Genomic DNA, 56,847 nt, shown 5'->3' with positions numbered 1-56,847 from the left:
TCGGTCGAGAAACTATACTGTGTCTTGGCCATGCATACCGGAAGGTGGCCAAACCCCGCCGCCTCCCAGCGCGCCAGCTGCGCGAGCACCGACGGGTCGGCGACGGCTTCCTCCGCGCGATAGATCCGCGTGGCGACCGTATTGATCTTGTCAAACAGCGACAGGTCGTCGGCGTAAAGCGGGGCAAACTGGCCCGGCATATGGTCGCAGAGTGCGACGACCGCCTCCGCCAGCGCCTCGGCCCCGGCGCCGCCTTCGGCCCAGTGCGTGCAGAGGACCGCCTCGCACCCCTGCGCGGCCGCGATGGCGCGGATCGCCTCGAACTCTTCCGGCGTATCGCTGTCGAATCGGTTGACCGCCACCACCACCGGAACCCCGAACGCGCGGACGTTCTCGATATGACGGGCGAGGTTGACGCCGCCGCGACGCACCGCGTCCACGTCCGGCGCGGACAAATCCGCCTTGGCCACCCCGCCGTTCATCTTGAGCGCGCGAACCGTCGCAACGATCACGGTCGCCGCCGGCTTGAGCCCGGCCTGGCGACATTTGATGTCGAAGAACTTCTCCGCCCCGAGGTCGGCGCCAAAGCCCGCTTCGGTGACGACATAGTCCGCCAGACCCAGCGCGGTGCGCGTGGCGATGACCGAGTTGCAGCCATGCGCGATGTTGGCGAAAGGCCCGCCGTGGATCAGCGCGGGCGTCCCCTCCAGCGTCTGGACGAGGTTGGGTTTGATCGCCTGGGCGAGCAACACCGCCATGGCGCCATCGGCCTTCAGGTCCCTGGCGGTCACCGGCTGCCGATCGCGCGTATAAGCGACGACGATCCGCCCGAGCCGCGCTTCGAGGTCGTGCAAGTCGTCCGCCAGACAGAGGATCGCCATGACTTCCGAAGCGACGGTAATGTCGAATCCGCTTTCCCGCGGAAACCCGTTCGCGGGTCCGCCGAGCGACTGCGCGATGTCCCGCAATGCCCGGTCGTTCATGTCGAGCACCCGCCGCCACACGATCCGGCGCACGTCGATGTCGAGCGAATTGCCCCAGTGGACATGGTTGTCGATCATCGCGGCCAGCAGATTGTGCGCCGACGTGATGGCGTGGAAATCGCCCGTGAAATGGAGGTTGATGTCTTCCATCGGCACGACCTGTGCGTAGCCGCCCCCGGTCGCGCCGCCCTTGGTCCCGAAGCACGGGCCAAGCGACGGTTCGCGCAGCGCGAGCATCGTCTTGCGGCCGGTCCGGTTGAGCGCGTCCGCGAGGCCGACCGACGTCGTCGACTTGCCCTCGCCGGCGGGGGTCGGGTTGATCGCGGTGACGAGGATCAGCTTCCCGGTCGAGGTCGCCGCGGGCAGGCGGGTGAGGTCGATCTTCGCCTTGAAACGTCCATAAGGCTCGACCGCCTCCGGGGGGATTCCCGCTGCCGCGCCGATCGCGCTGATGGGGTGCAGGGTGGCGGCGCGCGAGATCGCGATGTCGGACAGCATGGAGCGCCCATAACCGCTCGGATCGGATAGGGGGAGGGGGGAAGTGGCGCATCGCTGATGCATTCCGGCGCGTCCGGGCTATTTGACCCCGCCCGGCGCTTGTCCGCATCCGGCCCCGCCGCTACGGTTCCCAGAATGTTCCAGAAAGACCCAGCATGACCGGCCTTACGATTTCCCTGCTTGCGATCGGTGCGCTCCTCGTCGGCCTGGCGTTCGGATGGCTGCTGGGCAATCGCCCGCTGGCCGCCGCCCGCGCCGATGCGGCGGCGCGCGACGCCGATTTCCGGCGCGCGATCGTCGATCTCGCCAGTGCCGAACAACGCGCCCGCGACGCCGAGCAGCTGCGCGTCGATCTGGCGGAACTGCGCGATGAACGCGACGTCGCGCGGCTCGAAAATACCGCGCTCAAGACGCATGCCTCGGCGTTCGAGAACCGGCTGGCGGAAATGCGTGATGCGGATGACGCGCGCCTCAAGCTGGTGCGCGAAACGCACGAGACGCGGATCGCCGAATTGCTCCACGCGAAGGACCTGCTCGCCACGCAATTTTCCGAAGTGTCGAACAAACTGCTCAACGATGCGCAAGACGTGTTCCTGAAGCGCGCCGATGAACGCTTCCGCCAGTCGGAAGAGACGGCGGGGCAGAATCTCAAATCGATGCTCCAGCCCGTCAGCGACCGTTTGCTGCGGTATGAAGAGACCGTGACCAAGGTCGAGGCCGAGCGGCTGAGCGCGTTCGACCAGTTGAAGGGGCAGCTCGAGGGGTTGCGCGTCGGGCAGGAGAAGGTGTCGAGCGAGGCCGCCAAGCTGGTCAATTCGTTGCGCAACGCACCCAAGTCGCGCGGCCGCTGGGGCGAGCAGCAGCTCAAGAATGTCCTCGAAACCTGTGGGTTATCCGAACATACGGACTTTCAGACCGAAGTATCGGTGGCAGGCGGCGACGAAGGCGGACGGCTACGGCCCGATGCAATCGTGACCGTACCCGGCGGCCGCAGCCTAGTGATCGACGCCAAGGTGTCGCTCAACGCCTATCAGGATGCCTTTGGCGCGGTCGACGAGGCGGAGCGGTCGAAGGGGCTCGCGATGCACGCCGCCGCCATGCGCGCCCACGTCAACGGACTGGGCAACAAGGCGTATTGGAGTCAGTTCGCCGATGCGCCCGATTATGTCATCATGTTCGTCCCCGGCGAACATTTCCTGACCGCGGCACTCGAGCAGGACCCGACCCTGTGGGACTTCGCGTTCGACAAGCGGGTCTTGCTGGCGACCCCGACCAATCTGATCGCGATCGCGCGAACCGTCGCGGCGGTGTGGCGGCAGGAGCGGCTGGCCAAGGAAGCACGGCAGATCGGCGAACTTGGCAAGGAATTGTACGAGCGCCTGGCCAAGGCGGCGGGCGACTTGCGCAAGGTTGGCAGCGGGCTGACCAGCGCGGTCAACAATTACAACACGTTCGTCTCGAGCTTCGAAAGCCGCGTACTGGTGACCGGTCGCAAGTTCCGGGATCTCAACATCGAGACGACGGCGCGGGAGATCGACGACGTGCCGCCGGTCGAGGCATTGGCACGCTATGGCGAGGCGGTCGCGCTGCCCCCGGCCTAGACGGCGTCCGAACCCGCGGACGACACGTCGAAGACCGAGCTCAAACAGGAGGTTGAGGCGGGGGGTCTGAGTCCTTCTTAACCTCTGTCGCGTAAGGCTGGGGCGGAGAAGGATGTGGTATGCCCTGCGTAGAGGACTTATCGGCGATCAACCGGCGCGGCGCCGATCGGCGGATTGCGGACCAGCCGGCCTATGACGGCAAGGAACGTCGCAAGCGCGATCGGTGCGCGGTCGAGTGCGATCAGCAACCGTCCTGATCGGGATGGGCGTCATGGACCAGGCCACGCTCGGTCCCGTCCCGGTAGCGGACGAGGAGCCCGAACGCCGGATCGGCGACCGGGTCGCGATCACCGTCGGGATCACGTTGCGCGAGCGGAACTGGAAGGCGCAACCGGCGGGGCTGCTGGAGGTATCGCGGACGGGATGCCGCGTCGACAATCTCACCATCACGCCCGGCTCCACGGTATGGGTCAAGCTCCCCGGGCTCGAGCCGATCGAGGCGAAAGTCAGCTGGTCGCGTGCCTGGCAGTGCGGGATCCGGTTCGACCAGCCGCTGCATCCGGCGGTGTTCGACCATCTGGTCGCCCGCACGGCGGGAGCGGCCGTCGCCCGCTAGCGCCGAACCTGATCCAGCACCTGATAGGCCATCACGGCGGTGGCGACCGCGGCATTGAGGCTGTCCGCCTTGCCGAGCATCGGGATCTTGACGAGCGTATCGCACGCCGCGGCATAATCGTCGGGCATCCCTTGCGCTTCGTTGCCCGTCAGCAGGAAGGTCGGCGCGCCATAGCTCGCGGCGCGGTAATCGGTGGAAGTATCGAGGCTCAACCCGACCAGCTGGCCCGGCCCGCTGCGCAACCACGCCAGGAACGGATCCCAGTCGCACTGCACGACCGGCACGGTGAACAATGCGCCCATGCTTGCGCGCACCGCTTCGACCGAAAAGGGGTCGACACACTCGCCGATCAGGATCAGCCCGCCCGCGCCGACCGCATCACCCGTACGCAGGATCGTACCCAGGTTGCCCGGATCGCGCAGCCGCTCGGCGACCAGCCAGATCGGCGATGCCGCGCGATCCAGGCTATCGAGCGTCCGCGTGAACTCGGCAAAGACGCCGACCACCGCTTGTGGATTATCCTTGCCCGACAGTTTGGACAGAATGTCCGGGACCGTCTCGATCGCCTCGCCGCCCGCGCCCTCGACCGCCGCGACCAGCGTGCGAACCAGCGGATGCGCCGCGCTGTCGCGGGCGTAGAAGAGGTATTGCGGGATCCGCCCGGCCTCGCGGGCCTCGGTCAGGATCCGCAGGCCCTCGGCGAGGAACAATCCTTCCTCCCGGCGGTTGCGCTTCTCGCGCAGCGACCGCACCCGCTTGATCAGCGGGTTGGAATAGGCCGTGATTTCCCGGGGCATGCGGCGTTCAATCCTCGCCGAACTTTGCCTCGACCAGTGCGCACAGCGCACCGACGGCGGCCTCGGCCTGGTCGCCCTGCGCGGAGATGGTGATCGTATCGCCCATCGCGGCGCCCAGCATCATCAGCCCCATGATCGAGGTACCGGTGACCGATCCGGCCCCGTCCTTTTCGACATGGAGCTCGCACGGCTGGGTCGCGGCGAGCGTCACGAACTTCGCGCTGGCCCGGGCGTGCAGCCCGCGCCGGTTGGTGATGACGACGCTGCGGCTGACCGACATCAAGCCGCTGCCTCGCCCAGAACCTCGGACGCGACGGAAATATACTTGCGCCCCGCTTCGCGCGCGGCGGCGACCGCGTCGACCACCTTCATGGCCTTGCGGGCCGATTCGAGCCGGATCAGCATCGGCAGGTTGATCCCGGCGATCACTTCGATGCGGCCGCGTTCCAGCAGCGAAATGGCGAGGTTGGAGGGGGTGCCGCCGAACAGGTCGGTCAGCAGGATCACGCCGCGGCCGGCATCGACGCGCGCGATCGCGGCGGCAATGTCGTTGCGGCGTTCTTCCATGTCATCTTCCGGCCCGATGCAAACCGTCGCGACCCGTTCCTGCTTGCCGACGACATGCTCCATCGCCGTCACGAATTCGTCGGCCAACCGGCCATGCGTCACGAGAACCAGCCCGATCATCGTACCGCCCCAATCATGCAACCGCCCATTTCACGCTACTGCCGTTCCGTCTTGCTGGCGTTCGTCCGGCGCCCCCTCCAGCGAGTCTTGCGGGGCGGCGGCGAGATCCCGATGTGCGACCGTGGGCGAAAATCCGGCATCGCGCAACCGCGCGGCAACGCGTTCGGTGACATGCACGGACCGGTGTCTCCCCCCGGTACATCCGAACGCTACCGTCAAATAAGACTTTCCTTCAGCGCGATAGCGCGGAAGCAGCAGGAGCAGCAGCTCCTCGATCCGGCCAACCGCCGCGCCGTAGGCAGGATCCTGCGCGACATAGGCCGCGACATCCGCGTCGAGCCCCGTGCCCGGCCGCAAATCCGGCACCCAGTGCGGGTTGCGCAGAAACCGCATGTCGAACACGAGGTCGGCGTTGCGGGGCACCCCGCGCGCGAAGCCGAACGACATGACCGACAGGGTCGGCCCGTCCTGATGCTCGCGCGAGAACGTGTCGCGCACCTGTTGCGCCAGCTGGTTGCTGGTCAGGTCGGTGGTATCGATCAGCCGGTTCGCCCAGCGACGCAGCGGCGCCAGCAATTCGCGTTCGCGCGCAATCCCGTCCGCGGCCGGGCGGTCGAGCGCCAGCGGATGCCGTCGGCGGGTTTCGGAATAGCGCCGCTCGAGTTCGCCGCCCGCACAGTCGAGGAACAGCGTGCCGATGTCGTGGCCGAACTTCTCGCGCAGATGCTTGATCCGTTCGACGATGCGGTCCGAATCGAAGTCGCGCGTCCGTGCCCCGATCCCGAGCGCAAGCGGCTGGCGCGAGCGTTCGGCGCCTTCGGGCAAGGGCGCGCTGAGCAGGCGATCGAGCAGCAGCAACGGCAAGTTGTCGACGACCTCCCAGCCCAAGTCCTCGAGCGTCCGCAGCACGGTCGACTTGCCCGCGCCGGACATGCCGGTGACGAGCAGGATTTCCTTGGGGTCAAGCGTCATGACGCCTCTCTAGCGTGCCGCAGCGCCAATTCCACCTTGATCGGCGCGGAAAGCTCGAATGGGTCGATCGCGATCTCGGGGATCGCTATCCCATCATAGTCGGCGGTGGTTGGTACCGGCATGCGTTCGACCGGCCGATCGAGCCGCACCGCCAGGACAACCGGCACGTCACTCGTCCGTTCCACCGCGATGATGCCGAGGCCGCGCACCTCGATCTTTCCCGAGATCGTCGCGGGGGCGGTCGCCAGCAGGCGATCGTCGCCGCGGGCCAGTACGGTATAATCGTCGCTCACCAGCACGGCGCCGCGGTCGATCAGCCGCAGCGCAAGGTCCGACTTGCCCGATCCGGACGGCCCGAGCAGCAGGATCGCCGCGCCATCGATCGCAACCGTGGTCGCATGCACCAGCATCGCGGTCATCGCGGTTCGCTGACCGGCAGGCGAATGACGAAGCGCGCGCCGCCGATGCCCCCGCCGCGAGCTTCCGCCGTGATCTGCCCCTGATGCGCCTCGACGATGGTCCGCGCGATCGCGAGGCCAAGCCCGGAATGCTTGCCGAACGCTTCGTCGGGCGGGCGCAGCGACTGGAAGCGCTGGAACACCTGCTCGCGCGCGGTGGGGGGAACCCCTGGCCCCTCGTCCTCCACTTCCAGCACGACGTCCTCGAGATCGCGGGCGACGGTGATGCTGATCAGTCCGTGTTCGGGCGAGAAGGACACCGCATTGTCGATTAGATTGTCGAACACCCGTTCCAGCCGCGCGCCTTCGCCGAGCACGACGAATCCGGCGTCGCTGGCGTCGCGCAGCACGAGGCGGAGCCGAATGCCGCGCTCGACGCCACGCGCGTCGCGCCCGGCGATCAGCGCGGCGAGCATCGCGCCGAGATCGACCGCCTCGAACTTCGCGCGGCTGAGCTGCGCATCGAGTCGCGAGGCTTCCGCGATGTCGGTGATCAGCCGGTCGAGCCGGTGGACGTCGTCGCGCACGATCGCGAGGAGGCGTTCTTGCAGGGCAGGGTCCTTGACCAGCGCCATGCCCTCGACCGCCGAGCGCAGCGATGCGAGCGGATTCTTCATCTCGTGCGTCACGTCCGCGGCAAACGCCTCGATCGCGTCGATGCGCGCGCGCAACGCGAGGCTCATGTCGGACAAGGCGCGGGCGAGCATGCCGATTTCGTCGCGGCGTTCGGGCAATCGCGGAACGACGACCTCGCGCGCGCGCCCGACCCGGACCCGTACCGCCGCGCGCGCCAGCCGCCGCAGCGGACGGACGATCGTCCGCGCCAGGAACAGCGACAGCAGGATCGAGACGATCGAGACGATCATCAGCACGATGCCGAGGCGGAAGCGCTCGACTCGGACGGTCTGCGTGATCTCGCGCGCATTGTTGGTCGTCATCACGACGCCGCCTCGAGGCAGGGGCGCGGCGGCGGTGATGACGGGCGTGCGATCCGGCGCACGCCAGACGGTGGCGGCGACCGTCGGGGTATCGCGCGCGGTGCGCACGTCGGGCCAGTTGAGCCCCGAGACGTGCTCGCGGTACAAGGGCGCGCGCGGCGTCCCGACCACCGTGTCGATCACCGCGTCGAGGAAGCGCGCGGACGCCTGGCTCCAGTCCTGCTTGTCCGGGTCCTGCAGCACGAAGTTGCGCAGCCCCAGCGCACGCGTGTCGATCACGGGGCGCGCGCTGGCATCATAGATCCGCACCCGCGCGCCCATGTCGCGCGCGAGCTTCAGCGCCAGCCCGTCGCGCTGCGCGTCCGGCACGGCGACGATCGCCTCCGCGATCAGCCGGGCTTCGCGGATCGACTGGGTGACGCGGCCGTCCACGATCCGGCTGCGGTAGGAATCGAGATAGAAGAATCCGCCTGCCAGCATCGCCAGCGCGAAGACGTTGACGAACAGGATCCGCGGCGTGAGCGAGACGCGCGCGGACCAGCGGAGCGACAGCGCGCGGGCATCCTCCTCGCGCGCGGGCTCGTCATTCCTCGGAGAATCGATAGCCCGCTCCATAGAGTGTCTCGATTGCATCGAAGGTCGAATCGACCTGCCGGAACTTGCGGCGTACGCGCTTGATGTGGCTGTCGATGGTACGATCATCGACGTAGATGTCGTCGTGATAGGCCGCGTCCATCAACTGGTTGCGGGTCTTCACGATACCGGGGCGCTGCGCCAGCGTCTCCAGGATCAGGAATTCGGTGACGGTCAGCGTGACGGCGGCACCGTCCCAGGTGACGCGGTGCCGCGCGGTGTCCATCGCGAGCCGCCCGCGCACGAGATTGGTTTCCGCCGCGGGCTCCTCCGCGCCGGGGCCGCCCTGCGATACCTCCGCGCGGCGCAGGATCGCGCGGATCCGGGCGATCAGAAGGCGCTGCGAAAACGGCTTGGCGATGTAATCGTCCGCGCCCATCGCGAGCCCGAGCGCCTCGTCCAGCTCGTCGTCCTTCGAGGTCAGGAAGATCACCGGGACCATGCTCTTCTCGCGCAGGCGGCGCAGCAGCTCGAGGCCGTCCATCCGCGGCATCTTGATGTCGAGGATCGCAATATCGGGCGGATTGTCGACCAGCGCCTTCAGCGCGGTCTCGCCATCCGAATAGAGCCGGGTGACGAAACCCTCGGCCTGCAGCGCGATCGAAACCGACGTCAGGATGTTGCGGTCGTCATCGACCAGGGCAATCGTTGCCGTCATCGGCGAAGGGGCCTCGTGTCGTTGAAGATCGGCCCTAATCCATTACGACCCCAGCCTCAATGGAAGCTGAACGGACGCTGTCCTATCCTCGGTCGCGCGCGCCGTCGCTACGTTTGACCGCGGGACATGGCAACGATATGCGCCGGAAACCAAAGCATACGTATGCAGGCCCACGATGGTCGGCACAGTAGGAGAAGATATTGTGAGCGAACGCATCCCCATGTCGGGGCTGGACGCGCAGGGCATCGAGACCCGCGCGAGCCTTCACTGGAACCTCGTCACCGCCCGCCTGATCCAGGCCGCGATCTCGCGCGGCGAGGGCAAATTGTCCGCCGATGGCCCGCTGGTGGTCGAAACCGGCGCGCATACCGGCCGTTCCGCGCAAGACAAGTTCATCGTCCGCGACGCCGAGACCGAGTCGACCGTCTGGTGGGGCAAGAGCAACAAGGCGATGAGCCCGGAGCATTTCGCCGCGCTCAAGGCGGATTTCCTCGCAGCACTTCGCCACAAGGAGGATCTGTTCATCCAGGACCTGTTCGGCGGGTCGCAGCCCGAGCACCGCGTGAAGGTCCGCGTCGTCAACGAACTGGCGTGGCACAACAGCTTCATCCGCACGATGCTGGTGCGGCCCGCGGAATCCGAGCTGCGCGACTTCGTGCCGGATTACACGATCATCGACCTGCCGAGCTTCCGTGCCTCGCCCGAGCGGCACGGCTGCCGCAGCGAGACGGTGATCGCGGTCAACTTCACCGACAAGCTGATCCTGATCGGCGGTACGCGGTACGCCGGCGAGATGAAGAAGTCGGTGTTCAGCCTGCTCAACTATCTCCTCCCGCCGACCGGGGTGATGCCGATGCATTGCTCGGCCAACATGGGGCCCGACGGCGACACCGCGGTGTTCTTCGGCCTGTCGGGCACCGGCAAGACGACCTTGAGCGCGGACGCGAGCCGCACGCTGATCGGCGATGACGAGCATGGCTGGTCGGACACCGCCGTCTTCAATTTCGAGGGCGGCTGCTACGCCAAGATGATCCGGCTTTCGGCCGACGCGGAACCCGAGATATTCGCGACGACCAAGCGGTTCGGGACGATCCTCGAGAACGTCGTGATGGACCCGGTGACGCGCCAGCTCGACCTCGACGACGCGAGCCTCGCCGAGAACAGCCGCGGGGCGTATCCGATCGACTTCATCCCCAATGCGTCCGCGGACAACATGGGGCCGGTCCCGCGCAACATCGTGATGCTGACCGCCGACGCTTACGGCATCCTCCCGCCGATCGCCAAGCTGACGCCGGAACAGGCGATGTACCACTTCCTCTCGGGCTATACCGCGCGTGTCGCCGGCACCGAGATCGGCGTGACCGAGCCCGACGCGACCTTCTCGACCTGCTTTGGCGCGCCGTTCATGGCGCGGCATCCGTCGGTCTACGGCAATCTGCTCAAGGAGCGGATCGCTAGGGGCGGGGTCGATTGCTGGCTGGTCAACACCGGCTGGACTGGCGGCAAGTACGGCGTCGGCAGCCGCATGCCGATCAAGGCGACGCGGGCGCTGCTCAACGCGGCCCTCGACGGCAGCCTCAACGACGCCGAGTTCCGCACCGACCCGAACTTCGGGTTCAAGGTGCCGGTCGCGGTGCCGGGGGTCGACAGCGCGATCCTCGACCCGCGCGCGACCTGGGCGGACAAGGACGCGTATGACGCCACGGCGGCCCGGCTCGTCGACCTGTTCGTCGACAACTTCGCGCAGTTCGCGGAGCATGTCGACGAAGGCGTGCGGCAGTCCGCGCCGAAGGTCCACGCGCCGGCTTGATCCGCCCGGGAACCGGCATCGGGGCCATCGTTGCGGTTCCGATGCCGGTTGCCATGCCAGGTCCAGGCCTATTTTCCCGACGCCGCCGCACGGGGCGGCGGGGCGGGGCGGGGCGCGGGCCTGCGGCCTGCCTCGTCCTGACGACATGCTCGAGGCGCATCATACGGTGCCCCGCTGGCGGCGGTGCGTTTACGCGCGATACCTTCTGTTCGCCGTTGTTGCGCGGCGAGTCGTTGGCGGGCCCCCACCGTGGGCCGCTTCCGCTGGTATGCCGTAGAACAACGCCGTGGCCGCACAACGGCGAAACACCGAAAGTCAAAACTGCTTGTCGCGGTGACCGCGCGGGCATGATAGGCGAGGCCGTCGTACCGATCAGTGTAGAGGATGGATCGATGGGAATGCTCGACGACCTGCTGGGTCAAGTATCGCAAAACGTCGACGTCAAGAATCTGGCGGCCAAGGTCGGGCTCACCCCTGAACAGGTCGAACAGGCGATCCAGGCGCTCGGCCAGGCGCATGCCGCGCCGGGCGATACCGTCGGTACCGCGGCCGCCAGCACGGGATTCTCCTCCGAGACGCTTCAGCAGATCATCCAGCAGATTGGCGGCGAGGGCGCGCTAGCGAAGTTCGCGGCGCTGATGGGTGAACAGGGCGGCGTTCTCGGCCAGCTCGGCTCGCTCGCATCAGGGTTCTTCGGCAAGAAGTAACGGCGGACGTTCGAAGTCGTTTCAGTTCAACCTCCAATACAGTCTGCTGCTCGCTCCTGGTGATCGGGTGCGAGTGACGGGGCCGTGTGCAAGTGCCGACTGGTCCGCCGCGCGGGTACTGTTGGTCCGCGGCTCAAACCGGTTGCCCCTCTGCCCGCTATCATCGTGATGGTCGGGACCAGAAAGAGATCGTTGCGCCGGGCGACTTGTCGGCTACGCTCAAGACCTTGCGAGGTGTCGAGCAGATCGATGATTCGCTACGTCGGGGGGAATGTACATGTCTGGAACGAAACCGCGCGCGCACGCGCGCATACGGAGTGCTGGCTTCTTGTCGGCGCTGACTCTGACGATGCTTTCCGCGTGCAGCGGCGGGGCCGGGGGGACTGATCCCCGGACCGTTTCGCCACCGATTGCAAACCAGGCACCGGTCTTCACGTCGTCCGCAGCCGTCAACGTTGTCGAGAACGTCACGGGTTCGGTATATCAGGCGACCGCGACCGATGCGAACAACGACACGCTGACCTACGCGGTGACCGGGGGCAGCGACGCCGCGCGTTTCGCGATCACGGCATCCGGGCAGGTTTCGTTCGTCGCCCCGCCCAATTTCGATTTGCCGGCCGACGCCGACGGCAACAACGTCTATGAGGTGCAGATCAGCGTCAGTGACGGCAAGGCGACGACCGTGCTTGCGCTGGCGGTGACCGTAACCAACTCGAAGGAGGGGATCGCGGTCCGTCGCGTGGCGACCGGCTTTACCAGTCCGGTCGCAATGGCACCGGTCAGCGATACCGTCGTGCTGGTCGCGGAAAAGGGGGGCGCGATCTATCAGCTCAACCCGCAGACCGGAGCACGCACCCTGCTGGTGCAGGTGGCGTCCCCCGGCCCGGTCGGGGTCGTCGCGATGGCCGCCGCGCCGAGCTTCACGACTGATGGCACGTTTTTCGTCATGTACATGTCACAGGCGGGCTCCTTGATCGTGAACCGCTACCTTCGCAATAACGCTGGTCCGACGGTGCCGGACACTTTCGGCCCGACCCTTGCGATCAACGCTGCGCAATATGCGGGAGGCGGGTGGCTGGGCTATGATGCCACGGGCACGTTGCTGGCGGCGACCGGCGATGCGGGCGGAAAGGGCGATCCGACCGGCAGCGCGCAGGACGATGCATCGCGGCTCGGCAAGCTGTTGCGGATCGCGGCCAACCCCGACCCCTATGCTGGCGCGTCACCCGTCTTCTTCCTCATCTCGACCATTGCCAAGGGCTTCCACCAGCCGAACGGTGGCAGCCTTTCCGGCACCGGCATTCTCCTGGCGGATCACGGGCAGGACGCGGCCGAGGAAATCAACAGCATTGCTACCGGGGCAACCGCCGGCAATTTCGGATGGCCTTTTCTGGAAGGCACGCGCGCGGTGCAAGGCACGGCCCCGGCTGGCCTGACCGCCCCGGTGCTCGAATATCTCCGCGCGAGCGGATTGCGCACCGGGCAGGCGATCGTCGGCGGCGCGATGGGGCCATCCGCGATTCCATCGCTCCGCAGCCAATATGTCTTCGCGGATGGCGGCGGCGCGATCTTCGCGATCAACGCCGCGTCCCTGGCGGCGGGAACAACCGCCTCCGCCAGTATGATCGAACGCCGCGATGCAGATTTCGCGCCGGACCAGGGGACGATCGACCATCCGGTCGCCGTCACGGCCGGGCCGGGCGGCACGCTCTATATCCTGGACCAGGATGGCGAGGTGTTTCGAGTCGACGCGGGATGACCCCGAAAAGGCGATGGCAGGTGAGCGGTTCCCGGCGGTACCCGGATTGATCGAAGGCCAGGTGCGCGCGGCGACTGCAGCGTCGTGCGCACCGTCAATCGGCGCAAATCGGGTCCGGGCGCCGCCATGCTCTGGCGCTTTGCGGGGTCGGCGGTTACATGGACCGCCACGACTCGCTTTTCTCCCCCCGCGCAGGACCGGCACCCATGGACATTCGCCTCGGACTCACTTTCGACGATGTCCTCCTGGTGCCCGCTGAATCGGACATCGTCCCGAGCCAGACCAACACCGCGACGCGCGTGACGCGCGGCATCTCGCTCGACATTCCGATCCTCTCGTCCGCGATGGACACCGTGACCGAGGCCGACATGGCGATCGTCATGGCGCAGCTGGGCGGCATCGGCGTGCTCCATCGCAACATGGAAGTCGACGAACAGGTCGCAGCCGTCCGCGCGGTCAAGCGCTTCGAAAGCGGCATGGTCGTCAACCCGATCACGATCGAGCCGCACGCGACGCTGGCGGACGCGCAGGCGTTGATGAAGCATCACCGGATCAGCGGCATCCCGGTCGTCCGCGCGGACGGCGTGCTCGTCGGCATCCTCACCAACCGCGACGTCCGCTTCGCCGAGAACCCGCGCCAGCCGGTCTCCGAGCTGATGACGCACGAGAACCTCGCGACGGTTTCGCCGGGCGTCACGCAGGAAGAGGCGCGTCGCCTGCTCCATCACCGCCGGATCGAGAAGCTGCTCGTGGTGGACGAGGCGTATCGCTGCATCGGCCTCATCACCGTCAAGGACATCGAGAAGGCGGTCACCTACCCGAACGCGACCAAGGACGCCGCCGGGCGGCTCCGCGTCGCCGCAGCAACGACGGTCGGCGACAAGGGGTTCGACCGCACCGCCGCGCTGGTCGATGCCGAGCTCGATCTCGTCGTCATCGACACCGCGCACGGCCATAACCGCGACGTCGCGCGCGCGGTCGAGCGGGTCAAGAAGCTGAGCAATTCGGTCCAGGTCATCGCGGGCAACGTCGCGACCGCCGAAGCGACGCGCGCGCTGATCGATGCGGGCGCGGACGGGATCAAGGTCGGGATCGGCCCGGGGTCGATCTGCACCACGCGCGTCGTCGCGGGGGTCGGCGTGCCGCAGCTGACCGCCGTCATGGATTGCGCCGAAGTCGGCCAGAAGATGGGCGTGCCGGTCATCGCCGACGGCGGCCTGCGCACCTCGGGCGATCTCGCCAAGGCACTCGCGGCGGGCGCTTCGGCCTGCATGATCGGTTCGCTGCTCGCAGGGACCGAGGAAGCGCCAGGCGATACGTTCCTGTTCCAGGGCCGCGCGTACAAGTCGTATCGCGGCATGGGCTCGGTCGGCGCGATGGGCCGTGGGTCGGCGGATCGCTATTTCCAGGGCGATATCAAGGACCAGATGAAGCTCGTTCCCGAAGGGATCGAAGGGCAGGTCGCGTTCAAAGGCCCGGCGCGCGACGTGATCCACCAACTCGTCGGCGGCATCCGCGCGGCGATGGGCTATACCGGATCGTCGAGCATCACCGCGCTGCAGGAGCGCGCGCGCTTCGTGCAGATCACGGGCGCTGGCCTCAAGGAAAGCCACGTCCACGACGTGGACATCACGCGCGAGGCGCCGAATTACCCGACGCGCTGAGCGGCTAGCGCTCTCTTCCTTTTCTTCCCCGGCGAAGGCCGGGGCCCAGTCACGCTAGCCGACGTAATCACGCGCAGCGTTCAAAACCCACTGTTCCTCGACTGGGCCCCGGCCTTCGCCGGGGAAGAGGCTTAAGGTGGAAGGCGCTTTAGGAGGAAGCGGCTTGAGCTGGATGCAGCTTTTAGGTGATTGCGCCCTAGACAGGCTATGGGCACGCCACGACACACGATTGCCCCCGAAAGACCGCCAATGACCCCCGCTGCAAGAACCCAGGCCGCGATCGAGCTGCTCGACGAGATCATCGTGGCGGCGCGCGATTCCGGGGCGGCGGCGGATACGATCGTCGCGCGGTATTTCGCCAACCGTCGCTACGCCGGCAGCAAGGACCGCCGCGCGGTCCGGGAGCTGGTCTATGCCGCGATCCGCACGCTCGGGGAACGCCCGCGCTCGGGCCGCGCCGCGATGCTGGCGCTCGCCGCCGAGGATCCCGCGCTGGCCGAGACGTTCGACGGCGTCGGCCATGGCCCCGCCAGGATCGGCGATGGCGAGAGCAAGGCTTGGCCCGGGGTTGCGCCCAACTGGCTGCTCGAACGGTTGCGGGCGTCGGGCCTCGACGAAGGCGAGTTTCCCGCCCTCATCGACCGCGCACCGCTCGACGTGCGGGTCAATCGCGCGAGGGCGGAGGACGTCGCGATCGACGGGGCGGTCGCGATCGCTGGCTTGCCGGATGGCTTGCGGCTGCCGACCGGCACCGATGTCGACCGGCTCGAGGGCATTCCCGACGGCGCGCTCGAGGTGCAGGACGCCGGCAGCCAGATCGTGACGCTCGCGGCCGACGCGCGACCCGGCCAGCGGATCGTCGACCTGTGCGCCGGTGCGGGGGGCAAGACGCTGGCGCTGGCGGCCGCGATGCACGGGGAGGGAACCATCCTCGCCACCGATACCGATCGCAACCGGCTGGCGCGGCTGGCGCCGCGCGCCGAGCGGGCGGGGGTGGACGGGGTCGAGACGCGCCTGCTGAACCCGGGGCGGGAATCGGAGATGCTGGCGGATTGGGCGGCGAGCGCGGATTGCGTGCTGATCGATGCGCCCTGCTCGGGGACGGGCACCTGGCGGCGCAACCCGGAAGCGCGCTGGCGTTTGAGCCCCGAACGCCTCGACCGTTTGGTCGCGACGCAACAGCATGTGCTCGCGGTGGGCGCGGAACTGGTGCGGCCGGGTGGGGCGATGGTCTATATCGTCTGTTCGCTGCTCGACGAGGAGGGCGCGGGGCAGGTCGCCGCGTTCCTAGCCGACCATGCCGGATGGCATGGCGAACCGCTGCGGTTGCCGGCCGGACGGGCCCATGGCGCGGGGATGCGGCTCACGCCGGCGCACGATGCGACCGACGGGTTTTTTGTCGCACGACTGACGCGTGGGTGATACCGCTGTCGCCGTGCCGAAGCTGGAGTCTCTCATGCGTTATACTTCTGTCGCCGTCGCAGCCGCGCTGACGCTGCTGACGATCGGCACCGCCGTTCAGGGGCAGCGTGCCGAGGATGCGATCGACGCGCGGTCGCTCGCCTTGCTGGCAAAGGGGCGGATGCTGCAGGCGGCCGGCAATCTCGATGCGGCGACGGACATGCTCGAGAGCGCGGTGGCGGTCGATCCGCGCAATCGCGATGCATTCGTCGTGCTGGGACAAGTCGCGCAGTCCCGCGCGTTGCCGGGCAAGGCGATCCGGCTGTACCGCGAAGCGCTGTCGCTCGATCCGAACGACGTCGTCGCCTTGCGGGGGCAGGGCGAGGCGCTGGTCGCGCGCGGCGCGGTGCAACGCGCCAAGGACAATCTCGCCAAGATCCGCACGGTCTGCGCCAAGCGCGCCTGTCCCGAAATCGCGGCCTTGTCCGCATCGATCGCCAAGGGTCCGCCGGTGGTGACCGCCGCCGCATCCACCGTCGTGCCGCCGCCGGGGGCCGTGGGCGGAGCGGCCAAAGACTGAGTCCCGCCGTTCGAGTTAGGCGACGTTCCCGTTGATCCTGCCGGGAAGGCGCGTCGACGCCACCCCGTTTCCGTGTGACGGCAGAAGGCCCGGCGTCGCCACAGCTTGCGCCGCTGGTTGTCGTGGCGCCCGGACTTGCCCCGCCCGGGCGCGCCCAGGCGCATCGCGCTGTCCTACACGCGTCTGGCGCGCTAGGATCGGACGATGCTCTTTCCCATCACCGGATTGGTTTCGGATTGCACCGAGGGACGGGGCGACCGCGCATACGATTCCGCCTAACTTTCCCCTAACCTTCCGCGCGGCGGATTATCCCAGGGCGCGCGCGACGGCGACGAATTCGGCAACGCTGACCGTCTCCGCGCGCCGGGTCGCATCGATTCCGACCGCCGCCAGGGCGTCGAGCGCGCCGGGGACGCCCTTCAGGCTTTGGCGCAGCATCTTGCGCCGTTGGCCGAAGGCGGCCCCGGTCAGTCGTTCCAGCGTGGCGAAGCGGACCGCCTGCGGCGCGGGCTCGGGCAGCAGATGCACCACGGCCGACATCACCTTGGGCGGCGGGGTAAAGGCCGACCGATGGACCGGCATCGCCAGCGTCGCCTTGCTGCGCCACTGCGCCAGCACGGCGAGCCGTCCATAGGCATCGTCGTCGGTCCGCGCGACGATCCGGTCGGCGACTTCGCGCTGGAACATCAGCGTCAGGCTCTGCCACCACGGGTCCCAGTCGGCGGACAGCCACCGGACCAGCAGCGCGGTGCCGATATTATAAGGGAGATTGGAGGCGATATGCGGCTTGCCCGCGAACAGCGGAACGGCGTCGATCTCGAGCGCGTCGCCCTCGATGACGGTCAGCCGCCCGGGATAGGCTTCGCCCAGTTCGGCCAGCGCCGGTATGCAGCGGCGGTCGCGTTCGATCGCGGTCACACGAGCCCCGGCGGCGAGCAGCGCGCGGGTCAGCCCGCCCGGCCCCGGGCCGATCTCCAGTACCTCGGCATCGGTCAGGTCCCCGGGAATCCGGGCGATCCGCGCGAGCAATTGTGCGTCGAGCAGGAAATTCTGCCCGAGTGCCTTGCTGGCCGCCAGGCCGTGGCGCGCGATGACGTCACGCAGCGGCGGAAGGTCTGGCCGTGGCAACGGCGCGTCGGGCAGGCTCACGCGTCGGCGGCGGCGCGGCGGTCGGCGGCGTCCCCGGCGAGGCGGATCGCCGCGATCATCGCGCCCGGCTCGGCGATGTTCTTGCCCGCTATGTCGAAGGCGGTGCCGTGGTCGGGGGAGGTCCGCACGATCGGCAGGCCGAGCGTGATGTTGACGCCTTCGTCGAAATACAGCGTCTTGATCGGGATCAGCGCCTGATCGTGATAGCAGCACATGACCGCATCATAGTTCAGGCGCGCGCGGGGATGGAACAGCGTGTCGGCAGCGAACGGTCCGGTCGCCACGATCCCCTCGGCACAGAGCTGGGCGACGGCGGGGGCGATGATGTCGATCTCCTCGCGTCCGATCGCGCCGCTTTCGCCGGCATGCGGATTGAACCCCGCAAAGGCGATCCGGGGGTTGGTGATCCCGAAATTGCGGGTCAGCCCGCGTGCCGTCGCACGGCCCTTCGCGACGAGCAGTTCGATCGACAGCAGTGCGCTGACCTCGGCCAGCGGAACGTGCGTCGTGATCGGCACGACTCGGAGGTCGGGACCGGCGAGCATCATCACCGCATTCTCGCCGGCGATGCCGCACCGCTCCGCCACGAATTCGGTCTGGCCGGGATAGGTGAAGCCGATGTGATACAGTTGCGCCTTCGAGACCGGCGCGGTGACCAGCGCACGTGCTGCCCCCGATCGGACGAGGCCGGCGGCCAGTTCCAGCGCCCGCAGCGCGCATCGCGCGCCCTCGACGTCCGGCCGGCCCGTCACGATCTCGCCGCCATCCTCGACCGTCAGGACCGGAAGCGCGTCGTCGAACACGCCGCGTGCCGCATCGGGGTGCGAGATCGGCCGGACCGGCCCGTCCCACACCGCCGAAATCGCCCGCACGTCGCCGGTCGCGAAGAACGGCTGCAAGCCGGCTTCGCGCCGTTTCGCCCAGGCCTTGGCCAGGATCTCGGGCCCGATACCGGCCGGATCGCCCATCGAGATGACGATCGGCGCCAGCGGCGTAAAGGCGGAGGGATCAGCGATATTCGATGATCGCGTCACGGCGAAGATCGCGCAGGAGCTGGTTCGCGCGCAGGTTGACGCGGGCATTCTCCATCTGGCCGCGCACCTGCTCGACGCCCGGTACGGTGCTGCCGGACGATTCGTCGCGGCCGCACAGGACCAGCGAGCGGATGCCGTCCTTGGCGGAGCCGAACGGCGGCGTGGACTCGCCGACGCTCAGCTTGGCCATGATGTCGCGCAGCGCCGGCGGAAGATCGCGGATCCGGACCGAATCGTTGTCGACCACCTCGGCCCCCAGTGCCGACGCCACCTTGGCCACTTCGCCGCAGCCACGGATCGTCTTGGACAGCTTGGCGAATTCGGTAACGCGAACGTCAGCCTGCGCCTGCGTGATGCCGTCCGGGAAGCGAACGCTCAACTGCTTCAGCGTCAGCTTCGCATCGAGCGGATCGGCCACGCCGACCTTCCGGGTATCGACGAGGTAAATGATCGAGAAGCCGCCGGGGACTTCGATCGGACCGGCGAGGTGCTCGGGCTGCATCGTCTTGATCGCCTCGACCAGCGTCGGCGGCAGCTGTGCCAACTGGTTTTCGTTGAGCCAGCCAAGATCCCCGCCGGTCGACCGCGTAGAGGCTTCGGACATGGCACCGGCATAATAGCCGAAGCTGTCGTCGCCCTTTTCGCGCTTCTGGATCGACGCCATGATCTGCTGCTCTTGCGCAAACACTTCCTGCGACCGGTCGCCGCCTGCCGACAGGTAGATCTCGCGGACGTGATATTCGGTCGTGCCCTGCTGCTTCTTCAGCTTGTCGATGATCGCCTGCACTTCCTCATCGCCGACGTTGATGTCGACCTTGCGGCGGAGATAGCGGTTCCACGAAAGCTCGGCCTCGACCTGGCGCTTGAAGGAGCGCTCGGACGATCCGATGCTGCGCAGATAGGCGCGCATTTCGGGCGTGGACTTGCCGAAATTGCTGCGGACGATGGAATCGTAGCTCTTGTTGACCTCTTCGAGCGAGATCTTGACGTCGGCGGTCTTCGCCTCCTGGATCTGCAGCGTTTCGTCGATCAACTGGCGGATCACGAGCAGGCGATACTGCGCCATTTCCTGTTCCGACAGCTTCATGTCGCGCGCGGCGAGCAGGAAGGCGAGGCGCTGGTCGACGTCGGTGCCGGTGATGACGGTGCCGTTGACGATGGCGGTCGGCTTGCGGACGTTGGGGTCGATCTTGCCGAAGATCTGCGGGTTGGTCGGGAGGTCGAGATTGCCGCTGCGATTGGCGGACGCCTGCTGTTCAGCGGCGTCCGGCCCCGCCGGGTCCGGCGCGGTCTGCGCGATCGACGCACCTGCCATGGCGACTGACGCCGCGAGCATCGCTCCGAAACCCAAACGGCGCACCGTCCGCACCGTCTTGCCTGTCGTAATCGTCACCAAATCCCAATCCCATCCCGCACGGCCAGTCTTCGGCCATGCCCCTAGTGCAGCCATGTGGCTGAACCGTGGCTTAGCGGCCACAGTCTTGTCCGGCCTAGCGTTAGCGCCCCAAATTCTTGAACGCCAGCGTCAACAGGTAGCTGTTGCCGCTGCGCGCGTCGCCCGTGTTCTGGTAATCGCGCTTCCACGTGACACCCAGACGCAGGCAATCGTCCTCATATTGGACACCGAGGCGATGCCGGACCGGATCGAATCCATCGGCGAGCGACAGGGGGTCCTCGTTCCGGTCTGTGAGGTCGATGACGGTCGAGCCGAAGGCGGACCAGAAGCGCGCGAACTGGACCCGCGCGCCCAGCCGCACTTCCTCGCGATCGCGCAGATCCTCGAGCGTCGGGTCGATGTTGCGGTTGAGGCGGAGATAGCCAACGAGGAAATAGGTGCTGCGCGAGCCGATCGTCGCATCGAGTTCGTTGCGGCGGATCGCCAGCCCGTCCTTGTCCAGCCGGTAGCGGTGGATGATCGAGACGAAGTCGCGGAAGCGCAGTTCGCTGCGACCGACGATGTCCGAAACGCGGCGCGACAGTCCGGTGCCGTCGGGGAACAGAGTGGGGCGGCTGTTGAGCCGGTAGCTTTGCCCGACGTTGGTGCTGAACGACAGCCCGGGCAGATCGACCTGCCAGTCGAGTCCGTAGGTGAACCGGGTCGAATCCTCGAACCGGTCGTACCCAGGGAATCGATTGAGCGCGAACAGGTTCGAATCCTCGAGATCGACCGAGCGCGCATCCTCGTTGGGGATCGCCAGCGTGCCGGTCTGTGGCGACGTGACGATCTGGAAGCGCGGAATGAGGCGCTGCGTCCCGGTCAGGAACGTACCGATCAACGGGTATTTGATATCGATCGCGAAGGCACCGATCAGCCGACCGTGAAACCCGTCCTCGCCGCGGTAATTGGCAACCGTCGTCGCAAGCGAGTCGTTGGTGTTGTACAGGTCGCCACGGCCGAAGGCGGTAAAGGTGATCTCCTGCCCCCATGGGGTGATCTTGCGCAGGTCCCAGCGGGCGCTGGCGAAGGCCCGCTGCGTGTCCTGGCCGGCGGTGCGGGTGATCGCCAGGCTGTTCGCCTGGAACGTGAACGTGCCGCCGAGGAAGCTGTTCGCGATGCGGCGGCGATAGTCGATTTCGGGCAAGGCGATCGGCTGCGTTCCCTGCTGATCGGCGACCCGCAAGGTTTGCACATACCATCCCGCGATCGAGAAGTAGCTGTCCTGGTCGATCCGCTCCAGGTTGATCGTCGTGCGCAGCCGATCGTCGCGCGAGATGTCGTAACGCCGCAGGAACGTACGATCGCTGGCCAGGCGCAGCGACCCGGAGATGCTCCAGTTCGGGTTCAGCTGGAAGCGCCCGGACGCATCGAGATAGCCGCGGAACGAATCGGGTGTGCCCGGCGGCGTCGGCAGCAGCAGGTTGTTGCTGCGCGGGCTGGCGGTTGCATATCCGGTGATCCGATAGGCGCCGAGCGTGTTGAGCGCTTCGTAATCGGCCTGCAGCATCGGGAGGACGCTGCTGAACACGCGCGGGGTGATCGTCAGGCCGCGATTCGGAGCAAGCGCGAAATGATAGGGTTGCGCGAATTCGAACCCATTGACGCGACCGTAGCGAAAGTCCGGGCTCAGCAGGCCGCTGTCGTTGCCGCCACCGATCGGGTTCGAAAAAGCGGGGAGCGGCAGCGACGGCAAGCCGAACAGGTCGATCCGCGCGCCCTTGTAATAGATCCGACCACGTTCGGGACGGTAGATCACGCGAACGGCAGTGATCTTCCAGGACGGTTCTTTCGGGCAGTTCGATCCGGTGGTGACGGCGCACGGCGTGTAGGCCGCATCTTCCAGCGTCACCGTCTCGTTGAGCGAACGGGTGCCCTTGCGCGCCGCCAGACGTCCACCCTTTTCCAGGACGAGCAGCATGTTGTCGACCATGCCGTCCTTCAACGCATCGGTCAGTTCGATCGAATCACCGTAAGCGGTGTCGCCGCCGGGATTGACGATCGCGATATTGCCGGTCGCCAGGACCTTTCCGGTCTTGCGGTTCCACACGACCTTGTCGGCGCGCAGGCGATCGCCGGCACGGTACATCCGCACGTCGCTCGTCGCGGTGACGATGTCCTCCTTGCTGTCATATTGCAGCTGACCGGCGTTGAACTGGACCTGGTCGTCGTTGGCGCTGGGAGCCGTGGCGGGTGGCGGCGGCGCGACGGTGCGCGTCTGCAGGTCCTGCGCGACGGCGGGAAGGGCGATCAGCGCGAGCGGCGCAGCGCAACTGGCAAGGAGGACGGCACGCTTCACGTCGGAACAAACACCTAAATGCGATGAGGCCGGCGGCCGTTGGTCGATCATGCCCTATCGCATCGACATCGGCGCGCTGCAATCGCGCAAAGCGCGCTTTGCCAGCGACCGTGCACTGGCCTAGAGACTGACGACTCATTGTGAATGATCGATCGAGGCTTGTTTTCCATGCATATCGAGTTTTCCAGCGCGGCTCCGGCGTCCGGCGCGGCCCTTGCCTTCACCGTCGAAAAGGAAGCGCTGTCGCGGCTGGCGACCGGGCTGGTCGATGCGCGCGCCGTCGACTTGCTCAAGGCCGCTGCCCAGGCCAGCCGGTTCGACGGGGAGTCCGGCGCGGTCGTCGAGACGTTCATCGACCAGAATGGTGCCGCCCGGCGCGTGCTCCTGATCGGTACGGGTTCCGGTAGCGAAATGGACTATGAGAAGGCCGGCGGCGCGCTGACGGGGCGTTTGCTGACCTCGGGCGTCAGCCAGGTCAGCGTCGATTTCGCGGGCAGCGCCGCGACGGCGAAGGCCGTTGCCCGCTTCGCGGGTGCCGCGGCGCAACGCGGCTGGCGTCACGATATCTATCGCACCAAGCTTCCCGAAAAGTCGAAGCCGACGTTGACCAGCATCGTGCTCCACAACACGCCCGAGGGCAGCGACGCCGCCTGGGTCCCGCAGAAGGCCCTGACCGAAGGCCTTGAGCTGACCCGTACGCTCGTCGCCGAGCCGCCGAACGTGATCTACCCCGAGAGCTTCGTCGCCAAGGTGCTGGCCGAGGTCGAAGGTCTCGGCCTTGAGGTCACGGTCCTCGGCGAGGACGAGATGCACGCACTCGGCATGGGCGCGCTGCTAGGCGTCAGCCAGGGCTCGGTCAAGAACGCGCAACTGCTCGCGCTCAAGTGGAGCGGGAAGGGTGCGGGCGATGCCGACCTCGCGCTGGTCGGCAAGGGCGTTACGTTCGACACCGGCGGCATTTCGCTCAAGCCCGGCGCGGGCATGGAAGACATGAAGTGGGACATGGGCGGCGCAGGCGCGGTGGTCGGCGCGATGAAGGCGATCGCCGGGCGCAAGGCCAAGGCGAACGTCATCGGCGTGTGCGGCCTTGTCGAGAACATGCCCGACGGCAACGCGATCCGCCCGGGCGACGTGCTGACCTCGATGTCGGGGCAGACGATCGAGGTGCTCAATACTGACGCCGAGGGCCGTCTGGTGCTGTGCGACGCGCTCACCTGGGTCCAGCGGACGCATCATCCCAAGACGATCGTCGACCTCGCGACGCTGACCGGTGCGATGATCGTCAGCCTCGGCCACGAGCATGGCGGCTGTTTCGCGAACGACGATTCGCTGGCCGATCAGCTCCTTGCGGCTGGCAAGGCGTCGGGCGACCTGCTGTGGCGCTTCCCGATGAGCGATGCGTACAACAAGCTGATCGATTCGCCGATCGCCGACATGAAGAACGTCGGCCCGCGCGGCGCAGGATCGATCACGGCTGCGCAGTTCCTGCTTCGCTATATCGAGAATGGCGTGAAGTGGGCGCATCTGGATATCGCCGGAATGGTGTGGTCGGACAAGGCCGGTCCGAATTACGAAAAGGGCGCGACCGGCTATGGCGTGCGCCTGCTCGATCGCTTCGTGGCGGATAACTTCGAAGGTTGATCCGCCAACGGCTTTTGTTCTCCTTCGAAAGCAGGAGTCCAGGAGTCACGTAAGCCAAAGGCGTTATTTCACATGACCCTGGGTTCCTGCCTTCGCAGGAACACGGCGAAGGACAGCAATGCAGGTCGATTTCTACCACCTGACGCTTCAGCCGCTCGACCGCGTGCTCCCTCGCATCGCGGAGCGGGTGGTCGGGGGCGGCGGGCGGTTACTCGTCGTGGCCGAGAGCGGCGAGCAGCGCGCTGCGCTCGACCGGTTGCTGTGGACCTATGCGCCGGAAAGCTTCCTCCCGCATGCGCAGGTCGCGGGCGATGACAGCGATGCGCTGCAACCGATCCTGATCTCGGCCGAACCGAACGCCGCCAACGCGGCGCGCAACGTCGCGCTGGCCGACGGGGTGTGGCGCGAGGATGCGCTCGGCTTCGACCGCGCCTTCCACTTCTTCGACGACGGGCGAATCGTCGAAGCACGCGCGGCGTGGCGTGCGCTCGGCGAGCGGGACGGGGTCGACCGGCGCTACTGGAAGCAGAATGACGACGGCCGCTGGGAGCAGGCGGCCTGAAGCCAAGCGGGCGGGTTGCATCGCCCGGATGCCGCGACTAGGGGACGCGCATTCCCTTCCTCACCATACAGGAGCTTCACGGTCATGGCCGCGAACCGCACGTTTTCGATCATCAAGCCCGACGCAACGCGTCGCAACCTGACGGGTGCCGTCACCAAGATGCTCGAGGAAGCCGGCCTGCGCGTCGTCGCGTCCAAGCGCATCCAGATGACCCGCGAGCAGGCGGAGGGTTTCTATGCCGTTCACAAGGAACGCCCGTTCTTCGGCGAGCTCGTCTCGTTCATGATCTCGGGCCCGGTCGTCGTCCAGGTTCTCGAAGGCGAGAACGCGATGCAGCGCAACCGCGACATCATGGGTGCAACCAACCCGGCAAACGCCGAAGCCGGCACGATCCGCAAGGAACTCGCCGAGTCGATCGAAGCGAACACCGTGCACGGTTCGGACAGCGACGAGAATGCCGAGATCGAGATCGCTTATTTCTTCAAGCCCGAAGAAATCGTTGGCTGATCCCAACTGGCGCGTGCGAGCGGCAGGGCCGGCGGATGCCGACGCCCTATCGCTCGTCGCGTCCGCGACGTTTCTGGATACCTATGCTGGATCGCTCGACGGTTCGGACTTGGTGGCGCATTGTGCGGCCAAGAACCGGCCCGAAACCTTTGCGGGCTGGGCAAGCGATCCGGGCGATGCGGTGCTGCTCGGGGAAATCGTGCCCGGGCATGCACCGGTCGGTTATGCGGTGATGACCAGCACGATCGACCTGCCAGTTGCGCTCGAACCGGGCGATATCGAGCTGCGCCGGATCTACAGCCTCTCGCGGATGCATGGTTCGGGACTCGGTCCTGCGCTGATGCAGGCCGCTGTCGACGCGGCGTTACGTCTCGGTCGCCGCCGCATCCTGCTCGGCGTATGGGGCGAGAATTACCGCGCGCATCGCTTTTACGAACGTCAGGGTTTCGCGGTGGTCGGCACCCGGCAGTTTCGCGTAGGCGCCGTGGTCCATGACGACCTCGTCTATGGCCGGTCGTTATTGCCGTAGCGGCTCGTGTCGCCCGCCGGGCAACGTCCCGCGTTTCAGGCCGCGAATTGCTCCATCGTGATGCGATCGTCGAGCGCGTGTTCGGGATCAAAGAGCAATGTCAGTTCCCGTGTCCGGTCGATCGCGATCTCGACGAGGGCGACATCGCGGATTTCGCGCTGATCGGCGACCGCGCTGACCGGGCGCTTGCCCGGCTCGAGAACGCGAAGGCTGATCCGGGTCTTGTCGGGCAGGATTGCGCCGCGCCAGCGTCGGGGGCGGAAGGGACTGATCGGCGTCAGCGCCAGCATGTTCGATCCGAGCGGAAGTATCGGTCCCTGCGCAGACAAATTATACGCGGTCGATCCGGCTGGTGTCGCAACCAGGATCCCGTCGCATGCCAGTTCGGGCAGGACGACCCGGTCGTTGACCGTCACCTCCAGCTTGGCGGTCTGCCGCGTTTCGCGCAGCAGCGAGACTTCGTTGATCGCGGGCAACGCATGCGTCTCCCCGCTGATCGTGGTGGCGATCATCGACAGCGGGACGACCTTGAAGGCCTTCGTACGATCCAGCCGCCCCTCCAGGCCGTGGGCGCGCCATTCGTTCATCAGAAAACCCACGGTGCCGAGGTTCATGCCGAATACCGGCACGACGGGTTTGCGGCGCTCCAGCATCGCATGCAGCGTCTGCAACATGAACCCGTCCCCCCCGAGTGCGACGATAAGCTCGGCATCTTCCGGGGAAACCCATTCGTGGCTCTCGGTCAGGGCCTGAAACGCCGCCTGCGCCGGTGGTGTCGGCGACGCGACCAGCGCCCGTCGCGGTGTGTCGGTCATCCGCCCGTTACGCTCATGTGACGCGCGACGGCCGGGGCCGAAGCGGCGATATCGAAATCGTGCCGTGCCGGTTTGGTGAGCATGGCCGCATCGAGCGCTGCGTCGAGACCTCCGACCCCGTGTTCGCGCAGGACCTGTTTGAGGTCGACCTTATCGTCATGGCCGAGGCACGTGTAGAGCACACCCTCGGTGGTCAGCCGCACCCGATTGCACGTGTCGCAGAAGTTGCCGGTGAGCGGCGATATGAGGCCAAGCTTCGCCTCGGTCCCGTCAACCCGCCAATAGCGCGCCGGCCCGCCGCTTCGATGCGAATCGCGGACGAGCGCGAATTGCGTGCGCAACGTGTCGAACACCGCGGTCAGCGGCACGAAGCGGTCAGCGCGGTCCTCGTCAATTTGGCCAAGCGGCATCGTCTCGATGAGGGTCAGATCAAGGCCCTCGTCGATGCACCAGTTGAGCATCGGAGCAATATGATCCTCGTTGAGCCCCTTCAGTGCGACCATGTTGATCTTGACCGCGAGGCCGGCATCCCGGGCGGCCAGGATGCCGGCGGTCACGCGTGCAACGTCGCCGTGCCGCGTGACGTAGCGGAAGGTGTTGGCATCGAGGCTGTCGAGGCTGACGTTGATTCGCCGCATCCCGGCATCGACCATCGCCGCCGCATGCTGCGCCAGCGCATTTCCGTTGGTCGTCATGGTCAATTCGTCGAGCCCGGTGCCGACATGGCGACCGAGCCGGCGGATCAGTTCGCCGACATCACGACGCACCAGCGGCTCACCGCCGCTCAAGCGGATCTTGTTGATCCCGCGCGCAATGAAGCGTTCGGCAATGATCGCGATTTCTTCCAAACTTAACAGTGCGCTACGCGGCAGAAACGTCATCTGTTCCGACATGCAATAGCGGCATCGCAGGTCGCATCGGTCGGTCACCGAGATGCGCAGATAGCTGATGGTTCGCCCGTGCCGGTCCTGCAACGGGCGATCGATGGAGGGGGAAACTGTTGTCATTGTCCCTGAGCTAAGCCTTCAATTGGCGCGGAACAAGCCTACCGCGCACCCTAGGACATCGTGTTGATATCTTCTAAACCCCGAACGGGCACATCTGCTCCCGCTGATCGTAGAAAGACGTTCGTCATAACCCCGCTGACCGCACCATTGTTCGTCTTGTCTTTCCGTCAGCGCGACGAACTTGCCTCAATCGCTGCGGCGGCCGGGTGGCAGGTCGTTGCCGCCCGTCGCGCCGGAGGGGCCGAGCGCCGTTTCCTGTCGAGCGGTGCGGCCGTAGCGGTCGTCGACGCGCGGGGCGCCGCGGCGGAGGGGCTTGCGGCGACCGCGGCGCTCGGCAGCGCGATCGAAGCCAACGGGGGGGCGTTGCTCGCGCTGGTGTCGCGGGGCGAGAATGGCGCGATCACCGCGCTCTACGACGCCGGCGCCACACATTTTCTAGCAAGCCCCTTCAGCGACGCAGAGTTCCTGCAAGCCTTGCGGTTTTCCGCTCGCCATGCCGAGCGCATGGCGCGGGAATGGCAAGCCGGGGCGGTATTCGCGCCCTTGGGATGGCGCTATGCCCGGGCGGATCGCACGCTGATTTTGACGCCCGGGCTCGCCAGCCTGTTGGGCTGCGACGAGCAACCGACCGTTCGAACGGTCCTGCGGCGGTTGGACCAGGGCGATCGACTGGCCGCGACGGCCGCGTTGCGACGCATGACCGGACTCCGCCCCGCGACGGCGTTCGCGCACGATCTCGAGGGCGTCGGCCGCATCGTCCAGCACTTGCAATTCGACCCTGGCGCGGGGCGAGTCGACGCCGTGGTCGAACCGCTGGGCAGCACGCCCGAACCTGCCGCCGAAGTGCGGGAAGCACTGGCGGGCGCGCGCGACGCCGGCAGCGCGCGCCGCTGGCTGACAAAGCATCTCGACGGGGCCGGGGTGGCGCCGTTGCATATTCTGCTGATCGCGTTGAACCGGTTCGAAATGGTCAATACCGCCTACGGTCGCGCGGCAGGGGATGCCCTGCTGCGCTCGGCGCAGGCGCGCGTGAAGGATGCCGTTCACGAGATGCTCGGGCGGGATGCCCTGGTCGCGCGCATGGGCGGTTCGACATTCCTGGTGGCAATGCAGGCACCACGCCTGCGGATCGACCTTGTTGCCGAGCGGATCGCGTCGGCCTTGGCCCGCCCGTTCGTCAGTGGCGATGCGATTGCGGTTCTGGGGTGTCGGATCGGCCTGGCGGAGGCATCGCCGCAGGACGATGCGGCTAGCCTGTTGCGCCGCGCCAGCGAAGCCCTGGCCGAGGCGCGAGAATCCGATAGTGCGACCTTGCGGGTTGCGGATGCCGACGGGGGCAGTGCCGCGATCGACCGCCTGGCGGTCGAACTGCACTACGCCATCGAGCGCAACGACATCGGCATCCTGTTTCAGCCGCAGGTCGCGATCGCCACGGGGGAGATCGTCGGGGTCGAAGCCCTGGCGCGCTGGCAACACAGTACGCTCGGGACGATCGGCGCGGAGACCCTGTTCGCAGCGGCACAGCGAGCCGATCTCGAAATCGGACTTTCCGATCATATCCAGCGTTTAGCCTTGGCGCAGGCCGCAAACTGGCCGCCGGAACTTGCCGACGTGCGGCTCTCGCTCAATCTGACCGCGGCGGATATCGCGCGGCCCGGCTTCGCCGATCTTTTTCTCGATCGGGTCGACGCGAGCGGTTTCCCGCGCACGCGATTGACGCTGGAGATCACCGAAAGTGGGTTGATCGAAGATCTCGGCGTTGCCGCGGCATTGCTGTCGGTGCTGCGCGGTGCCGGTTGTCGCACCGCCATCGACGATTTCGGCACGGGTTATTCCAGCCTTGCCTATCTCAAGGCGCTCCCGCTGGATTACCTCAAGATCGACAAGAAGCTCGCGCAGGACATCACCGGGTCGCCGCGCGACCGGATCGTCGTGCGCGGCGTGATCGACATGGCGCGCTCGCTGGGGCTGACCGTCATCGCCGAAGGCGTCGAGACGCAAGAACAGTTGGAAGGCCTGGCGACCGAGGGATGCCAGATCTACCAGGGGTTCCTGTGTGCCGAGCCGCTGTCGGTCCCGGCCCTCTCGACGCTCGTCGCTGCCCACTAGCGGGCGACATCATCCCGCCGCGCGCGCGAGGCCCTTGGACAATTGCAACGCACCGTGCAGCCGCGCCTTGGGATCGCCCCAGCTGCGCGTGACGACAAGCTTCGAATCGGGCCGCAACCGCGCGACTCCGTCGAGCTTCCCGACCCACGCGAGCAGCCCTGTGATGTTGGGCGGCGCGTCGTTGAAGAACGACACCAGCGCGCCCTTCGGCCCGACGTCGATCTTCGACACGCACGCCTTCTTGGCGTTGAGCTTGATCTCGATGAGGCGGACGAGGTTCTCGGTCGGCGCCGGCAGCGCGCCGAAACGATCGATCAGTTCGGCGGCGAAGCCTTCCAGCGCATTCTGGTCCTCGACATCGTTGAGGCGGCGATACAGCCCCATCCGCAGGTCGAGATCGGGGACATAGGTCTCGGGGATGAGGATCGGCGCGTCGACCGTGATCTGCGGCGAGAAGTCCTTCGGGCGCAGACGCTGGCCGCCGGCCTTGGCATCCATGATCGCCTCTTCCAGCATCGACTGGTAGAGTTCGTAGCCAACCTCCTTGATATGCCCCGATTGTTCGTCACCGAGCAGATTGCCCGCGCCGCGCTGGTCGAGATCATGGCTGGCAAGCTGGAACCCGCCGCCGAGGCTGTCGAGGTCGGACAGGATCTTGAGCCGCTTCTCGGCGGTCTCGGTCAGGATCCGGTCGGCTGGGGTCGTGAGATAGGCATAGGCGCGCGTCTTGGCGCGCCCGACGCGACCACGAAGCTGGTACAGCTGCGCGAGGCCAAAGCGGTCGGCGCGGTGGATGATCATCGTGTTCGCGCTCGGAATATCGAGCCCGCTTTCGACGATCGTGGTGGAGACGAGCACCTCGAACTTCTTGTCGTAGAAGGCGGACATGCGCTCCTCGACCTCGGTCGGCGACATCTGGCCGTGCGCCACGACGAAGCGCACCTCGGGGACGGATTCGCGAAGGAACTCCTCGATATCCGGAAGATCCTTGATCCGGGGTGTGACGAAGAAGCTTTGCCCGCCGCGATAATGTTCGCGGAGCAACGCCTCGCGCAGCACGATCGGATCCCACGGCATCACATAGGTGCGCACCGCGAGGCGATCGACCGGCGGGGTCTGGATCACCGACAGTTCGCGCAGGCCCGACATCGCCATCTGGAGCGTGCGCGGGATCGGCGTGGCGGTCAGCGTCAGGACGTGGACGTTGGCCTTGAGCGACTTGAGGCGTTCCTTGTGGGTCACCCCGAAGCGCTGTTCCTCATCGACAATGACGAGGCCCAAGCGTTTGAAATCGATCCCCTTCGCCAGGATCGCATGGGTTCCGACGACGACGTCGATCGTGCCGTCTGCAAGGCCCTCCTTTGTCGTCTTCGCCTCGCCCGCGGGCACCAGCCGCGACAAACGCCCGACGTTGAGCGGAAAGCCTTCGAGCCGTGCCTTGAAGTTGTTGAAATGCTGACGCGCGAGCAGCGTCGTCGGGCAGACCACCGCGACCTGCAACCCCGCCATCGCAGCAGCAAAGGCGGCACGCAGCGCGACCTCGGTCTTGCCGAAACCGACGTCGCCGACGACGAGGCGATCCATCGGCGTGCCCTTCTCGAGATCGCCCATGACGTCCTCGATCGCGCGATCCTGATCCTCGGTTTCCTCATACGGAAAGCGGTCGACGAAGGCGGCATAGCCACTGTCGCGCTCGATCGTATCCGCCGGACGCAGCGCTCGCTCGGCAGCGGTCGCGATCAGCTCGCCAGCGATTTCGCGGATTCGCTCCTTCATCCGGCTCTTGCGGCGCTGCCAGGCTTCGCCACCGAGCTTGTCGAGGCTCGCGCCGTCGGCGTCGGAGCCATAGCGGGTCAGAACTTCGAGGTTCTCGACCGGCACGAACAGTTTGTCGCCGCCCGCGTAGGTCAGCGCGACGCAATCATGCGGTGCCTGGCCGACCGGGATCGAGGTCAGGCCTTCGTAGCGGCCAATGCCGTGGTCGGCGTGGACGACCAGATCGCCCGGTGTCAGCATCGCCAGTTCGGCGAGGAATGCGTCGGCGGACTTCTTGCGCTTGTTCCGACGCACGAGCCGGTCGCCGAGCATGTCCTGCTCGGTCAGCAGCGCGACTTCGGGCCCCGAGAAGCCGTGGTCGAGCGGCAGGACCAGCAGCGCCACGGACTTGGCGCCGACGCCGAGCGCCTGCTGCCAGCTATCGACCTTGACCGTATTGGTCAGTTCGTGGTCGGCGAGCAGCCCGGCGAGGCGGTCGCGCGAACCCGTGGAGTAGCTGGCGAGGATCGCTTTCTTGCCGTCTTTCCGTAACTTGCCGAGATGCTCTACGACCGCTTCGTAGATGTTGACGCCGCTCGCACGCTCCGCGCCGAAGTCGCGCGGGCCGTCGACGCCGAAGTCGAGCACGCTTGCGCTTTCGGGTTCGTGGAACGCGGTGATGCGGTGCGCCGGGGCAACATCGAGCTGCTGCGCAAAGTCCTTGGCGGTCAGGTACAAGGCGTCTGGCGGAAGCGGCCGGTAGCTGCCCGGGTCGCTCGACTGCGCCTTGACGCGGTTGCCGTGATAATCGGTGATCGCCTCGAACCGCGCCTCGGCCGCCGCGACCGCGCCCGCATCGCGGACCATGACGGCGTCGTCGCCGAGATGATCGAACAGCGTCGCCATCTTCTCCTCGAACAGCGGGAGCCAATGCTCCATCCCCGCAAGACGCCGCCCGTCGCTGATCGCCTGATACAGCGGATCGCCGGTCGCGGTCGCGCCGAACCGTTCGCGATAGCGCGCGCGGAACCGCTTGATGCTGTCTTCGTCGAGCAGCGTTTCGGAGGCGGGGAGCAGGACGAAGCCGTCAATCCGCCCGGTGGTGCGTTGATCGGCTGGGTCGAAGGTGCGGACGCTTTCGATCTCGTCGCCGAAGAAATCGAGCCGAAGCGCCTGCGTCTCGCCCGACGGATACAAATCGACCAAGCCGCCGCGAACTGCGAATTCGCCTGCATCGGCAACGGTTTCCACGCGGACATAGCCATTGGCTTGCAACAGTGTCGCCAGCCGGTCGCGCCCGATCCGTTCCTTCGGAGCTAGCCGTGCGACGAGCTGGCGAATGCGGAACGGGGTGAGCGTGCGCTGCGCCACCGCGTTGACGGTCGTCACCAGCAACTGCGGGCCATCCGGCTTCTGCTGGAGCCGGTGGAGCGTCGCCATTCGCTCCGCCATCACGCGCAGCGTGGGGGAGGCGCGGTCGTAGGGCAGGCAATCCCATGCCGGGAAGGTCAGCACCTCGAGTTCGGGTGCGAACGTCTGTGCGGTCGAGGCGATCGCGCGCATTGCGGCCTCGTCCGGCGCGACGAACACCGCGCGCGCCTTGGCGGCACGCGACAGGTCCGCGAGCAGCCATGGCTCGAATCCGGTCGGCACGCCGGCGAGCGTCAGCGGGGTCTTGGCGGTGAGGATCGTCTGAAGGTTAGGCATTCTCTTCTTTCTCCCGCTCCCCGTTGGCGGGGAGAGGGGCAGTATCGGGTGCAGCGCTGCTGGACTGCCCCTCTCCCAAGCCCTCTCCCCGCAAAGCGGGGAGAGGGAGATTTACTTCGCGATCGGCACGTAATTGAGTTGCTTCAGCGCCTCGACGATCGACCCGGCATAGCGTTCCGGCGCGGGTTCCATACCGATCGCCCAGGCCATGATGTCGACGTCCTGTTCCTCGATCAGCTCCTCGAACAAGGCGATCTCGGTGTCGTCCCAGCGTGCGTGCGCGGAATCGAAGAAGCCGCCGATCAGCAGGTCGGCTTCCTTGGTGCCGCGATGATGGCTGCGGAAATGCAGGCGCTTGAGGCGGATATCTCGGTCCATGCGGATCCCAACGACAATTGCCCGACACCCGCGCGCAGGTGCTGGCGGCGGGGATCGGGGAGGGGTAAGAGCGCTTCAGATAGACATGCGACCCGACATCCTCAATCCATTGTTCGCCGAAGTTACGGCATTGAAGGGCATCGGCCCTGCGCTGGCGAAGCCGCTCGACCGCCTGGGACTCGCGCGCGTGGTCGACGTGGCGTTCCATTTACCGACCGGCTGGGTCGATCGCTTGCCGCGCGACGAGCTCGACATGGCGGATTCGGGGCGGATCATCGTCATCACGCTGACTGCGGTCTCCTACCGGTCGAGCAACGGGCGCGGGCCGACGCGCGTGCAGGCGACCGACGCCAAGGGGAATTACGTCAGCCTCGTCTATTTCGGCGGGCATCCGGGCTGGGCGAAGAAGCTCGCGCCGCTGGGCGAGCTGCGCCGCGTGTCGGGCAAGCTCGAGCATTACGGGCAAGACCTTCAAATGGTCCACCCCGACTATGTCTTGCCGCTCGACGAAGCCGGCGACATGGCCGAGCGCGAGGCGATCTACCCGCTGTCCGAGGGGATCTCGTCGCGGCGGATGAGCCAGCTCGCCGCGCAGTCGGTCGAGCGCGCGCCGGATCTGGCCGAATGGATCGAGCCCGGGCTGCTCGCGAAGAACGAATGGCCCGCGTGGCGGGAGGCTCTCGCGCGGATCCATGCCGACCCCGCCGACGCCAAGGCGCACGAGCGGCTCGCCTATGACGAGCTGTTCGCCAACCAGCTCGCGCTGATGCTGGTCCGGCAATCGTCGCGCGCACGCAAGGGACGCGCGCTGGCGGGCGATGGGCGGCTGCGCGATGCGTTGAAATTGCCCTACGACCTGACGGGCGCGCAGGCGCGGACGATCCGCGAGATCGAGGGTGATCTGGCGCAGGCACAACCGATGCTGCGGCTGCTGCAGGGCGACGTCGGATCGGGCAAGACCCTGGTCGCGGCGCTCGCGATGCTCGTCGCGGTAGAAGGTGGCGCGCAGGCGGCGTTGCTCGCGCCGACCGAAATTCTCGCACGACAGCATTACGAATCGCTGCGGCGGTTGCTCGGTGGTCTGCCGATCGAGATCGCGGTGCTGACCGGGCGGGACAAGGGCCGCGTGCGCGAGGGCGTGCTGATGGGGCTCGCCGCGGGACAGATCCACATCCTGATCGGCACCCATGCGATCTTCCAGGAGACGGTCGCCTACAAGGACCTCGGGCTGGTCGTGGTCGACGAGCAGCATCGCTTCGGCGTCGCGCAGCGGATGTTGCTGCAGGCCAAGGGGCGCAGCCCGCACCTGCTCGCGATGACCGCGACACCGATCCCGCGGACGCTGACGCTGGCGAACTACGGCGAGATGGACGTCAGCCAGCTCGACGAGATGCCGCCGGGCCGACAACCGATCGAAACGCGCGTAATCTCGGAAGATCGGCTCCCCGAGGTGGTCGAGGCACTGGCGCGGCATCTCGCGGAGGGCGGGCAGGCCTATTGGGTGTGCCCGCTGGTCGAGGAGAGCGAAAAGAGCGACATGGCGGCGGCGGAAGCGCGCGCCGAGATGCTGCGCGGGCGGTTCGGCGATGCGGTCGGGCTCGTCCATGGGCGGATGAAGCCCGCCGACAAGGACGCGACGATGCAGGCGTTCTCCGAGGCGCGCCACGGCGTGCTGGTCGCAACGACGGTAATCGAGGTCGGGGTCGACGTGCCCAATGCGACGCTGATCGTGATCGAACATGCCGACCGCTTCGGGCTCGCCCAGTTGCACCAGTTGCGCGGGCGGGTTGGGCGCGGTGGCGGCAAATCGAATTGCCTGCTGATCCGCGGCGGAAGCCTCAGCGAAACCTCCCGCGCGCGGCTCGCGTTGATGCGCGAGACGACCGACGGTTTTCGCATCGCGGAGGAAGATCTGCGGTTGCGCGGGGCGGGCGAACTGCTCGGGACGCGGCAGTCGGGCGAGGCGGGGTTCCGGCTGGCGACGCCCGAGATGCTCGGCGCCCTGCTGCCGGTCGCGACCGACGACGCGCGGTTGCTGATCGATCGCGATGGTGGCTTGGACGGCACGCGCGGGCAAGCGGCGCGGACGGCGCTGTATCTGTTCGAGCGCGATGCCGGGGTCGCGTTGCTACGGTCCGGGTGAGGTGGAACGCTAGCGAGAGGTGTGTCCCGCGTTACACCATCGCCTTCAGCACCGCGTCATAGTCGGACAGCGCGATTGACGGGGTCAGCTCGAAGCCGATCCGCCCGCCAAGCGCCCAGCGGATTTCGGCCGCCACTGAACCGACGACGGGCAATGTGATCCACACGCGATCACCGACATCGCCCGCCATCTCTCCGCGCGCCATCATCCCCATCACGGTAATGTTGACGATCAACAAGGCCGCCGGGGCACCCTTGGTATCGGTTGCTCGCGCGCGATAATGAACTTCGTCCCGTTGCAGGGCGCGTTGGTTCGAAGCCTTTTGTGCCAGTGCCTTCGCCATCGCCAGTTCCTTTGTTCGGCTCTGGCAGCGCTAGTCCTTTCGGATGAAGCGGACCGTAACGAACACAGTGAACGCGCCTTAAGCTCTTCTAGATTCCGTCCGATTTACTTGTGGTTGCCCGCAATACGTAAGGAACGTCAGCCGCGTACCAGCAGTCCGTGATGTTTCTTGCCCGCCGCGATCCGGACCGGTTCGTCGCCGACCGTGACGACCAGCGCTTCGTCGGTCACCTTGTCCGCGCCGACCCGCGCGCCGCCCCCCTTGATCAGACGGCGCGCCTCGCCCTTGGACGCAGCCAGCCCGAGCCCGACCAGCGCGTCGACGATCCCGATGCTGCCATCGACGACAAAGGTCGGCAGCGAGCCCCCGGCGCTCCCTTCCTCGAACGTCTTGCGCGCGGTCTCGGCGGCCTCGGCGGCCGCGTCCGGGCCGCGGCACAGCGCAGTAGCGGCGTCGGCAAGGATCTTCTTCGCCTCGTTGATCTCGGCGCCCTCGAGCGCCTCGAGCCGCGCGATCTCGTCGAGCGGCAGGTCGGTGAACAGCCGGAGGAAACGCCCTACGTCGCGGTCGTCGGTGTTGCGCCAGAATTGCCAGTAATCGAAATGCGGCAGCTGGTCCTCGTGGAGCCACACCGCGCCCGCCATCGTCTTGCCCATCTTGCCGCCATCGGCGGTCGTGATCAGCGGGGTGGTGACGCCGAACACCTCGGTCCCATCCATCCGGCGGGCGAGCTCGATCCCGTTGACGATATTGCCCCACTGGTCCGACCCGCCCAGCTGCAACCGGCACCCGGCGCGACGCGACAGTTCCAGGAAGTCATAGGCCTGGAGGATCATGTAGTTGAACTCGAGGAAGCTCAGTGACTGTTCGCGGTCGAGACGGAGCTTGACCGAATCGAAGCTGAGCATCCGGTTGATCGAGAAATGCTGGCCGACGTCGCGCAGGAACGGAATGTATTCGAGCGCGTCGAGCCACTCGGCATTGTCGAGCATCACCGCGTCGGTCGGCCCGTCGCCGAAGGTCAGGAAACGCTCGAAGATCCGCCGGATCGACGCGACGTTGGTGGCGAGCGTATCCTCGGTCAGCATCTTGCGCGCTTCGTCCTTGAAGCTCGGGTCGCCGATCTTGCCGGTCCCGCCGCCCATCAGCACGATCGGCTTGTGCCCGCTCTGCTGGAGGCGGCGCAGCAGCATGATCTGGACGAGGCTACCGACGTGGAGCGACGGCGCGGTCGGGTCGAAGCCGATGTAGCCGGGCACGATCTGCTTGCTTGCCAGCGCATCGAGCGCGGCGCCGTCGGTCGCCTGATGGATGTAGCCGCGCGTCGAGAGCAAGCGGAGCAGGTCGGAGGAATAGCTGGTCATGGCGTGGCTTTACAAAAGTCCGACCGCCGCGTCACCCTGCGAAGCGGCGCGTCAGATTGCCGGAAGCTGCCGCTGCGGGTCGATCGGCGTGCGCCCCTTGCGCATCTCGAAATGGACTTCTGGCCTGGCTGCACCGCCGGTGTCGCCCGACACGGCAATCGTTTGACCGCGGCGTACGGCCTGGCCGCGTTGCACCAGCAACTTGCTGGCATGACCGTAGACCGTCGCCCACCCGTCGCCATGCCGCACGATGATCACGCCGCCGAGTTGCGGAATGCCGCTTCCGGCATAGGCCACGACCCCATCGGCTGCCGCAAGGACCGGCGTGCCGAGCGGAACGGCAATCTTGACGCCATTGTAGCGTTCCCCGCGTGCGCCCGGCCCGAACCGCACGACGATCCGGCCATGGACCGGCCAGTCGAACCCACTGGTCAGGCGCGGCGGCGCGGCAACCGCCTGGCTCGGGGCAAGCATGCGACCCGGGGAAAGCGTAGGACGTACCGGGTGCTGGTTGGCGGCGAGTGCGGGCTCGCTGCCGGTCACGATATCGTCGATGTCCAGCGTGAAGGCGGCGGCGCGTTCCGCGGCGGTGCTCCTCGACGTCGAGCCGGGGATCAGCACCCGCATTCCGGCGCGGAGCGTATAGGGTTCCCGCAAGTCGTTGGCCGCGACGATGCGTGACCAGTCCACGCCATAGGCGCGGGAAATGGCGATCCCGGTCTGGCCGGCCGCGACACGGTGATACCGCCCGCCTGGGATGGTCAGCCGTTGACCCGCGCGGACTACGAACGGCACGGGAAGGCGGTTGGCGCGCGCGATCGCATCCGATCCGGCGCCGGTTCGATCGCCGATCGCGCTCAGTGTGTCGCCTGGGCGGACGACGTAGGTCGAGGGTTCGACGGTTTGCGCCGATGGCTGGACCGGACTCGCCTGCCAAGCGGCGAGCGGGGCGGGAAGGGTGGTGACACGCCGATCGGCGCGCGGCAGCGGGGGTTGGTCGGGACGATATCCGCCTTGGGGCTCATACGGACGTTGGTCGTCCCGGGGCGCGTAGCGCGGGGGCGTCCGCTGGCGGATCCGCCGGGGTGGCGGCGCTTCCTCGTCGGGTGCACCAGCGCGCCAGGTGTCGGCGCGGGTTTGATAGGAGGGGGGTGGATAGCCGCGCGGGGGCGGTTCGTCCTGCGGGATACACGCCGTGAGCAGGATGGCGACCATCGCAAGAGGAACAACCGTCATCCCGAAAGGCCCCATTCGCATGACGTTAGCGGTACTGCTCCGTCAGCATAGCGAGCGATGCGCGATGTGTCAGGTCGAGATGCAGCGGCGTTACCGCGACATATCCGTCCGCAATCGCTTCCAGGTCGCTGGCATGCGTCGGGGTCTCGACCGTCTGTCCCAGCGCGAACCAGTGATAGTCATACCCGCGCGGGTCACGGTTGGTCACGATCTGCAATCGTCCATAATCGCGAAACCCTTGCTGCACGATCTTGATGCCCTTGACCGCGTCCGCGGCGATGGGCGGAAAATTGACGTTGACGAGCGTCCGGGGTTCCAGCGGCGCGTCGAGCAGCGGGCGCAGCACACGCTCTCCCCACAGGGCCGCCGCCCCGAAGGGAACGGCATCGCCCGCGCCTTCGCGGGTATAGGCCTGACTGAGCGCGATCGAGCGGACACCGGCAAGTGCCCCTTCCATCGCTGCCGATACCGTCCCCGAATAGGTGACGTCTTCCGCGAGATTGGCCCCACGATTGACGCCCGACAGGATCAGGTCGGGTTTATGGTCCTGCATGATTCGGCCCAGCGCCATCATCACGGCATCGGTCGGCGTGCCGGCGACCGCGAATCGCTTGTCGCCGTGCCGCCGCACCCGAAGCGGCCGGGTCAACGTCAGCGAATGGCCCGCGCCGGATTGTTCCTCGCTCGGCGCCACGATCCAGATGTCGTCTGACAGGCGCGCGGCAATCTCCTCCAGGATCTTGAGCCCAGGCGCATGATAACCGTCATCGTTGGTCAGCAGGATCCGCATTATCGGGTCGGCTCGAGCCGGTTCAGCCCCCCGAGATAGGATTGCAGAACCGGCGGGACGACGACGGACCCGTCCTCGCGCTGGTAGTTTTCCAGAACCGCAACCAGCGTACGACCGACCGCCAGGCCGGACCCGTTCAGCGTATGGACGAAGCGCGTTCCCTTTTCCCCATCGGGACGATAGCGTGCGTTCATCCGGCGTGCCTGGAAATCCGTGCAGGTCGAGCAACTCGAAATCTCGCGATACCGATCCTGCCCCGGCAGCCAGACTTCCAGGTCGTACGTGCGTGCTGCGGTGAATCCCATGTCGCCGGTGCACAGTTTCATCCGGCGAAACGGCAGCTCCAGCGCGGTCAAGATCGCTTCCGCACAGGCCGTCATCCGCTCATGTTCCGCTTCCGACGCGTCGGGCGAGACGATCGATACCATCTCCACCTTTTCGAACTGATGCTGGCGGATGAACCCGCGCGTATCCCGGCCGGCCGCGCCCGCCTCGGAGCGGAAACAGACCGTCAGTGCAGCAAAACGCAACGGCAGTTCGGATTCGGCAAGAATACTGTCGGCGACGATGTTGGTCAGGCTGACTTCCGCGGTCGGGATCAGCCACCGGCCATCGGTCGTGCGAAACAAATCCTCGGCGAACTTCGGCAACTGCCCGGTGCCGAACAGCGCCTCGTCGCGAACCAGCAACGGCGGCACGACCTGCTCGTAGCCGTGGTCGCGCGCCAGCGTGTCGAGCATGAACTGGCCCAACGCGCGGTGCAACCGCGCGGCGGCGCCGCGCAGCAGCGTGAAGCGCGCGCCGGACATGGCCGCGCCGGTCTCGAAATCTAGCCCCAGCGCCGGGCCGATCGAATCGTGTTCGGCTGGCTTGAACGTAAAGGTCGGGTGGGTGCCGTGCTCGGCAACGACGACGTTGTCGTCTTCGTCCGCACCCTCCGGAACGTCGGCGAGCGGCACGTTCGGCAAGACTGCCAGCCGCTCGGCGAGCGCGTCGCCCAGGGTCTTGGCTTCTGCTTCGATCGCGGGCAGGCGTTGCTTCAACGCCGCGACTTCTTCCATCAACGCGGCAGACGTCGCATCGTCCCTGGCAGCCTTGGCGGCGCCGATCGCCTTCGACGCTTCGTTGCGGCGCGCCAGTGCAACCTGCGATTCGGTCGTCAGGGCGCGGTGCCGCTCATCGAGGGCAACCAGCTCGGCGGCAACCGGGGCTACGCCACGACGGGCGAGCGCGGCATCGAACGCGGCGGGATCGTCGCGGATGAGACGGATATCGTGCATGACGGGGCTATGGCGCTGCCCGCGCGGCTAGGCAAGACACCGTGCCCTCGTCAATCGACCAGCCTTGCGTCGGCTGAGAAGCGGCCGCGCCGGCTCAACCGACCACGGACCATGAGGGCGGCGGCCGCGGCTCCGAACAGCCAGACCATCGGCGGCGCGGGAACCGGCGCGGGCGGGGCATTGGGGTCACGCGGGTTGCCGGCGCCGCGCGCGGCACTACCGCTCCCGTTGGTGCTGCCGGAACTCGATCCGCCGGTCGACGTCGGCGATCCCGATCCGGAAACCGTGCCGCCGGATGTTTCACCCGTTGCTCCGCTCGACGTGGCGGTACGGGTGTCGCCGCTCCCCCCATTGGACGTCAGCACGTTGCCGCCGGTCGACGAGGAACCGGGCGCGCTGTCTTGTCCGGTTCCACCCGATGACGATGACCCGGCGCCGGACGTTCCGGTCGACGTCGCGACGAGGATCATGCCGCTTCCACTGGACCCGCCTCCACCGCCGAGGAAACCACCTGACAGGAAGCCGCCCCCGCCGAAACCGCCGTTGCCACCGATCACCGCCGGAGCGCCCGCGCCAGCGGTCGAAAAGCTGGCCGGTCCCGTATAAGGCGTGGCGATCGGGAGTGGCACACCTTGTTCGGACGCCGGCGCAACCAGCGGCTGGGTGGTTGCGCACGAGGTGGCAGCGGCGCGCCGGATATGCGTGCCGCCCAATGCGGGGTTACGCGCAGCAACCACAGGCGACGGGCGTGCAACCCGCTTGTGCACGCCATGCGGCCGCGGCTGGGCGCGGTCGGCAAGATGAACCGCGCCGCCGCCGACCACGGCGCCACCGCAAACACACGCGCAGAGTTTGGCTGCGGCCATACGAACTGACATGACGCTACTCGCTACTCTCCGGGACAAACCTGCGCCGGACCGACATTGCATTCATTTAACGCCGGCAGAGCTCAACATCCCGTTAAGCGCGCATTCATTCGCGACATCGGCGCAGACGAAGCGTCATTTATCGGCCTGGTGCTGTCGTGCCGAAGGCCGTGTACCGCGATGACACAGTGCCGCAGGGGTGCCCTCCACGCGCGCCGTATTTTCGCGCCGAATGCGGTATGATCGGTCACTCGGCGCGTGTTTTTCTGCAAGCTTCCGAAAAGAAACAACGAAGCTGCAGCAACAGTGCTGCTTGTGGACTTGTAACGGCATGCTATAGGCGCGCTCGACATGGAGTTGGCCCGGGGGGGTCCGGAGGTGCAAAACGCACCCAGTGACCGAGCGGAGAGAGTGGGATGGCGACGGTCTTGAATCGATTGGACGAACCCGAACAGGTCGCGGTGCCCAAAGGCGCCGATGACGGATACCGCCCGAGCGCCGATGAGGTGTTCATGAATCCGCGGCAGCAGGATTATTTCCGCGCGAAGTTGCAAGCCTGGAAGGAAGCGATCCTGCGCGAGGCGGCGGGAACGCTGTCGCAGTTGCAGCTGGATACGCTGCGGGAGGCCGATCTTACCGATCGCGCATCCAGCGAAACCGACTGGTCGATCGAATTGCGCACCCGCGATCGCCAGCGAAAGCTGATCTCCAAGATCGAGGCGGCGTTGCGCCGGATCGACGAGGGCGAATATGGCTATTGCGAAGTCACCGGCGAGCCGATTTCGCTGGCCCGGCTCGAAGCGCGTCCGATCGCGACGATGACGGTCGAGGCTCAGGAACGGCACGAGCGGCACGAGAAGGTCTCGCGCGAGGAATAGACCGGGCGCTGGCCGGGCCGACACGAAATCTTAAGCCGTTTTAAACCATTTTTGGCTATCGACGGGCTTTGAACGGGGAACGGCACGACCTTTCGCGATGGACCAGTATTCGCCAGATCAAGCACCAGTTTCGGCTGACGATGCGACTTCGAACCGGCAGGACGTTCGCGACAGCCTGTTTCTGATGGCGGAATTGCGTCTTGCCGGAGTGAGCGCGGGGCGGCAGGTTCGGGTGCGCAACCTTTCGGCCGGGGGGATGATGGCGGACTATCCGGAAGGTCTGGACCGTGACGCGCGTGTCGAAGCCGATATCCGCGGCATCGGATGGGTGCCCGGTCATGTAGCCTGGTCGACGTCCGGGCGAATCGGGATTGCCTTCGACCGCCAGATCGATCCGCTTCTGGCGCGGAAGCCAGTGGGGCAGGGCGCGCATACGCCCGTTTTCGTGAAGCCGATCCTTCCGCGCGGCAACCTGCGCTGATCCGGCACCAAAGCGGTCCGGGCGCTTTCGCGCCCGGACCCGGCAGGCTTATTGAAGCTGCTCTAATTCTTCCTTGATCAGCAATTTCTGCTTTTTCAACGCGGCGATCGTGGCCGTGTCGGGCAACGGGCGTTGCGTCTCCGCAGCGAGTCGCTGGTCGAGGACTGCATGCTTGGCTGCCAGGGCCGAATGATGTGCGGTCTGCATTGTCTGCGTACCTCCTTCATGTGCTGCTTGGGGGAGCGGAGTAAACCACTTGCCGCGCTGCTTGTCTCCCCAAAGATACGATGCAGCGAGATGCGTGCACCGAATTGCGCGACCGGCCGAAATTTATCCGGACCGCGGATTGATCATTTGCTAAGGGCAGCGGATCGAATGGGGAACCGATGGACGACAGCCTGATCGCAAAGCGCCTGGAAGTGTTGCGCGTCGAGCATCGTGATCTCGACTCCGCGATCGCCGCGCTGCTCGATGGAGCGTCGGCGGACCAGCTGCAACTTGCCCGGTTCAAGAAGCGCAAGCTTCGGCTGCGCGACGAAATCTCGCTGCTGGAGGACCAACTGGTTCCGGACATCATCGCCTGATCGACCGGCCGACCGCGCTACGTTGTGCCACTTTCGGTTCGTCGCAGCCGCAGGCTGAAACCGTACCGCAGCCCGCGCATTTGTGCGACATGGACGACATGACGGGATCCCTGCACGACTCGCGGATGCGCCGCCGCGTGATCGACGCGCTCTATACCGACGCGATGATTCTGGCGGACGAAGCGCGCAGCTATTTCGACGATGGCGGACGGACGGATCGCAACGCACTCGATCCGATGGCGCGGGTGGCCTTCAGCTGCGAGTCGCTCAAGGTAACCACCCGACTGATGCACGTCATCGCGTGGCTTCTGACCCAGCGCGCGGTTGATGCTGGCGAAATGGAATTGCGGGAAGCGCTGGACCCCTCGCGCCGGTTGGGAGATGCGCCCGTCAGCGAACCGCGGTCGCTGGTGGCCTTGCCGACCGGCGCGCAGCGATTGATCGCTGCGAGTCGGGAATTGCACGGTCGGGTCGCGCGTCTCGATGCCGCACAGGCCGGCACGGCGGTAGTGACCCACAGCCCGGTGCATGCGCTTCAGGGCCGTCTGGCCCACGCCTTCTAACGCGAAACGCAGGACGTTCGGGCTTGTTGCCCAACTCGGTTACAGGTTCAGCCGCGCGCGCGCCGCGTGATACTGTCGTTCGAGACGATCGACCATCGCAGCCACGGGCTCGACCCGGTCGATCACGCCGATACCCTGGCCCGATCCCCAGATGTCCTTCCATGCCTTGGGTTTCGATCCGTTTCCGGTTCCGAAATCCATCGTTTTCAGGTCGCCTTCGGGCAGATGATCTGGGTCCATCCCAGCCCGCTCGATCGATCCGCGCAAATAATTGCCATGCACCCCGGTGAACAGATTGGAGTAGATGATGTCCGACGCCTTGCCGTCAACGATGCCCTGTTTGTAGTCCGCATCGGCATTGGCTTCTACGCTCGCGATGAAGGGCGAACCGATATAGCCGAAATCCGCGCCCATCGCCTGCGCCGCCAGCACAGCATCGCCGGTCGCGATCGATCCCGACAAGGCGAGGGGGCCATCGAACCACTGGCGGATTTCCTGGATGATCGCGAAGGGCGAGAGCCTTCCGGCATGGCCGCCCGCACCCGCCGCAACCGCGATGAGGCCATCTGCGCCCTTCTCGATCGCCTTGCGCGCAAAACGGTCGTCGATCACGTCGTGCAGCGTGATCCCGCCCCAGGCGTGGACCGCCGTGTTGAGGTCTTCCCGCGCGCCGAGCGAGGTGATCACGATCGGCACCTGCCACTTGGCACAAGTGGCAAGATCCGCTTCGAGCCGTTCGTTTGACCGGTGGACGATCTGGTTCACCGCGAAGGGGGCGGCAGGGCGATCCGGATGATCGCGGTTATGGGCCGCCAATTCCTCGGTGAGGCGGTGGAGCCATTCGTCGAGCAACGCCTGCGGCCGTGCGTTCAGCGCCGGGAAGGAGCCGACGATCCCCGCCTTGCACTGGGCGATGACCAGTTCCGGTCCCGAGATGATGAACAGCGGCGAGCCGATGACGGGAAGCCGGAGGCGGTCGAACAGCGGAGGAATGCTCATATGCGTTTCATAGCGCAACCGAAACGCCTGTCCAGCAAGCCTATAGTTGCAGAGGTAACTGAATGCCTTAAGGAACGGGGTCTTGAGATGATAACCGGAGTGTCGTGCGTGAAGCTTTCCCTTGCCGCGGTCTTGCTGTCCGCCGTTGCGACCCCGGCCTTCGCCGTGGGCCAGTTGCCGGGCGGTGTCACGCCGCTCACCTACGACATTTCCGTTCGTCCCGATGCCAAGGCGATGACCTTTTCCGGCGAGGAGACGGTTGCGATCGACGTGGCCAAGCCGACGCGAACGATCGTCCTGAATGCTGCCGATCTGAAGATTTCGCGGGCGACGCTGGACGGAAAGGCCGTCACCTTCCGGCTCGACGTCGCGAAGCAGCAGCTGGTTCTGACGCCGGGGACGGTCGTATCGGCAGGCAAGCACGCGCTGGCGTTCGCCTGGACCGGGACCATCAACACCTCGGCCGCCGGGCTGTTCGCGATCGACTATACCAACAAGGACGGCTCTGCCGCCCGCATGCTGGTGACCCAGTTCGAGGCGCCCGACGCGCGCCGCTTTGCGCCGCTGTGGGACGAGCCGGCCTACAAGGCCCGCTTCACGATCAGCACGATCGCTCCGGGCGACCAGACCGCCTTTTCCAATATGCCGGCGACCAGCGTTACCAAGCAGGCCGACGGTACCAAGCTGTATCGCTTCGCCGAAACCCCCAAGATGTCGAGTTACCTGATGTTCCTCGGCATGGGCGACGTCGAGCGCAAGACGGTGATGGCGGGGAAGACCGAGATCGGCATCATCACACGGCGCGGCGTGGTCGACCAGGGCGATTATGCGCTGGCACAGGCGAAGCGACTGCTGACCTATTACAATGCGTATTTCGGACAGCCCTATCCGCTGCCCAAGCTCGACATGATCGCAGGCCCGGGCTCGAGCCAGTTCTTCGGGGCGATGGAGAATTGGGGCGCGATCTTCTATTTCGAGCCCGAACTCCTGTACGATGCCAAGCGGGCGACGCAAAGCGGCAAGCAGCGCATCTTCACCGTCGTCGCGCATGAAATGGCGCATCAGTGGTTCGGCGATCTGGTGACGATGAACTGGTGGGACGATCTCTGGCTCAACGAAGGCTTCGCCTCGTGGATGGAAAACAAGTCGAGCATCGACCTGAATCCAGAATGGTACGCCGCCGCCACCGCCGTGGCGCAGGACCGCGAGGGCGCGCTTCAGGTCGATTCGACTGTCGGCACGCACCCGATCATTCGCCACGTCGAGACGGTCGATCAGATCGGCCAGGCGTTCGACGGTATCACGTACATGAAGGGGCAGGCGGTGATCGGCATGCTCGAATCCACGCTCGGCGCGGACACGTTCCGTGCCGGCATCCGGGGATATATGGCCAGGTACAAGTACGGGAACACCGCGACCGACCAGTTGTGGGACGAGCTGTCGACGGCGGCGAAGACACCGGTGGCCCCGATCGCGCATGATTTCACGCTCCAGCCGGGCGTTCCGCTCGTGACGATGACCGACGCGCGCTGCCTTGGCGGCCAGACGCAGGTCAGCCTGACGCAGGGGCGCTTCGCGTATGACGGTTCCGCCAAGCAGGCGGAGACGTGGCGGGTGCCGATGACGCTCGGTGTCGTGGGTCAGGCTGATGTCCGCGCGACGGTGCGCGGCGCGGCCGTGCAGCCGGTCACACTTCCCGGCTGCGGGACCGTCGTGCTCAACCGAGAAAAGGGCAGCTACGCCCGCGTTCAGTACACCGCACCGGCGCATGCCGCGATCGTACGCGATTTCGGCAAGATCGCGCTGACCGATCAGCTCGGGACGCTCGGGGACGACTTTGCTTTGGCAAAGGGTGGGAACCAGCGGCTCGATCGCTATTTCGCCGACGTCGGCGCGATCGGGGTCGAGGCGAACCCGCTGCTGTGGCAGACCGTGGCGGGGCAGATGTCCGACCTGGACGGGCGCGTCGCCAAGGGGGCCGCCCGGGACGCGGTCGGTGCCAAGATCGTGCGCACGCTTCAGCCTGTCATGACGCGCGTCGGCTTTTCCGCTGGCCGCGACGAGGGCGCGTTGACCGCAACCCTCCGCGAAACGCTGATCGCGGTGCTGGGCGAGCACGGTGACGCTGCGGTCATCGCCAAATCGCGCGACTTGTTTGCGGCTCTGCAGAAGAACCCCGACGCGATCCCGGCACCGATCCGCGCGCCGATCCTTGGCGTCTTCGCGCACAATGCCACGGTGGCCGACTGGGATGCGCTTCTGGCGCTGACGATGGCCGAAAAGAACCCGGTGACCAAGAACACCTACGTCCGGCTGCTCGGCGCGCCAAAGGACGACGGCCTTGCGCAGCGCGCGCTGGCGCTGCTGACCACCGATCGTTTCACCGCGCCGCAAAAGGCGAGCTTGCTGCGCGCGGTGGCGAACGAGCATCCGGACATGGCGTTCGACTATGCGGTGGCGCATATCGCCCTGATCAATACGCTGGTGGAAACGAGCACCCGTGCCGGCTTCGTCGCCGGATTGGGAGCGGGATCCGACGACCCCGCGATGCCTGGCAAGATCACCGCATTCGCCAAGGCAAATCTCCCGGCCGAGGCACAGGGCGCGGCAACGCGCATCGTGTCGGCGATGGCGGCACGGCGGATGGTGGATGCGCGGATCCGGGAAGATGTCGCCGCCTGGGGCCGATCCACCTCCTGATTCGGCGCGATACGGTGTTCCGGTCACATGGGCGGGGAGGGATCGACCGATCCCGACCGTCCGGCCGGGCATGGCCGGAGGACGACTTGGGTGTTAGTCTCGTCGTCCCAACCTAGCAGTTCATGGAGCGTACCTCATGTTCAGTCATGTCATGGTCGGATCGAATGACATCCATGCCTCACAGGCGTTCTACGATGCGACGCTTGGCGCGCTTGGCGCTGGCGCCGGTCGCAGTGACCCCATGGGACGGATCTTCTACATAAACGACGGGGGGCTGTTCATGGTGACCATGCCGATCGACGGCGCTCCCGCCTGCCATGCCAATGGCGGGACGATCGGTTTCAGGGCCGCATCGCAGGCAGCGGCGGATGCTTGGCATGCGGCGGGCCTGGCCAACGGCGGTACCGAGTGCGAAGACCCGCCGGGCGTCCGCGAAGGCGCCTTCGGCAAGCTGTACCTGGCCTATCTCCGGGATCCGGCAGGCAACAAGCTGTGTGCCATGTACCGGGTGCCGGCCTGATCCAAAGCATCGACGCGGCGCAAGCTCTTGCTTGACGCCGCGCGCGCACCATGTTGTCAGCCGGCCCGTCGCGACCCGAGACGCGGCGGGCCGACAGGACGAAAGTGATCATGACCACCTACACCACCCGCATGTTGATCCTCGGTTCGGGGCCGGCCGGCCTTTCCGCTGCCATCTATGGCGCCCGCGCCGGGATGAAGCCCATCCTCGTTCAGGGCATCCAGCCGGGCGGCCAGCTGATGACCACGACCGACGTCGAGAATTATCCGGGCTTTGCCGACGTCATCCAGGGACCCTGGCTGATGGAACAGATGCAGAAGCAGGCCGGGCACGTCGGGACGCAGCTGATGTACGACACGGTGGTCGAGGTGGACCTCACGCGGCGACCGTTCCGGCTGATCGGCGATGGTGGGGACGTCTATGAAGGCGACGTGCTCGTCATCGCGACGGGCGCACAGGCCAAATGGCTCGGGCTCGACAGCGAGGACGCGCTCAAGGGCAAGGGCGTCAGCGCCTGCGCCACCTGCGACGGGTTCTTCTATCGTGGCAAGAAGGTCGCGGTGATCGGCGGCGGCAATACGGCGGTCGAAGAGGCGCTTTACCTGACCAACCACTCGCCTGACGTCACGCTGATTCATCGGCGGGACTCGCTGCGGGCGGAGCGAATCCTGCAGGAACGGCTGTTCGCGCATAAGGGTGTGACCGTTCTGTGGAACAAGGAAGTCGACCAGTTCGTCGACGGCGGTGGTACGGCCGGACTGGTCGCGATCGACCTGATCGATACCGTGACCGGCGAAAGGTCGCGGCTCGATACCGAGGGCGGTTTCGTCGCGATCGGGCATCATCCGGCGACCGAATTGTTCCGTGGGCATCTTGCGCTCGATGACGATCACTACATCTGGACGGAGACCGGCTCGACCCGAACCAGCGTACCGGGCGTGTTTGCGTGCGGCGACGTGATGGACAAGGTGTATCGCCAAGCGGTGACCGCTGCCGGTACGGGATGCATGGCGGCGCTGGACGCCGAGCGCTTCCTGGCGGAGATGGAATTCGAAATGGCCGAGGCCGCGGAATGATTGTTTGGCGATCCGCGGACCTGCTTCAGGGTTCGCGGACCGCCATGACGATCTGGTCGGCCAGCCAATGCGATTCGTCGATCCCGGCGAAGCTGTGGCTTGCGGTGTCGTAGACCGCGATCGGGATGCGGTGCGCGTGCAGGGCAGCCAGCGTTTTCCAGGCGTCGCGAAAGGCTATCGCCGTATTGTCCCGTTCCGCCAGCAGGATACGGCTGGGCGTTTGCGCATGGTCCAAGGTCGCCGAGACGCGCCGGATCAAGGTTTGGTCCCTGTCCACGTTGGGTCGGAGGGCCTTCATGAGCCCCCGATAAAGCTTGCCGAGATGGACGCCGCCCCGGGCCAGACGGAGCCATTCCCGGGGGTCACGCAGTTTTGCGGCATAGCGGGCGCGGATCGCGGCGGGGGCGGGCAAGTCGTCGGTTGCAGGGATTACCCAAGGGTTTGCGAGGATCAACTGATAGACGCCGGCATCTGCGCCGAACAGCGCAAGGGCGGTTGCCGCGTCGCAATTGCCGAACGCGACGAGGCGCTCCAGTGCGGCTTCCTGGCGAAAATAGGCGACGGCAGCGGCGATGTCGGGCGCGGAGGAGAGGAAGCCCGCGTTGGTACCCGTCGAATCCCCGACCCCTCGTCGGTCGAAACGGAAGACGGGGATGCCTTGCTCGGCCACCCGGCGCGCCAGCAGCGCCATCCCCCGATGCGCCCCGATCCGAATTTCGTTTCCGCCCGAAACGATCAGCAGTCCGGTCCTGCCCGCAGCCTCATCGAGCGTTCCGAGCAGCGTTTCCCCCGCGCATGCAAAGGCCATTATCCGGCGCATGAGACGACCCATGCCTTGATATCGTCGGCCAACAGCGCAACCAGCGGAAGATCGATGTCGGGCTCAGACCTCCGCCATAGGGCCGTCCCCTCGACGTGGCGGTCCGCCGCCCGAGCGTCTCCGGTTAGCCGAACCACCCGTCCGCCGTGCGAAGGCGCGTCCAAGCCGTCTGCGGCTTCCAGCGCGTCGAGCAACGTTCGACCGATCACATTGCCGGCAATGGTGACGGTCTGGGTGGTGCGCGCGGGCAGTTCGCGAACCGGCGCGCCGGCATTCAGGGTGGCGGCACGATCGATTCGGCGTAGCTGGCGCAGAAGATCGCTTCCCGGCTGCGGCGCGAAGGACCAACGCCGCTCCGGCAGGGCAAACGTATCGAGCAAGACACCGCTGCGTATCGAGACGGCGTGGATCGGTCCATGGGTCATGGCGGCGACCCGGGCGGCAGCGGCGAGCCCTGCCCGCATATCCGCCAATGTGCAGTCCTGCAGGAGCGTCAGGCTTTCGCCCTGGCCCGGAACGTCGGGCAGCAGGCTGGCGATGCCGGCATCGGCCAGCCTGCGGCACATGGCGACAATCGACGCGCGCAGACGATTGGCCTCTTCGAACAACGGCAGCACGACGACAACGACCGGCCCGGAGCCCGGCCCGAAGCGCAGCATTGCCTCCCGGCCGCCGCGCCAGGCGTACTCGTCTATCAAGCCGCCGTCATTGCGGCGCGTGCGCTGCCGCGAAGCGGACGAGCGCACCGAAGCTTTCGAGCATCTCGCCGTCGACCTCATCGTCCTCGATCAGGATACCGAGCCGCTCTTCGATCTCGGTCAGCAAACCCGCCACAGCCATCGAGTCCAGCTCGGGCAGGGCGCCAAACAGGGGCGTATCGTCCTGGAACGCGGCGACGCGTTCCTCGCTCAGTCCGAGCACGTCGCGAAGGCAACCGCGAATGGTGGAATCGATCTGGCCGTAATTATCTGGAAGCACTGCGAGCCCCGGTTCCGTCTCTTGATGGTGCGCTGCGATAGAGAATGCACGACGTGCTGCCAAGAGCATCGCGATGGGCCTTCACAGTCGGTCGCGGAGGGCTATCAAGAGTCATGGTTCCACTCGACCCCACGCCGTACCCGATCGATACGCTTCCAGCCCGCGGCATCCCGTCCGAAGTGGCGCTGGTCGACCGCGCCGGAACGCTTGATTTTGCGGGCCTGGAGCGACTGACAGGAGAGGTCGCCGCCTGGCTTGGAGCGCAAGGCCTGGACCCCGGGGCGCGGGTAGCAAGCTGGCTGCCCAAGACGCGTCTGGCATGTGTCCTGCCGATGGCGGTGCCGCGTGCCGGATTTGTCCATGTGCCGATCAACCCCATGCTCAAACGCGCGCAGGTGGCCCATATCCTGGCCGATAGCGGCGCTGCGCAATTGATCACGCAAGCGGGCCGTGCGGATACGCTTGAAAGCCTAGATATTCCGGAAACTTGTACCATCATGCTTGATCATGATGTGAGCTGGTCGGGCGATCCTCGGCCCGCATCTAGCGCGTCGGGCGATACGCTGGCGGCGATCCTGTATACGTCGGGCTCGACGGGGCGGCCCAAGGGCGTGATGCTGAGCCATGCCAATCTATGGCTCGGTGCGATCAGCGTAGCGCACTACCTCGCGCTCGAGCGATCGGACCGCGTGCTGGGCGTCCTGCCGCTGAGCTTCGATTACGGGCAGAACCAGATGTTTTCGACGTGGGCGGCGGGGGCGCGCTATGCGCCACTCAACTATCTGACCGCCCGGGATGTCGTGAAGGCGGTGGACCGGGTTGGTGCTACGACGCTGGCGGGCGTACCACCCTTGTGGGTGCAGCTGCTTGAGACGGAATGGCCGGATGCAGTCGCAAACCATTTGAGACGATTGACCAATTCCGGCGGTGCTCTGACCACGTCGCTGATTGCGGGGCTGCGCGCGCGTTTCCCCCAGGCGGATCTCTATCCCATGTACGGACTGACCGAGGCATTCCGTTCGACCTATCTTCCACCGGCTCTGGTCGACGACCATCCGGAGTCGATCGGACGCGCCATTCCGTTTGCCGAGATACTCGTCGTTCGTCCGGATGGGTCACGCGCGGAGACGGGTGAACCAGGCGAGCTGGTTCATGCCGGCCCGTTGGTAGCGGGGGGGTATTGGCAAGATGCGGCCCGCACCACGCAACGCTTCCGACCGGCACCGGCCTGGGCATCGTCTGACGGACTCGCCGTCTGGTCGGGGGATACGGTCGTCGCCGCGGATGACGGCCTGTTGCGCTTCATCGGTCGCGATGACGAGATGATCAAAAGCGCCGGCAACCGGATCAGTCCGACTGAAATCGAAGACGCGGTCGTTGCGGGTGGCGAGACCGTCGAGGCGGTGGCGATCGGTGTTGCCGACCCGCGGCTGGGGCAGTCGATCGTCGTCGTCCTGCGGGGCGATGGGACGCGTGAACCCGAATTGCGGGCCCGGCTGCGTCGCGATCTGCCGAGCTTCCAGCAGCCGCAGCGCTATGTGTGGCGGGACGATTTGCCGCGCAACGCCAACGGGAAGCTGGACCGCGCGGCTCTCAAAGCGGAAATGACGTCATGAAGCCAATGGGATCGATCCCTGCCGACTTTGCCGCCTTGCCGTTGCGAATCGGCGGACAGGAGGCGGCGGCATGGATTGCGGCTACGGGGGACACGCCTCTGTTCGTCTACGACATAGAGGTGGTCGCGCGGCGGATCGCCCAATTCCGCGTGGCCATGCCCGATGCCGTCCATCTACACTATGCGATCAAGGCCAATCCCTTCCGCCCGCTGCTCGCTGCGATGGCGCCGCTGGTCGACGGGCTGGATATCGCGTCGGCAGGCGAACTCGCGCTTGCGCTGCCGCACATGCCGGCGGCGAGGATCAGTTTTGCCGGTCCGGGCAAGCGCGATGACGAGCTTGCCGTGGCGATCAAGGCCGGCATCACTGTCAACGTGGAATCTGCCGGCGAAGCAGCGCGGGCGTTGGCGATCGCCGATCGCGATGGCATTGCGCCGCGGCTGGCGGTGCGCGTCAACCCCGACATCGAGTTGCGCGGATCGGGGATGCGGATGGGTGGCCGCGCATCGCCCTTCGGGATCGACGCGGATCAGGCCGCTGCCGTCGCGCGCACGATCGTCAATGCAGGAGCAGATTGGCGCGGCTGGCACATATTTGCGGGATCGCAGGCGCTGGACGCCGGCGCGATCATCGAAACGCAAGCCGCAACGCTGGCACTGGCCGATCGGCTGAGCGACGGGGTCGGGGAGCAGCCGCCGCTGGTCAACCTCGGCGGCGGGTTCGGCATTCCGTATTTCCCCGGAGAGCGGCCCGTCGACGTCGCTGCGATCGGCGCAGCGCTGGGAGAGGGTCTGAGCGCGCGCGACCAGAACGGTACGCGTTATGCGATCGAGCTTGGTCGGTGGCTCGTGGGAGAGGCCGGGGTGTATCTCACCCGAGTCGTCGACCGAAAGGAGAGTCGCGGCGAGACGTTTCTCGTGGTGGACGGCGGCCTGCATCATCAGCTGGCGGCAACGGGCAACCTGGGCACCGTGGTGCGTCGCAACTATCCGGTAGCGATCGCGACGCCGCGCGTGGGCTCCGCGACCGAGACGGTCAGCGTGGTCGGACCGCTGTGCACCCCGCTGGATCGCCTGGCCGACAGGGTAACGCTTCCGGTGGCCGAAGTCGGCGATCTGGTCGCGGTCTTCATGGCGGGCGCCTATGGCCTGACGGCCAGTCCCACGGCCTTCCTGGGGCATGCGCCCCCCCGCGAACTGCTGGCGGGACTCCCGGTTCAGCCCTAACGCTATCTTCACCCCTTGCCCGCCATAGAGGCGCGATTATCGCGCGCTATCGGGACCTGTCGGCGGTGCCCCCCGGCGTTTGCGCGCGACGGGAGGTGTTTATGGTGTGCGTGTCGAGGACTATTGCGGCGGTGCTGCTGGGGGGGGTCGTCACGGCCACGCTCGGCGGTTGTGCCGGTAGCACCCGGCCCGTCCTGCCGCAGGCGTCGTTCGTCGCTGCGCAGGACAAGCCGAGCGAAGAATATATCATCGGCCCGCTCGACCAGCTCAACATCTTCGTCTGGCGCAATCCCGAGCTGTCGACCAAGGTCCAGGTCCGGCCGGATGGACGCATCACTACGCCCTTGATCAGCGACATGCCCGCCGTCGGCAAGACGCCGCGGATGCTGGCCGACGACATGAAGATCTCGCTGGGCGAATATATCAAGGATCCGATCGTTTCGGTGATCGTCGAGAATTTCTCGGGAACGTTCAGTCAGCAGATCCGCATCGTGGGCGCGACCGAGAAGCCCGCGTCGATCCCGTATCGCGCGAACATGACGTTGCTGGATGCGATGATCGCCGTTGGCGGGCTCAACCAATATGCAGCGGGAAACCGCGCGCGCCTGGTGCGCTATGATCGTGCCACCGGGAAACAGGCCGAATTCGCGATCAAGCTGTCGAGCTTGCTGAAAGAGGGCGATAGCCGCGCGAACGTCCGCCTCGAACCCGGCGACGTGATCATCATTCCCGAAAGCATGTTCTGAGGGCGCGGGGATGAACGGACTTTTCGATGAACTGCGCCTGGCGGCGTATGCGATCTGGACACGGCGCTGGATCGCGCTTGGTCTGGCGTGGGGCGTCGCCCTGCTGGGTTGGCTGGTCGTGGCGCAGATCCCCAATACGTACGAATCCCGGGCGCGCGTCTTCGTCCAGATGCAGACCGTGCTGCCCAATGCGGTCGGCATCACGGCCGCGGATCAGCAAAAGGACGTCGACACGATTCGCCAGACGCTCACCTCGGCGACGAGCCTGACCAAGGTCGTGCGCGGAACCGACCTGGCCAAGACGGTAAAGACCGATCGCGACCTGACGGATCGCGTCGCCGGCCTGCAAAAGGCGATCAAGATCACCGCACAGCAGGACAATCTGTTCGAGATCGTGGCCACCGGGGCGAGTCCCAGGGTGACGCGGCAGGTGGTACAGAAACTGATCGACCTGTTCGTCGAACAGAATGTGTCGGGCGATCGCGACGAAACCAGCCAGAGCCTTACGTTCCTGGATGCGCAGCTCGCCGCGCGCCAGCAGCAACTCTCCGATGCCGACGCCAAGCGGACCGACTTCCAGAACCGCTATCTCGGCAGTCTTCCCGGGACGGGGACGCTCACCGACCGGATGGGTGCGGCGCGCTCGGCCATGGCACAGGTCGATAGTGATCTGGCCGCGGCCCAGTCCGGGCTGGCGGCGGTCAATGGCCAGATGGCGGGAACCCCTGCGAATGTTCCCGGCGTCGCGGTCGGGGGCAGCATGGGGCCGGCACGGGCGCGGCTGAATGCGATCCAGGGGCAGCTCGCGGATGCAAGAGCCCGGGGATATACTGAGAACCATCCCGATGTCGTCGCGCTCCACGGCCAGCTTGCGGCGGCTCAAGCGGCCGCAAAGGGCGAGCCGCTGGTTGGTGGTGGCGGGGGTACGGCGGCGTCCAACCCGGCCTATCTTTCGATGCGGTCGATCCAGGCGGAAAAGCAGGCGCAGGTCGCGGCGCTGAGCGCGCGCCGGGCGCAGCTGCAATCCGACCTCGATACGATCACCGCCAAACTATCGGGGAACCCGCAGGTGGCTGCCGAACAATCCAAGATCGAGAACGACTATCAGGTGCTCAAGGACTCGTACGCGAAGCTGCTGTCGGACCGCGAGGCGATCAAGCTGCGCGGGCAGGCGCAGTCGCAAACCGATTCGATCAAGTTCAGCGTGATCGATCCGCCCTCGGCGCCGCGCGTCCCGGCATCCCCCAACCGGCCGTTGCTGCTGACCGGGGTGCTGGTTGCGGCGTTGGGGGCTGGTATCGCCGGCGCGTTCGTCTTCGGTCAGCTCAAGACGACCTTTCCCACGGCCAGCCGGTTGGAAAAGGTGAGCGGGATGCCGGTGATCGGGTCGATCGGGCAGATGTACCGCCCCGACCAGATTGCGGCACGGCGGCGCATGCTGTTCTATTATGGCGGCGCGGTCGCGGGGCTGGGCGTCGCCTATGTCGGGCTCCTCGGAGTCGAAATGCTTCAGCGGGGTCTCGCGGCATGAGCAGGCCTGTCCCCTTGAAGTCGACCGCTTCGCTGCTGGAACGCGCTGCTGCGCTTTACGACATCGGTCAGCATCGCGGCGCGCGGCAACCCGACGGTGTGGAAGGGGTATACGTTCCCACGATGACGGGGGTGTCGCCAACCGTTCTGCCGCCGAGCCCGCCGGTGCGCGCAACGACGCCAAACCCGGATGTTCCTGCCGCGACCATCGACCGGGCCTTGCTGGCCGAGCAGCATCTGCTGGTGCCGGGGGCGGCGGTCGGCGCGCTTGCCGAGGAATTCCGCCTGGTGAAGCGTCAGCTGATGGCAACCGCCCGCGCCTTGCGGCCGGTCGACCCCACGGCGGCACGGACGTTTCTGGTGACGTCGGCGAACCCGAACGACGGCAAGACCTATTGCGCGCTCAACCTGGCGATTTC

54 protein-coding genes (2 of these 54 only partly in view) are annotated in these 56,847 nt (G+C 66.5%); 27 read left to right on the top strand and 27 right to left on the bottom strand.

The features are described 5' to 3' along the window. A protein-coding gene (locus L8K25_RS11880; RefSeq protein ID WP_242139114.1) for a formate--tetrahydrofolate ligase crosses the window boundary here: on the bottom strand, positions 1-1,481 show its 5' portion. The gene continues 184 nt to the left of window position 1, outside the view; only the first 1,481 of its 1,665 coding nucleotides appear in the window; its start codon is at positions 1,479-1,481; the stop codon falls past the left edge of the window. A 155-nt stretch (positions 1,482-1,636) separates the two neighbouring features. Between L8K25_RS11880 and rmuC the strand changes: the two genes are divergently transcribed. From rmuC to L8K25_RS11865, 3 genes are all read left to right on the top strand, one after another. Then, positions 1,637-3,082: a DNA recombination protein RmuC gene (gene rmuC, locus L8K25_RS11875; RefSeq protein ID WP_242139113.1), complete on the top strand. Its 1,446-nt coding sequence runs from the start codon at positions 1,637-1,639 to the stop codon at positions 3,080-3,082. 119 nt (positions 3,083-3,201) lie between these two features. Then, positions 3,202-3,339, top strand: a complete 138-nt coding sequence (locus tag L8K25_RS11870) for a hypothetical protein (RefSeq protein ID WP_242139112.1) — start codon at positions 3,202-3,204, stop codon at positions 3,337-3,339. A gap of 14 nt (positions 3,340-3,353) precedes the next feature. Beyond that, positions 3,354-3,698 carry a PilZ domain-containing protein gene (locus L8K25_RS11865; RefSeq protein WP_242139111.1) on the top strand — a complete coding sequence of 115 codons (345 nt, stop codon included), beginning with the start codon at positions 3,354-3,356 and terminating at the stop codon, positions 3,696-3,698. Here L8K25_RS11865 and L8K25_RS11860 read toward each other — a convergent pair. From L8K25_RS11860 to L8K25_RS11830, 7 genes are read right to left on the bottom strand one after another with little or no spacing between them, the layout of a single operon-like run. Continuing rightward, complete coding sequence (locus L8K25_RS11860; protein ID WP_242139110.1) at positions 3,695-4,495, bottom strand: RNA methyltransferase; 801 nt, start codon at positions 4,493-4,495, stop codon at positions 3,695-3,697. The genes L8K25_RS11865 and L8K25_RS11860 overlap by 4 nt on opposite strands. A gap of 7 nt (positions 4,496-4,502) precedes the next feature. After that, complete coding sequence (locus tag L8K25_RS11855; protein ID WP_242139109.1) at positions 4,503-4,775, bottom strand: HPr family phosphocarrier protein; 273 nt, start codon at positions 4,773-4,775, stop codon at positions 4,503-4,505. After that, on the bottom strand, positions 4,775-5,182 hold the full coding sequence (locus tag L8K25_RS11850) for a PTS sugar transporter subunit IIA (protein ID WP_242139108.1): 408 nt from the start codon (positions 5,180-5,182) through the stop codon (positions 4,775-4,777). The genes L8K25_RS11855 and L8K25_RS11850 overlap by 1 nt, the downstream gene beginning before the upstream one ends. A 30-nt stretch (positions 5,183-5,212) precedes the next feature. Further along, on the bottom strand, positions 5,213-6,154 hold the full coding sequence (rapZ, locus tag L8K25_RS11845) for an RNase adapter RapZ (RefSeq protein ID WP_242139107.1): 942 nt from the start codon (positions 6,152-6,154) through the stop codon (positions 5,213-5,215). Further along, the gene (locus L8K25_RS11840; protein ID WP_242139106.1) at positions 6,151-6,573 is read right to left on the bottom strand and encodes an HPr kinase/phosphatase C-terminal domain-containing protein; all 423 of its coding nucleotides are present in this window, start codon (positions 6,571-6,573) and stop codon (positions 6,151-6,153) included. The genes rapZ and L8K25_RS11840 overlap by 4 nt, the downstream gene beginning before the upstream one ends. Beyond that, complete coding sequence (locus tag L8K25_RS11835) at positions 6,570-8,165, bottom strand: ATP-binding protein (RefSeq protein ID WP_242139105.1); 1,596 nt, start codon at positions 8,163-8,165, stop codon at positions 6,570-6,572. Before L8K25_RS11835 ends, L8K25_RS11840 begins: the two co-directional genes overlap by 4 nt. Further along, positions 8,134-8,841, bottom strand: coding sequence for a response regulator transcription factor (locus tag L8K25_RS11830; protein WP_242139104.1), 708 nt, complete (start codon positions 8,839-8,841; stop codon positions 8,134-8,136). Before L8K25_RS11830 ends, L8K25_RS11835 begins: the two co-directional genes overlap by 32 nt. Before the next feature lie 202 nt (positions 8,842-9,043). On the opposite strand from L8K25_RS11830, the gene L8K25_RS11825 reads away from it, so the two are divergent. From L8K25_RS11825 to L8K25_RS11800, 6 genes are all read left to right on the top strand, one after another. Beyond that, entirely contained in the window at positions 9,044-10,651 is a 1,608-nt protein-coding gene (locus L8K25_RS11825) for a phosphoenolpyruvate carboxykinase (protein WP_242139103.1), read from the top strand. A 398-nt stretch (positions 10,652-11,049) separates the two neighbouring features. Continuing rightward, positions 11,050-11,358 carry a hypothetical protein gene (locus L8K25_RS11820; protein WP_242139102.1) on the top strand — a complete coding sequence of 103 codons (309 nt, stop codon included), beginning with the start codon at positions 11,050-11,052 and terminating at the stop codon, positions 11,356-11,358. 328 nt (positions 11,359-11,686) lie between these two features. Further along, positions 11,687-13,117, top strand: coding sequence for a PQQ-dependent sugar dehydrogenase (locus L8K25_RS11815; protein WP_242139101.1), 1,431 nt, complete (start codon positions 11,687-11,689; stop codon positions 13,115-13,117). Positions 13,118-13,323: 206 nt separating this feature from the next. After that, positions 13,324-14,781: an IMP dehydrogenase gene (gene guaB, locus L8K25_RS11810; protein ID WP_242139100.1), complete on the top strand. Its 1,458-nt coding sequence runs from the start codon at positions 13,324-13,326 to the stop codon at positions 14,779-14,781. 249 nt (positions 14,782-15,030) lie between these two features. Beyond that, the gene (locus tag L8K25_RS11805) at positions 15,031-16,203 is read left to right on the top strand and encodes an RsmB/NOP family class I SAM-dependent RNA methyltransferase (protein ID WP_242139099.1); all 1,173 of its coding nucleotides are present in this window, start codon (positions 15,031-15,033) and stop codon (positions 16,201-16,203) included. Between the two features lie 34 nt (positions 16,204-16,237). After that, positions 16,238-16,762: a hypothetical protein gene (locus tag L8K25_RS11800; RefSeq protein ID WP_242139098.1), complete on the top strand. Its 525-nt coding sequence runs from the start codon at positions 16,238-16,240 to the stop codon at positions 16,760-16,762. 306 nt (positions 16,763-17,068) lie between these two features. Here L8K25_RS11800 and rsmA read toward each other — a convergent pair whose 3' ends face one another. From rsmA to lptD, 4 genes are all read right to left on the bottom strand, one after another. After that, a complete protein-coding gene (gene rsmA, locus L8K25_RS11795; RefSeq protein ID WP_242139097.1) occupies positions 17,069-17,911 on the bottom strand; it encodes a 16S rRNA (adenine(1518)-N(6)/adenine(1519)-N(6))-dimethyltransferase RsmA in 843 nt (280 codons plus the stop codon). Then, positions 17,908-18,900: a 4-hydroxythreonine-4-phosphate dehydrogenase PdxA gene (gene pdxA / locus L8K25_RS11790; protein WP_277923298.1), complete on the bottom strand. Its 993-nt coding sequence runs from the start codon at positions 18,898-18,900 to the stop codon at positions 17,908-17,910. The genes rsmA and pdxA overlap by 4 nt, the downstream gene beginning before the upstream one ends. A 19-nt stretch (positions 18,901-18,919) precedes the next feature. Continuing rightward, on the bottom strand, positions 18,920-20,341 hold the full coding sequence (locus L8K25_RS11785) for a peptidylprolyl isomerase (protein WP_242139096.1): 1,422 nt from the start codon (positions 20,339-20,341) through the stop codon (positions 18,920-18,922). Positions 20,342-20,441: 100 nt separating this feature from the next. Then, a complete protein-coding gene (gene lptD / locus L8K25_RS11780) occupies positions 20,442-22,679 on the bottom strand; it encodes an LPS assembly protein LptD (protein ID WP_242139095.1) in 2,238 nt (745 codons plus the stop codon). Positions 22,680-22,847: 168 nt separating this feature from the next. Between lptD and L8K25_RS11775 the strand changes: the two genes are divergently transcribed. The 4 genes from L8K25_RS11775 to L8K25_RS11760 all read left to right on the top strand — a co-directional run bounded on the left by L8K25_RS11775 (position 22,848) and on the right by L8K25_RS11760 (position 25,918). After that, a complete protein-coding gene (locus L8K25_RS11775) occupies positions 22,848-24,320 on the top strand; it encodes a leucyl aminopeptidase (RefSeq protein WP_242139094.1) in 1,473 nt (490 codons plus the stop codon). A 118-nt stretch (positions 24,321-24,438) separates the two neighbouring features. After that, a complete protein-coding gene (locus L8K25_RS11770) occupies positions 24,439-24,882 on the top strand; it encodes a DNA polymerase III subunit chi (protein WP_242139093.1) in 444 nt (147 codons plus the stop codon). Positions 24,883-24,966: 84 nt separating this feature from the next. Then, complete coding sequence (gene ndk / locus L8K25_RS11765) at positions 24,967-25,389, top strand: nucleoside-diphosphate kinase (protein ID WP_242139092.1); 423 nt, start codon at positions 24,967-24,969, stop codon at positions 25,387-25,389. Next, positions 25,382-25,918 carry a GNAT family N-acetyltransferase gene (locus tag L8K25_RS11760; protein WP_242139091.1) on the top strand — a complete coding sequence of 179 codons (537 nt, stop codon included), beginning with the start codon at positions 25,382-25,384 and terminating at the stop codon, positions 25,916-25,918. Before ndk ends, L8K25_RS11760 begins: the two co-directional genes overlap by 8 nt. Positions 25,919-25,953: 35 nt before the next feature. Here L8K25_RS11760 and L8K25_RS11755 read toward each other — a convergent pair whose 3' ends face one another. Next, positions 25,954-26,733, bottom strand: a complete 780-nt coding sequence (locus tag L8K25_RS11755; RefSeq protein ID WP_242139090.1) for an NAD kinase — start codon at positions 26,731-26,733, stop codon at positions 25,954-25,956. Next, the gene (gene moaA / locus L8K25_RS11750) at positions 26,730-27,740 is read right to left on the bottom strand and encodes a GTP 3',8-cyclase MoaA (RefSeq protein ID WP_242139089.1); all 1,011 of its coding nucleotides are present in this window, start codon (positions 27,738-27,740) and stop codon (positions 26,730-26,732) included. Before moaA ends, L8K25_RS11755 begins: the two co-directional genes overlap by 4 nt. 147 nt (positions 27,741-27,887) lie before the next feature. Here moaA and L8K25_RS11745 point away from each other — a divergent pair, with 147 nt between their 5' ends. After that, on the top strand, positions 27,888-29,849 hold the full coding sequence (locus L8K25_RS11745) for a GGDEF domain-containing phosphodiesterase (protein ID WP_242139088.1): 1,962 nt from the start codon (positions 27,888-27,890) through the stop codon (positions 29,847-29,849). 9 nt (positions 29,850-29,858) lie between these two features. Here the strand turns inward: L8K25_RS11745 and mfd are convergent, their stop codons facing one another. Both mfd and L8K25_RS11735 read right to left on the bottom strand, forming a co-directional pair. Next, positions 29,859-33,311 (bottom strand): transcription-repair coupling factor, encoded by a 3,453-nt coding sequence (gene mfd / locus L8K25_RS11740; protein WP_242139087.1) that lies wholly within the window; start codon positions 33,309-33,311, stop codon positions 29,859-29,861. A 111-nt stretch (positions 33,312-33,422) separates the two neighbouring features. After that, positions 33,423-33,689: a succinate dehydrogenase assembly factor 2 gene (locus L8K25_RS11735; RefSeq protein ID WP_242139086.1), complete on the bottom strand. Its 267-nt coding sequence runs from the start codon at positions 33,687-33,689 to the stop codon at positions 33,423-33,425. Positions 33,690-33,774: 85 nt separating this feature from the next. Here L8K25_RS11735 and recG point away from each other — a divergent pair, with 85 nt between their 5' ends. Next, complete coding sequence (recG, locus tag L8K25_RS11730; protein WP_242139085.1) at positions 33,775-35,832, top strand: ATP-dependent DNA helicase RecG; 2,058 nt, start codon at positions 33,775-33,777, stop codon at positions 35,830-35,832. A gap of 31 nt (positions 35,833-35,863) precedes the next feature. Here recG and L8K25_RS11725 read toward each other — a convergent pair whose 3' ends face one another. The 6 genes from L8K25_RS11725 to L8K25_RS11700 form a co-directional block, all read right to left on the bottom strand. Beyond that, positions 35,864-36,175, bottom strand: a complete 312-nt coding sequence (locus L8K25_RS11725; protein WP_242139084.1) for a PilZ domain-containing protein — start codon at positions 36,173-36,175, stop codon at positions 35,864-35,866. A 137-nt stretch (positions 36,176-36,312) separates the two neighbouring features. After that, positions 36,313-37,539: a tyrosine--tRNA ligase gene (tyrS, locus tag L8K25_RS11720; protein WP_242139083.1), complete on the bottom strand. Its 1,227-nt coding sequence runs from the start codon at positions 37,537-37,539 to the stop codon at positions 36,313-36,315. Between the two features lie 51 nt (positions 37,540-37,590). Next, positions 37,591-38,775, bottom strand: coding sequence for a M23 family metallopeptidase (locus L8K25_RS11715; protein WP_242139082.1), 1,185 nt, complete (start codon positions 38,773-38,775; stop codon positions 37,591-37,593). Positions 38,776-38,800: 25 nt separating this feature from the next. Beyond that, complete coding sequence (surE, locus tag L8K25_RS11710) at positions 38,801-39,565, bottom strand: 5'/3'-nucleotidase SurE (protein WP_242139081.1); 765 nt, start codon at positions 39,563-39,565, stop codon at positions 38,801-38,803. Then, the gene (gene serS, locus L8K25_RS11705; protein ID WP_242139080.1) at positions 39,565-40,845 is read right to left on the bottom strand and encodes a serine--tRNA ligase; all 1,281 of its coding nucleotides are present in this window, start codon (positions 40,843-40,845) and stop codon (positions 39,565-39,567) included. Before serS ends, surE begins: the two co-directional genes overlap by 1 nt. A 50-nt stretch (positions 40,846-40,895) precedes the next feature. After that, complete coding sequence (locus L8K25_RS11700; RefSeq protein WP_242139285.1) at positions 40,896-41,723, bottom strand: hypothetical protein; 828 nt, start codon at positions 41,721-41,723, stop codon at positions 40,896-40,898. A gap of 404 nt (positions 41,724-42,127) precedes the next feature. Here L8K25_RS11700 and dksA point away from each other — a divergent pair, with 404 nt between their 5' ends. Continuing rightward, on the top strand, positions 42,128-42,589 hold the full coding sequence (dksA, locus tag L8K25_RS11695; protein WP_242139079.1) for an RNA polymerase-binding protein DksA: 462 nt from the start codon (positions 42,128-42,130) through the stop codon (positions 42,587-42,589). Positions 42,590-42,686: 97 nt separating this feature from the next. After that, positions 42,687-43,070: a PilZ domain-containing protein gene (locus L8K25_RS11690; RefSeq protein ID WP_242139078.1), complete on the top strand. Its 384-nt coding sequence runs from the start codon at positions 42,687-42,689 to the stop codon at positions 43,068-43,070. A gap of 48 nt (positions 43,071-43,118) precedes the next feature. Here L8K25_RS11690 and L8K25_RS11685 read toward each other — a convergent pair whose 3' ends face one another. Further along, positions 43,119-43,277 carry a YdcH family protein gene (locus tag L8K25_RS11685; protein ID WP_242139077.1) on the bottom strand — a complete coding sequence of 53 codons (159 nt, stop codon included), beginning with the start codon at positions 43,275-43,277 and terminating at the stop codon, positions 43,119-43,121. Positions 43,278-43,456: 179 nt separating this feature from the next. On the opposite strand from L8K25_RS11685, the gene L8K25_RS11680 reads away from it, so the two are divergent. Then, on the top strand, positions 43,457-43,654 hold the full coding sequence (locus L8K25_RS11680) for a DUF465 domain-containing protein (protein WP_242139076.1): 198 nt from the start codon (positions 43,457-43,459) through the stop codon (positions 43,652-43,654). A gap of 98 nt (positions 43,655-43,752) precedes the next feature. Next, positions 43,753-44,217, top strand: a complete 465-nt coding sequence (locus tag L8K25_RS11675; protein ID WP_242139075.1) for a DUF1465 family protein — start codon at positions 43,753-43,755, stop codon at positions 44,215-44,217. Positions 44,218-44,256: 39 nt separating this feature from the next. Here L8K25_RS11675 and L8K25_RS11670 read toward each other — a convergent pair whose 3' ends face one another. Then, complete coding sequence (locus L8K25_RS11670) at positions 44,257-45,216, bottom strand: nitronate monooxygenase family protein (protein WP_242139074.1); 960 nt, start codon at positions 45,214-45,216, stop codon at positions 44,257-44,259. Positions 45,217-45,324: 108 nt separating this feature from the next. Between L8K25_RS11670 and L8K25_RS11665 the strand changes: the two genes are divergently transcribed. The 3 genes from L8K25_RS11665 (at position 45,325) to trxB (ending at position 49,512) form a co-directional block, all read left to right on the top strand. Then, positions 45,325-47,916, top strand: coding sequence for a M1 family metallopeptidase (locus L8K25_RS11665; protein ID WP_242139073.1), 2,592 nt, complete (start codon positions 45,325-45,327; stop codon positions 47,914-47,916). 136 nt (positions 47,917-48,052) lie between these two features. Further along, complete coding sequence (locus L8K25_RS11660) at positions 48,053-48,436, top strand: VOC family protein (RefSeq protein WP_242139072.1); 384 nt, start codon at positions 48,053-48,055, stop codon at positions 48,434-48,436. 110 nt (positions 48,437-48,546) lie between these two features. Next, complete coding sequence (gene trxB / locus L8K25_RS11655) at positions 48,547-49,512, top strand: thioredoxin-disulfide reductase (RefSeq protein ID WP_242139071.1); 966 nt, start codon at positions 48,547-48,549, stop codon at positions 49,510-49,512. Positions 49,513-49,537: 25 nt separating this feature from the next. Here trxB and L8K25_RS11650 read toward each other — a convergent pair whose 3' ends face one another. The 3 genes from L8K25_RS11650 to L8K25_RS11640 are packed head-to-tail and all read right to left on the bottom strand — an operon-like array spanning position 49,538 to position 51,310. Beyond that, on the bottom strand, positions 49,538-50,320 hold the full coding sequence (locus L8K25_RS11650) for a hydrolase 1, exosortase A system-associated (RefSeq protein ID WP_347341153.1): 783 nt from the start codon (positions 50,318-50,320) through the stop codon (positions 49,538-49,540). After that, on the bottom strand, positions 50,320-51,030 hold the full coding sequence (locus L8K25_RS11645) for a hypothetical protein (RefSeq protein ID WP_242139069.1): 711 nt from the start codon (positions 51,028-51,030) through the stop codon (positions 50,320-50,322). The genes L8K25_RS11650 and L8K25_RS11645 overlap by 1 nt, the downstream gene beginning before the upstream one ends. Before the next feature lie 7 nt (positions 51,031-51,037). Further along, entirely contained in the window at positions 51,038-51,310 is a 273-nt protein-coding gene (locus tag L8K25_RS11640) for an acyl carrier protein (RefSeq protein WP_242139068.1), read from the bottom strand. Positions 51,311-51,423: 113 nt separating this feature from the next. Between L8K25_RS11640 and L8K25_RS11635 the strand changes: the two genes are divergently transcribed. From L8K25_RS11635 to L8K25_RS11615, 5 genes are all read left to right on the top strand, one after another. Further along, the gene (locus tag L8K25_RS11635; RefSeq protein ID WP_242139067.1) at positions 51,424-52,926 is read left to right on the top strand and encodes an acyl-CoA ligase (AMP-forming), exosortase A system-associated; all 1,503 of its coding nucleotides are present in this window, start codon (positions 51,424-51,426) and stop codon (positions 52,924-52,926) included. Next, positions 52,923-54,152: a pyridoxal-dependent decarboxylase, exosortase A system-associated gene (locus L8K25_RS11630; protein WP_242139066.1), complete on the top strand. Its 1,230-nt coding sequence runs from the start codon at positions 52,923-52,925 to the stop codon at positions 54,150-54,152. Before L8K25_RS11635 ends, L8K25_RS11630 begins: the two co-directional genes overlap by 4 nt. Before the next feature lie 101 nt (positions 54,153-54,253). Continuing rightward, complete coding sequence (locus L8K25_RS11625) at positions 54,254-54,898, top strand: XrtA/PEP-CTERM system exopolysaccharide export protein (protein WP_242139065.1); 645 nt, start codon at positions 54,254-54,256, stop codon at positions 54,896-54,898. Between the two features lie 10 nt (positions 54,899-54,908). Next, positions 54,909-56,429: an XrtA system polysaccharide chain length determinant gene (locus tag L8K25_RS11620; RefSeq protein WP_242139064.1), complete on the top strand. Its 1,521-nt coding sequence runs from the start codon at positions 54,909-54,911 to the stop codon at positions 56,427-56,429. Next, positions 56,426-56,847: the 5' portion of an AAA family ATPase gene (locus L8K25_RS11615; protein WP_242139063.1), read on the top strand. Its footprint extends 514 nt past the window's final position; only the first 422 of its 936 coding nucleotides appear in the window; the start codon lies at positions 56,426-56,428; its stop codon lies beyond the right edge, outside the window. Before L8K25_RS11620 ends, L8K25_RS11615 begins: the two co-directional genes overlap by 4 nt.

The organism is Sphingomonas sp. TREG-RG-20F-R18-01 (assembly GCF_022662475.1).
GTDB lineage: Bacteria > Pseudomonadota > Alphaproteobacteria > Sphingomonadales > Sphingomonadaceae > Sphingomonas.
This window is presented reverse-complemented; position numbering and strand designations above follow the sequence as displayed.

Coding starts and splice junctions, on each gene's coding strand:
- rmuC (WP_242139113.1), top strand. CDS start 1,637: ATGACCGGCCTTACGATTTCCCTGCTTGCGATCGGTGCGCTCCTCGTC.
- L8K25_RS11870 (WP_242139112.1), top strand. CDS start 3,202: ATGCCCTGCGTAGAGGACTTATCGGCGATCAACCGGCGCGGCGCCGAT.
- L8K25_RS11865 (WP_242139111.1), top strand. CDS start 3,354: ATGGACCAGGCCACGCTCGGTCCCGTCCCGGTAGCGGACGAGGAGCCC.
- L8K25_RS11860 (WP_242139110.1), bottom strand. CDS start 4,495: ATGCCCCGGGAAATCACGGCCTATTCCAACCCGCTGATCAAGCGGGTG.
- L8K25_RS11855 (WP_242139109.1), bottom strand. CDS start 4,775: ATGTCGGTCAGCCGCAGCGTCGTCATCACCAACCGGCGCGGGCTGCAC.
- L8K25_RS11850 (WP_242139108.1), bottom strand. CDS start 5,182: ATGATCGGGCTGGTTCTCGTGACGCATGGCCGGTTGGCCGACGAATTC.
- rapZ (WP_242139107.1), bottom strand. CDS start 6,154: ATGACGCTTGACCCCAAGGAAATCCTGCTCGTCACCGGCATGTCCGGC.
- L8K25_RS11840 (WP_242139106.1), bottom strand. CDS start 6,573: ATGACCGCGATGCTGGTGCATGCGACCACGGTTGCGATCGATGGCGCG.
- L8K25_RS11835 (WP_242139105.1), bottom strand. CDS start 8,165: ATGGAGCGGGCTATCGATTCTCCGAGGAATGACGAGCCCGCGCGCGAG.
- L8K25_RS11830 (WP_242139104.1), bottom strand. CDS start 8,841: ATGACGGCAACGATTGCCCTGGTCGATGACGACCGCAACATCCTGACG.
- L8K25_RS11820 (WP_242139102.1), top strand. CDS start 11,050: ATGCTCGACGACCTGCTGGGTCAAGTATCGCAAAACGTCGACGTCAAG.
- guaB (WP_242139100.1), top strand. CDS start 13,324: ATGGACATTCGCCTCGGACTCACTTTCGACGATGTCCTCCTGGTGCCC.
- L8K25_RS11805 (WP_242139099.1), top strand. CDS start 15,031: ATGACCCCCGCTGCAAGAACCCAGGCCGCGATCGAGCTGCTCGACGAG.
- L8K25_RS11800 (WP_242139098.1), top strand. CDS start 16,238: ATGCGTTATACTTCTGTCGCCGTCGCAGCCGCGCTGACGCTGCTGACG.
- L8K25_RS11775 (WP_242139094.1), top strand. CDS start 22,848: ATGCATATCGAGTTTTCCAGCGCGGCTCCGGCGTCCGGCGCGGCCCTT.
- L8K25_RS11770 (WP_242139093.1), top strand. CDS start 24,439: ATGCAGGTCGATTTCTACCACCTGACGCTTCAGCCGCTCGACCGCGTG.
- ndk (WP_242139092.1), top strand. CDS start 24,967: ATGGCCGCGAACCGCACGTTTTCGATCATCAAGCCCGACGCAACGCGT.
- L8K25_RS11755 (WP_242139090.1), bottom strand. CDS start 26,733: ATGACCGACACACCGCGACGGGCGCTGGTCGCGTCGCCGACACCACCG.
- moaA (WP_242139089.1), bottom strand. CDS start 27,740: ATGACAACAGTTTCCCCCTCCATCGATCGCCCGTTGCAGGACCGGCAC.
- mfd (WP_242139087.1), bottom strand. CDS start 33,311: ATGCCTAACCTTCAGACGATCCTCACCGCCAAGACCCCGCTGACGCTC.
- L8K25_RS11735 (WP_242139086.1), bottom strand. CDS start 33,689: ATGGACCGAGATATCCGCCTCAAGCGCCTGCATTTCCGCAGCCATCAT.
- recG (WP_242139085.1), top strand. CDS start 33,775: ATGCGACCCGACATCCTCAATCCATTGTTCGCCGAAGTTACGGCATTG.
- L8K25_RS11725 (WP_242139084.1), bottom strand. CDS start 36,175: ATGGCGAAGGCACTGGCACAAAAGGCTTCGAACCAACGCGCCCTGCAA.
- tyrS (WP_242139083.1), bottom strand. CDS start 37,539: ATGACCAGCTATTCCTCCGACCTGCTCCGCTTGCTCTCGACGCGCGGC.
- L8K25_RS11715 (WP_242139082.1), bottom strand. CDS start 38,775: ATGACGGTTGTTCCTCTTGCGATGGTCGCCATCCTGCTCACGGCGTGT.
- surE (WP_242139081.1), bottom strand. CDS start 39,565: ATGCGGATCCTGCTGACCAACGATGACGGTTATCATGCGCCTGGGCTC.
- serS (WP_242139080.1), bottom strand. CDS start 40,845: ATGCACGATATCCGTCTCATCCGCGACGATCCCGCCGCGTTCGATGCC.
- L8K25_RS11700 (WP_242139285.1), bottom strand. CDS start 41,723: ATGTCAGTTCGTATGGCCGCAGCCAAACTCTGCGCGTGTGTTTGCGGT.
- dksA (WP_242139079.1), top strand. CDS start 42,128: ATGGCGACGGTCTTGAATCGATTGGACGAACCCGAACAGGTCGCGGTG.
- L8K25_RS11690 (WP_242139078.1), top strand. CDS start 42,687: ATGGACCAGTATTCGCCAGATCAAGCACCAGTTTCGGCTGACGATGCG.
- L8K25_RS11685 (WP_242139077.1), bottom strand. CDS start 43,277: ATGCAGACCGCACATCATTCGGCCCTGGCAGCCAAGCATGCAGTCCTC.
- L8K25_RS11680 (WP_242139076.1), top strand. CDS start 43,457: ATGGACGACAGCCTGATCGCAAAGCGCCTGGAAGTGTTGCGCGTCGAG.
- L8K25_RS11675 (WP_242139075.1), top strand. CDS start 43,753: ATGACGGGATCCCTGCACGACTCGCGGATGCGCCGCCGCGTGATCGAC.
- L8K25_RS11670 (WP_242139074.1), bottom strand. CDS start 45,216: ATGAGCATTCCTCCGCTGTTCGACCGCCTCCGGCTTCCCGTCATCGGC.
- L8K25_RS11660 (WP_242139072.1), top strand. CDS start 48,053: ATGTTCAGTCATGTCATGGTCGGATCGAATGACATCCATGCCTCACAG.
- trxB (WP_242139071.1), top strand. CDS start 48,547: ATGACCACCTACACCACCCGCATGTTGATCCTCGGTTCGGGGCCGGCC.
- L8K25_RS11650 (WP_347341153.1), bottom strand. CDS start 50,320: ATGGCCTTTGCATGCGCGGGGGAAACGCTGCTCGGAACGCTCGATGAG.
- L8K25_RS11635 (WP_242139067.1), top strand. CDS start 51,424: ATGGTTCCACTCGACCCCACGCCGTACCCGATCGATACGCTTCCAGCC.
- L8K25_RS11630 (WP_242139066.1), top strand. CDS start 52,923: ATGAAGCCAATGGGATCGATCCCTGCCGACTTTGCCGCCTTGCCGTTG.
- L8K25_RS11625 (WP_242139065.1), top strand. CDS start 54,254: ATGGTGTGCGTGTCGAGGACTATTGCGGCGGTGCTGCTGGGGGGGGTC.
- L8K25_RS11620 (WP_242139064.1), top strand. CDS start 54,909: ATGAACGGACTTTTCGATGAACTGCGCCTGGCGGCGTATGCGATCTGG.